Source organism: Providencia sp. M-27, from assembly GCF_011077905.1.
Lineage (GTDB): Bacteria > Pseudomonadota > Gammaproteobacteria > Enterobacterales > Enterobacteriaceae > Providencia > Providencia huaxiensis.
This window is the reverse complement of the sequence record NZ_JAALBT010000004.1, coordinates 57,672-115,342: the sequence shown is the minus strand read 5'-3', so window position 1 is coordinate 115,342 and position 57,671 is coordinate 57,672. Positions and strand designations below refer to the sequence as shown.

The window sequence follows — 57,671 nt, the reverse complement described above, 5'->3', positions numbered from 1 at the left end:
CAAGTGATAGAGTGTTTTAATACACTCTAACCCCATACTTCTTTGCATTACCACCAAGGCGCACCCGTTTTCTATTTGTTTGCTAATTATCTCATGAAAATCTAGCACTTAAGTGGCATAGAAAGATATGTTTCAATAGCTTGATTTAAGATTTTAATTGTTCGCATTGTTTGGTTAAATTTTAATATTGCTTCATCAGATATATTACCAGTAAGGAAATACTCTTCTAGTAATTTACACTCCAATGCAATTTTCTTAGCACCAATAATTTGGCTAGAACCTTCTAAACGATGGCAATAATGCGCTAAATTAAGCCAGTCTTGTTTTTCGAATAAACGTTCTGCTTGTTGTATATCTTCTATATTTTCTTGAAGACTTGTTTGAAGTAATTTATTTAATAGCTGTTGGTCATCTTGAGTCAACTGCATTAATGCATCTAAATTGATTAAACTATTTAACATTGGAGGAATGGGCTCTTCTGTATCTTCTTCTATTTGTTGAAGGGTACAGCGTAATAGCAGAGCTTCAATCTGAGATAGACGTAAAGGTTTAAATAGGCAGTCATCCATGCCAGCCTCTATACAGCGTTGGCGTTCTTCTTGCCTTGCATCTGCGGTTAACCCAATAATAATTAGAGTTTGGGAAGATATTTCTCGTAGTTGCCGAGTCAATTCTAACCCATCAATGTCAGGCATATTGCAATCGGTAATTACTATGTCGATTGCATTTTTTTTCCATAATTCTAGGGCTTGTTTCCCGCTCTTTGCTTCAATGACATGATGACCAAATCTTGTTAATTGGCGTACTAATAGCAGGCGATTTGCAGGGTGGTCATCAACGGCAAGTATTCGTAAGCGTTTATTATTTTTTGTGGCCTTATAAAGTGTCGGAAGTGAAACTCTAGTATTTTTCCGATGCTTAACGGGGATATCGATTAAAAATTGAGTACCATGCCCTAATTGGCTGTATAAGGTAATAGTCCCATTCATCATGGATATAAGTTGTTTACAAATAGCTAAGCCAAGGCCTGTTCCTTTATGTTTACTGCTTGATTCAGCTTGGGTATAGGGGGAAAAAATCAATTCTTGTCGGTTCTCTTCAATCCCCATTCCGGTATCAGAAATAATGATCCTTAAAATATTTTGATCATGGTTTTTGGGGAGGTAATTAATGATAATCTCAATCGTTCCTTCGGTAGTAAACTTAATTGCGTTATTAAGTAGATTGGAAATAACCTGACGTAGTCGAAAAACGTCGATATATATTTCATCAGGATGGATAGCATTAAGATGATAATGTAGAGAAATACCTTTCTGTTTAGCTAGTCCTTCAAACAAACGGACAACGGGCGTTGCTAATTCATTACTTTTTACCCACTCAGGAACGAGTTCCAGTTTGCCTGACTCAATTTTTGCCATATCTAAAATATCGCCTATAAGCCCCATCAATGATAATGCGGACTCATACGGTATTTGAATTGATTCCGTAATATCATCTTGTTGATTTTTATTCGTGGCGGCTAATTCTAATAACCCAATAATTGCGCTGATATGGGTACGAATTTCATGGCTCATGATAGCAAGGAAATTGCTTTTTGTTTGGCTTGCATGCTCTGCGCGTTGGCGAGCACTAGAGAGCTCGGTAAGGAGTTGTTCATGTTCAGTTATATCTTGCCAACTACAAATAAGACCAGAAATATTACCTTGGTTGTCTCTATATGCGACGGCTTGATGCACTATCACCCTTTCACCCATTCTGTTTTTTATTTGATAACGTTTAGGTGGAGAAACTAGACTCTTAGGATCATCAAAAAGAGAATACAATTTTTGGTAAATTGCCGATAGCGGGTGTTGTTGTGATGTTAATGAAAGTTGTTTTATGTTTTCATTATCAGGACTGAAAAAGCTCTCCCATGCTGAATTGCTATTTATTATCGTTCCGTTTTTATCAATGACATAAATAGGAACAGGAGTACCATTATAAAGAGTTTCTAAGAATATAGCCTGTTCCTGTAAGCGTTTTTGTGTATATTTTCTTAATCGAATTTCACGATGTAAATAATAATTCCATATTAAAGATGTAATAATAAGAATAGCGGCAATGCAAGCTAATGTGTAGAACTCGGCACGGTATACTGTCCATGTATCCATTTCAACATCTGGTGAGCCTAGCCATTTATTAGTTAATACTGATATATCTCTCGGCGGAATAGAGGCAATTGTTTTATCTAATATACTATATAACTCAGGTTGGTCACGTCCTACGGCAAACGATATATAAGCTGTGTCTTCGCTTAATTGCTCGCTGATTTTTAATCGATTACGAAAATATCGGTCAATCATATAGTGAGCGCTGATAAGATTCTCGATGGTACCATCCACTTTTCCTTCATTGACCATTTGCAAAGCAGAATAGGTATCTTTAGTTTCAATTAATTCCACTTGAGGGTAGTTCTTTGTTAACCAGTCGTGAATTGCATTATCTGGGGTGATCGCAAGTTTTGCTGCCTGAGCAATTTTTTTATGGGCTAATGGTGTGTCCCTAACAATTAAAACAAATGGGGGGAGAACATAAGGGCGAGTAAATAATAATTCTTTATCATTTTTTGAGTTTTTTGTAATTGAAGCAATGAAATCCCCTTTATTTTGTTTTAATAAAGTAATCTCATCTTTTTCAGAGCTTGCTTCAATGACTTTAAAATTAATATTTGTTTTGAAATGGATCAGATTAAGTATATCTGCAGAGAGGCCATGAAATTGTTTTTGTGAGTCAAAAAATGTGAAAGGGGCATTTAGTGAATTAATGACGACTTTTAACTCATTGTGTTGTTTTAGCCAATCTATTTCCTTTTGTGTGAATACAACAGATTGTTTTAGTGCCCATAAATCAGGTTTTGAACTCCAATGATGAAAAATAATATCATGCTGAGCTAATGATATTGAGCTTAAAATGATATCCACAGTACGCTTTAATTGCGCATTTTTAGGGTGAAAGAGAAAGACTGGGCCAATATTTTCATTAGAGAAAATCTCAGCAGTGGATAATGTTGTTGCATAGTGGCGTTCAAGTAAAAAATTAGCCACGATCATTCTGCCTAGGAAATAATCATTTTCACCAAATGCGACGGAAGATAATGCATTTTGTGGTAAAGGAAAACGTTCAATCTTTGCGTCGGGAAAATATTTTTTGATCCATTCATTGCTTGGGTAGCCTTGAACCGTAGCAATACGAGCACCGTGAGGTATTGGGTGCTTATTGGACATTGCCGCTTTTCGTGAAATAAGTACGGGATAATCAGGAATATATGGAGCGCTTTTGAGAAAACCATAGCTTTCGTTTCTTTGTCTTTTGCCATCATCAGCTAACATATCTATCTCACCATTGAGTAGGCCCTGTAATGCCATATCTCTATCTGGGTAGTAGATGATTTTGAAGCGTAAACCTAAGTTACGCATGATGGTCATAATGCTATCTGCAGAAATTCCTTTATAAATTCCTGATTCTAATACTAAATCAAAAGGGGGATTATTAGGAGCGTAGACACCAATAGCTAATTCTTGTTTTTCTCCTAGCCATCTCCAATCACGATCACTCAATTCAAATTTTGATGGAAGAATTTCAATTTGGCTATAAAGTCTGACTTCATAAGGTTGGAATGCAGAAAATGAGCAAGGAAATAGACCAATAAGCAAGCAAACTATTAGGATTAGGTTACGCATCGATATATTAATCCAAATTATTGCGTTGAATAAAGTCGTATAGCTCTGCAATATTGTGAAGATCTAATTTAAGCATTAGTCGTCTTTTATAAGTGCTAACAGTTTTATCGCTGATACGCATTTGTTGTGCAATGTTAATGCTTTTCATCCCTTTAGCTAATAAATGTAAGACTTGTAATTCTTTTGTAGAGAGCTCGGCGATTTTTTGTTTGTCATTAAGATGATTATTCGGGGAGGTATCCATTTTATTGAGATTAAGTGGAAAGTAGCCATATCCATTTCTAATCGCATGAATGGCGACATGTAATTCCGTTAAGTTATTGCGTTTACTAATGAAACCACTAGCACCGACACTTGCACAGCGGCGGATGTAATGGTCATCATCTTTTGCAGATAACACAAGAAGCCCTCCAGTGTAGTTATTTTTACGCAATCGTTGCATGACATCAATCCCATTAAGTGATGGGATATCTATATCTATCATGATCAAGTCGGGAGAGAGTGTTTTGGCAAGTTGGATAGCTTCATGGCCATCAGCGGTTTCCCCTACAATGGTCATGTCATCTTTTTCTAATAGTATTCTTACAGCAAGCCGTGCTACTGGATGGTCATCGACTATCAGTACTGTTTTCATGTTTTTCCCTTTCTGGCTAGTAAATTAAAGCGCGATGAACTTAGGTGCAGGTGCCAAATGAAAAATTAATTGTTTTTTTTATTAGTTTAATGAGCGTTTTAATTTGCTGCAATGTATATTTTTGTAATATTTATCTGTCATAAATTTAATAATTAACTTACATAAATTGCTTTTTTGTCTTATTACATTTTATGGCTATTCCTCTCAAAATACACCTATGCACTGTGGCTGTGTTCAGATGTCTCTACTGTTTTACGGAAAATACAATAGAGCCTTCAATTCTTAATAATTAGATTAGCTTAAACCAAACCTAGGAGGTGAATGATATTATTTTAATAGATAATGACAATCATGGAAACTAACTTTACGAAACTATGTTTTTCTCTATTTCACTACATGGAGTGTGTCTGGCTATTTCTATTTAACAGATTAATAGCATAAGGATTAATAAGTTAATGGATTAAACAGGTGCCACAAACATTAATGGGAATTAATGTGGTAGTGATAACCATAATATATTAATAAATTAAATATTTTAACACTGGGTTATATATTGATTCAGTAAAAAGGAATTAGAAATGAAAAAGATTATTGCTACTGCTATTTTTGCTGCGCTTTGTGTTGGTCAAGTTGCGAATGCTAAAGATGGTACGGTTAAATTCGTTGGTGATATTGTAACTGCACCTTGTGAAGTGGCACAAAATTCTTGGGATCAAACTGTTCAAATGTCTCAAGTTAAAACAGCTACATTTGCAGATGCAGGCGCTAAATCAGCGGATAAAAAATTCCAAATTAGCCTACTAAATTGTGATGTAGCTCAGTTCAAAAATGTCGCAGTTTCATTTGAAGGTCAGGCTAACGGTGACGATGCAACCCTTTTAGCACTTGATGGTGGCCAAGGTTCAGCAGAAAACGTAGGTGTTGCTATCTATGATGGTAAAGGTAAAAAATTGGCTTTAGGTACAGCAACAGCTGATACAGCTTTACGAGTTGGTTCAAATACCCTTTATTTCTCAGCAGCTTACGTTTCAACTAAGAAAGATGTGAAAGCAGGTTCTGCTAATGCAACAGCAGATTTTAATCTGACATATAAATAGTATTGATTTCCTTCAGGCCACTATGTTGGTGGCCTGTTTTTTGTTCGAAGGGGATGTAATGATTCTTAATAGCCTTTTTATTAATAAGTTAATGCTTATTTTTTTACTCATGTGTTTTAGTTTCTCTATTTATGCTGCGGGTGGTGGTGTTGTTGTCGGTTCCACCCGAGTTGTATTTGATGGCTCCAAGAAAGAAGCTAATCTTAGTTTAAAAAATAATAATGATAAGAGCACTTATTTAATTCAGTCTTGGGTTGAAGATGCTTCAGGGAATAATAAAACTCCATTTATTATAACGCCACCACTTTTCAAACTAGATCCTATTAAAGAAAATATGCTTCGCATTATTCGTGCAGGTGGGGATTTACCTGAAGATCGTGAGTCGGTTTATTATGTCAATGTAAAAGCCATTCCACCTGCTCCAGCTGAAGAAAGTGCTAATACTTTACAACTAGCAATTAAAACTAGAATGAAATTATTCTATAGACCTGCTGGCTTGAAAGGTAACCCAATGGATTCCTATAAGGCTCTAGTATGGAAAAAAGAGGGTGATAAATTGCGTATAGTTAATAACACTCCTTTTTCTGTCACATTAAGTGAAGTGAAAGTTAATGGCAGTGAAATAGATAAAGTTGACCTTGTCCTACCGATGAGCAGCACAGTTTATAAGTTACCTTCAACAGCAAATATGGGTGCTCAGATAATATTTACAACTATCAATGATTATGGCGGCACTTCTGAATTGCAAAAAGCGACACTTCAATAAATAAGGCGTTAATTTTAATAGAAAGATAAGTCGTGTGATACCTTTTATTATTTTTTTATAAGAAAGTTTTGCGCAATATATTAGAGGGAACGAGGGAATGAACAAAATACGATATAGAAAGAAGCTTTTGGCTTTCTCTTGCATTACATTGGGAATATTTAGCGCTTATCCTGTTTTAGCGAAAGAATTGTTTAACTCTCAATTTTTAGAAAATATTAATAGTAATAGCGTTGCCGATTTTTCTTTATTGTCAAAAGGCAATGTGGATCAATTACCCGGAGAGTATTTGGTCGATATTTATGTTAATGAACAAGCAGTGGCAAAGCAGAATGTAAAATTTAGTACTAGGGAATATAAAGCTAGTCATTCATCTGATGGCGTATCATTAGAACCTTGTATTTCGTATGAGCAATTACAAGCTTATGGTGTCCGTGTTGAGGCTTTTCCTAAATTAGCTCAATATGCGCAAGACCCTGTTCAGTGCAAGCCATTTTCAGCTTTTGAAGAAATTATTCCTTATGCATCATCCCATTTTGATTTTAATCAGCAGAGATTGTATTTGAGTTTTCCTCAAGCATCTTTGACCAATTTAGCAAAGGGAACGATTGACCCATCAATGTGGGATGAAGGGATCCCCGCATTGCTAACAAACTATAGCTTTACAGGGAGTAATTCGACGAATACAGGCAGTCATATTAGTGATAAGTCGAGTGATAGCTATTTTTTGAGCTTACGTTCTGGGGTTAACGTGGGGGCATGGCGCTTACGTAATTATTCAACGTGGAACAGCAGTAATGGTAATAATAGCTGGAAAAATATTAATACCTATCTCCAGCGGTATATTGCTCAGTTGAAGTCGCAAATAATTATGGGTGATACCTATACACCGGGCGATATTTTCGACAGTGTGCAAATTCGTGGTGCACAAATTGGTACTGATGATGACATGCTAGCGGATAGCCTGAAAGGTTATGCCCCCGTGGTACGTGGGATTGCACGTACTAATGCGACGGTGACGATTAAGCAAAATGGATATACCGTTTACCAGAGTTATGTGGCTCCTGGTCCATTTGCTATCACGGATTTGTACCCAACCGCTGCGAGTGGTGACCTTGAGGTAGAAATAAAAGAGTCGGATGGAACAATCCAGAGCTTTATTCAACCATTTGCGAGTGTGCCTGTTTTGCGCCGCCAAGGGCAAATTAAGTATGCATTTTCAGCGGGGCAATATCGAAATGGTCACAGTAGCCAGCGGCCATTTATCACACAAGGCTCTCTGGTTTGGGGGATCCTAAATAGCTTGACCGCTTATAGTGGTGTGCAAGTAGCAGAACGTTACCGTTCTCTGGTGCTAGGGGTTGGTCAGAATATCGGCGATTTTGGTGCATATTCTTTTGATATTACAACAGCTCATAGCGAAGATGTAACACGATATGGTAATGGCGCTACAGGCCAATCTTATCGCTTATTGTACTCTAAATCTTTTGCTAATACGGGCACGGGCTTTCGTTTATTAGGTTACCGTTATTCAACGGAAGGGTTTTATACCTTCCAAGAAGCCGTTGAGCGTAGATATCAAGATTGGGATTTTGCAGATGATAGTCGCTATTCTTACCATCGACGCTATCGCCTTGAAGGCACATTAACGCAGCAACTAGGTAAAGACTTAGGGTCTATCTATTTTTCTGCTAACCGACAAGATTTCTGGAAAGGGCAAGGCAAGCAAACTCGATTACAAGTAGGTTATAACAATAACTGGGGCCCTTTAAATTACGGTGTTTCTTATAGTCGAGCAACCTATCCAAACCAAAGAGAAACAGACCAAATTTTCAGTTTTAATGGTTCATTTCCACTCTCTGCATTATTACCTAACACATGGGCGACTTACAACATGGTTAGCCAGCGCCATGGGCCAACAACTCACCGAGCGGGGATATCAGGCACATTACTTGATGATAATAATCTCAGTTATAGCGTTCAGGAGAGCTATGGTTCTAAAGGGCAAGGTAATGGTGGTAGCGCAAGCCTCAGTTACCGAGGTGGCTACGGCAATATGAACTTTGGTTATAACTATAGTAAAGATTCCAGGCAGTTAAACTACGGTGTTGAAGGTGGTGTTTTAATTCACGGAGATGGTGTAACGCTTTCCCAACCAATTAATGAAACTGCAATTTTAGTGAAAGCTTCTGGCGCTGCAAATACCAATGTTACAGGGTATACCGGTGTTAAGACGGACTGGAGGGGGTATGCCATATTGCCTTTTGCTCAAGCCTATCGATTTAACCATGTTGAGTTAGATACAAAAACATTGGGTGACAATGTGGAATTACAAGAAAGTGCTAAGAGTGTTGTGCCAAGTAAAGGAGCGATTTCTAGGGTTGAGTTTATTACTCAGGTAGGGTACCGAGCTTTAATCACACTAAAACATAAAAATGGCACGATGATACCTTTTGGTGCATCTGCACTGCTAGTTCAAAACAACGGGAAAGCAGTTAATAGCTCCATAGTCGGAGAAGGTGGACAATTATTTATGAGTGGGTTACCAGAGAGCGGTCAATTGGAAATAAAGTGGGGGCTTCAGGCTGCACAAGCTTGCCTTGTTAACTATCAACTTCCCGTGGCACAAATTAATAAACCTGTTGCTGGCATTATTCAGATGCAAGCGGAGTGTCAGTGATTTGGGAGATGAGATAATGAAATCAAAAATAAATATGCGCATAATAAAATCTTTATTTATTCCCGGAGCGGTCGGTGCCACTTTACTCATTTTATCTGATATGGCTCTTGCCAGAGGACCATGCAAACCCGTCGGCCCAGTAAAAACTTATAACGCTAATTTAACAGCCCATATAGATGCGGCGTTTAATAAGGTAGGCGGAGAGGTTCTAAAATTAGGGTCTTGGAGTGAGAACTCTGGTTATCAAATAGAGTGTGAGTGCTCTCCTGGAGATAATATACCTGGCACCTATTATTGGGCTGAGTTTGAGACTAAAAGGATGCCGCCGGGACATGCTACGGGGTGGTATAGTCTTAGCGAGTATCTGGATGTTCGTGTGAAAGCAAGTCTTTGGGACCAAACGATTAATGATTCGAGAATACTGGAGATACCTTTTGGTCCCATCTCTAATAATACCAAGGAGGTTTGCCCTCCGAATGGGAAGCTTATAGAAAATATAACCACTGGCTCCAAAGGGGAATTGGATATTTACGTAAAGAAGCTATTTGTTGGTAATACTGTAATCAATTATCCGAATCTTTATATTTTTTTCGCATCTTTATATCATAGCTGGCCAGGCTCGAATATTGCCAGCGTTAGCTTATATGTGAACGTCACTGCTCCACAAGCATGTGAGATTAATGCAGGCCAGAGTATATCGATTCCTTTCAATGATATTCCTCAGCGAAATTTCGTCGCAGCAGGTAAAGGAGTAATGCCCGCTGGTGTAGTACCGCAATCTAAAACATTAAGCATAAAGTGTGTGAATATGGACGCTTATGCAGACTTAGATGTACGCTTTATTGGCACTGCTGACCCAAATAGCACTACTGATGGCTTTAGTACGGATAATAAAGATATTGCTATTGCAATAGAAGGGCCTAATGGTCGCTTAACACCGACTACAGGGAAACTCCCTTTGCAATTAGATGCTAATCAAAATGGTTCGGTAACAATCAAAACCTACCCTTTCAGTAGTACTGGTCTAGCCCCTACGGTTGGTAAGTATTCATCAATTGTAACTGTGCGTTTAGACTTTAGATAATATAAATTAATGGAGATAACTACCATGAGTAAGGCAATGGAGCGTAGTCGTAATTTCCCGTGGTCAACAATGAAAAAAGTGGGTGCTTTATCATTATTGATTGCAGTCAGTGGTGCAGCACAAGCAGCAGATATTACGTTGAATTTTAGTGGAAATGTTGTTGTAACAGGATGCGATATTTCAGCGAGTAGTAAAACAAAAGCGATCGCTTTTGGTACTGTGGATTTAGCTAAAGCCACAGCTGGGGGAACAGGGAGTTCAGCCTTAAAAGATGTGGATTTTTCTTTAGATTTCACTAGTTGTGCGAACCTCAAAAATATTAGTTTAGTCATGGATACAACCAAAGCTGTGACGGGCTTTGCTGATTACTATTCTATTGATGAGGGGGCTGGTAAAGCTGGTGGTTTAGCGGTTGGTATTAAAGGAACAGATACGGCAAAAACGGTCCAGTCACCAGGGAAAGAGGTTTTATGGGCAAGAACAGCAACAGCGAATAATATTCCTTTTAAAGCGACATTATATAAAACAGGTGTAGTAACTGCGGGGGCAATTACTGGGCTTGTAAATGTCACTGTAAAATATAATTAATAGAGTATCCATATTAAAAATATTATTACTAATAGTATTGAATTAAGGGCTATATAAATGAAGAAAAATTTTCTATTAGCGCTAATGGGCGTTATGACGGGTATTGCTTTAACTTCAGGTGCACAAGCGGCTGATGCAACATTAACATTGAAAGCAACAATAAAGTTGGCGGGGTGTGATATTTCAACAGGCACAGGTAAAGACCAATTAGTTGATTTTTCGGATGTTACTGTAGTTAAAAATGCGGTTAAAGGAAGCTCAATAGCTAAAAAGGATTTTAATCTGCAATTTCAAAATTGTGCAGATTTAAAAGGTATTGATGTTTCAATGAAAGGTACTGCTGATACTGATATGGCTGGTGGAGAGCTGTTTGCGATTGATAAAGGTGCAAACATGTCTAAAGGCGTAGGCGTTAAAATTATTGCAAAGACAACCGGTGGAGAAAAAGTCCAGAAGCCAGTCGGTGACACGGTTGTTTGGGGAAGCCTTTCAGGGGCTAGCGTGACTTTACCTTATCGTGCTGAATTAGTTAAAACGTTAGATGCGATAACCGGGGGAGATGTTCGTTCAGTTGCCGAAGTTAGCGTAGCATATAAATAAAATACTAATATATTGAATGGTTTTATAGATATTTAAAATAACTGATAACATTGTCGTTTTATTTTCTTAAAACGACAAAGAAAGTTTAGTTTATCTATTTTTGTTGTAGAAGTGATTCAATAATTTATATGCATGTTATAAGGCAATGATTAATTCAAGAACTAGCATCATTATTCGTTAGTTTTGATCTGCGATTATTATTTGGACTGATTATGAAATTATATTCGTACAGGTATTGCTATATTTTTGGCATGGTTTTTTCGCTATGCCCTCTATTTTCATCGGCTAGTGATTTATCGTTAAATTTTACTGGAAATGCAATCGTTACGGGATGTGATGTTGAATTTGGAAATAGTGGTAAGAATCAAGAAATCGATTTTAAAACAGTAACAACGACAAAAAGTGGAACAGGTCTTTCTGGCTTGGTCACTCAACCATTTTCATTAAAACTATCTAATTGTGCGGGAACAATTAATAAAGTTTCCGTGAGTATGTCTGGTAAGGCTGATACCGGCTTTCCTGAATACTTTGCAATTAATAGTGGCACCGGCAGTGCGCAAGGGTTGGTTTATGGTGTGAACGTAAAAGGGGATAAAAATAAAAAGCAAAAACCCGATGGCACAGTTGTTGAGTGGTCATCGACGGCACAGCCATTAGATTATGAAGCCACTTTGTATAAAACAGGGAATGTTGACGGTGGTCTCGCACAAGCGAGTATTGATATCAGTATTGGGTATCAATAAATAATAGTTATTTAATATGGGAGAGAGAGGATGAACATAAGCCGTTTATTTAGGAGAACTGTTTTAGTCGCAGGTATAAGCTTCGTTTCATCAGGAGCACTGGCTTTGGATGCTTCTGTTCAGATTAAAGGCAAAATAAAATTAATGGGATGCGAGGTTGATACCGGATCAAAAGATCAGACTGTTGATTTTAAAAAGGTCAATGTGCCGGTGAGTTATCCTTCTGGAAGTGTTGTAGCTGAGAAACCATTTACGATTAAACTACAAAATTGTGAGTCAGCCGCCGTTGCTGATGTTTCGATGAGTGGTACTCCAGATAGTTTTAATGCGGATTATTTTGCATTAGATTCCACGAGCCAAGATTCAGCGAAAGGAATAGCACTGCGTATTAAGTCCACAAATGGTGAAATTCAGAACCCTTCAGGCAAAGTGGTGACATGGCGTTTCAATTCATCAAGTAGTGAACAATTATTAACTTATAATGGTGCATTAATTAAGACGAGTGATATCACTAACGGTAAAGTGAATGTAAATGCAGAGTTTAGTGTTAATTATCGTTAATTTTAATATAAAACATAATAGTTTATTAATTAAATTGATAGTAATGGTTTAATAACTTTTATTATATGAGTTTATGATTTGTTTTTATTTGAGAAATATAAGTTTATTTGAGGTTGTAAATCTCGAATACGCTTTTTTATAGCATGTCAGGGCGTTAAATTTTAAGGCTACAACACTAAAAATAATAGTGTCATTATAATTAGGACAGTACGTATGAACGTATATAACACTGAAATTTCTAATAGTTTTATTGGGCAGCAGGTTCGTAAACGCCGTCTTCTTTTCGGTTGGTCTGCGAGTACACTAGGGAAAAAATCAGGCTTGAGCCAACAACAAATTTCACGCTATGAAAGAGGAACACAGAATTTCACTATTTATCGTTTATGTATATTTGCAAATATACTGGAGTGTGATTTAAATTACTTTTTGGGGCGTGAGGCTGATATGAGCTACCCATTATAAGCAGAATATTAAAATTAATAGCTTCTTAAAAGAGAAGCTATTAAAAATAATTATATGTAGACATAATCATTTTTATATTTGATGAAGGCATCAAAGATGATGGCTATACCAATGACTAATTTTTTCTATACTTATTTTTAATATCTGTCTGTTTTATAAAAAGTATGTTCAGTTTACATATACTGCTATGGTGATAGCGGTATTCTGTCTCTTTGGGGAAATAAAAACGGTATTATTTGGGGATCTTGTGAAAAATGTAAATGCGAGCTCAGCAATGCTAAAAGGATGCTTCTAGCTGGCCGGTTGCTTATGGTATAATAAGCGCACAATACAGCTATATTTTTTAAATCTTATTTTTAGTCCATTTTACATTGGATACCCCAGCAATGAACATTAGTCAGCTTAAAAGCTTTGTTGAAGTGGTCAAAAGTGATTTCAATATCACTAATGCGGCTGAAAAACTGTATACCTCTCAGCCAACGGTGAGTAAGCAACTTAAAATATTGGAAGATGAGCTGAACGTTTCATTATTCAATCGGAAAAATAATAACTTATTGTCTCTGAGCCCGATTGGCGAAAAAGTTCATCATGTCGCGTGTGATATTCTTGCACAGTTCGATAAAATAAAAAGTATTGTTTCTCATGAAGATACGACGATAAAACAGAACTTGCATATTGCAACAACCCATACCCAGATCCGTTATAAATTACCGCAAGTGATTGAGCGTTTTAACGCACGTTACCCTAATATCTCTTTGCATTTTCACCAAGGTGCGCCAGCTCAAATTGCAGAGATGGTGAATAATGGCGATGTGGACTTTGCCATTGCGACCGAGTCGATGCATCTTTATGATGATTTATTGGTAATGCCTTGTTATCAATGGTCTCGCAGTATTATTGTTCCACATGACCACCCATTGGCTCAATGTGAACAGCTTAGGATTGAAGACCTTGCGGGCTACCCACTAATTACCTATGTATTTGGTTTTACAGGGCATTCGAAGCTCGACCAAGTCTTTTATCAACATAAATTAACGCCAAATGTTGTTTTAACTGCCGTAGATACTGAAATTATTAAATACTATGTAAAACGCGGTGCTGGGGTCGGTATTATTTCAACCGTAGCTTTTGACCCAGAGGAAGATAGTGAGGCATTACGCTGTATTGATATTAGCCACTTAGTCAAGCCAAGTTATACACATGTTTGCATTAATCGGCACATGCACCTAAAAGATTATATGTATGATTTTATCTCTCATTACGCACCTCACCTTGATTTGAATTATATTCATCAACCGAACCAATGGGTACCTACAGAACAAAGTGAGAAAGATAGGTTATATAGAGAATTGCCTGAGCTATGACTTATCTGCGGATGATTAAGAAAAAAGCCGAGTAATAGGAGATTTACTCGGCTTTAGTATTACTGTGTGTATTATATTTATTCTAACGAGTGGCAATATTAATAAAAATTTGAGCGCCAATCAGCAAACAGTCGTCATCAACAAAATAAGGGTTTGCATGTAAGTAATTATTAATCCCTTTTGCTTGATTACCACTTCCTAAAAAGTACATGGCACCGAGTTTACCTTTAGTGGCATTGATCATATAACTGAAATCTTCACTTCCAGTCATTGGCTTACCATTTGAATCAATATGCTCAATTGGTAAAAAGGCGGCTGCGGCATCATAAATGACTTTGGCTGCTTGTGGGTGGTTGACAACAGCAGGATACCCGCTGGCTTCCAGTGTTGTTTTAAACCCGCCGGCTTCACTACGAGCCACAATTTCATTGAAGCTGGCTTTTAATATTTTGTCCGTTTCTTCATCCATTGAACGGATGGTTCCGCGTGCCTGAACATGATCCGCCAGCGCATTTGGGATGGTTCCCCCGTTAATCATGCCACAACCAAATACGGCAGGGCTGAAAGGATCGGTTTTTTTGGCAACAATGTAGTCCATATAATCGATGATACGCGTTGCTTCGCGGATAGCATCTAACCCTTTATGAGGGGTTGAGCCGTGAGCAGAAACACCGTGGACATCTAGTGTCCACGCTGAGCCATAAGAGGACATAACCCCTGAATTGAATTTAATATAACCCGTTTCAAAGGCCGCATCATTGTGTAGACCGTAAACCTCGTCAACGCCTTCCATACAGCCCATTTCGACCATTTTGTTGGCACCTGGTATGCGCATATCTTCTTCAGCCATCTGGAAGATAAAACGGACGTTATGGGTGAGTTCAGAACGGTTCTTACTGAGGTATTTAGCTGCTGTTAAGGCGATGGTCATGTGGGTATCATGGCCACAGTTATGAGCGCAACCCTCATGGACAGAACTGTGTTCATTGCACGTTAAATCAGGCATTTCAAGGCCATCGATGTCGGTACGATAGGCAATTAAGCGCTTGGTTGGGTCGACAATCAAATCAGCGGTAAAGCCTGTGTAGCCTTCAAATAAACGAATGTTATAGCCAAAGCTTTCCATCAATTCACGGCAATATTGTGAGGTTTTGAATTCTTGCCCAGACAATTCAGGGATTTTATGTAAATCCTGACGTGTTTTTTTGCTAAACGTTTCTAAAGCAAAGAGCTTTTCACTGATATTGTATTTGTTGGTCATTACGTTTTATCCCGTATACAGAAAGCATTTTTAATGCTGTTAAAGGGCCCCTGGTGTGAGCATGGAATAATGAACAGCGCGCTCATTTAATTTATGTGTATTTTAAAAATTAGATTCAGAAATAGGATGATTTCTACTTCTACTCGTTATTCTTTATCTATCAATTTATAGAGTGAATTTTAACGTGGATATTAAAAAAGTGAGCGTGATGGAGATCGTATTTATATCATATCAGTATTGCATGGCTCATGAATAATAAGGATGGTAATTTATTAAAACAATAATATAAAGAGTGCTTAACTTATTAAGTCTATTTATATCAATAGGTTATGGATATGTTTTTAATGTTGGGAATATTTGCATTTTAAAGTGAGCATGAGTGGGATTTAAGTTAAATTTTTTATTTAAAGTAGGGGGGAGAGGCATGATTTTAGGAATTGTTTTAAATGAAATGGCGAATGTAAAAAGAAATTAAATTAATGCGAAGAAAAAATTTTAAAAGTGGGATAAAAGCTAAAAATCATATTCCCCTTATTATAATGAACATAGCAATAAGGGGAATGTTTTAATAATTAGTTCTTAAAAGAGCCAATAAATGAGAGGTATTCCTCTTTGCTCATTAATGGGGTGTAATCAGCTAACATCTCATTAGCTTGGGACGCATCATCAAATAACAGGTCAATAATTGCCATTGCCATCATTTGAGCAGGGCGGATATAGGCCATATCATCATCAAAAACAACGTAATCTTTACCATGCAACCCACCACGAATTGCACCAATCCATGGGTGACTCACTGGCATAATATGTGATAAGTCCCCTGTATCCGTGCTTCCAGTCATGTGCCCAGCAATCCAAACATTTTCTTCGCCAATCAAGTTGTGGGCATTTTGTTGCAATAAACTGTTCAATGTATCGTTGTTATATAATGGAAAGTAACCCGGTAAATCTTTAACTTCTACCTCTGCACCAACAGACATTGCGCCAGCAACAAGTGCGCGAGTAATACGTTCATTCGCATCAATCATTGCTGGGACATTTGACGCTCGAACATAACTTTCCATACGGACATCACTTGGGGTGACATTGACCAAATCACCGCCTTGCGTGATGATCGGATGGAAACGAATGTAATCTTTTTCTTGGAAAGTTTCGCGAATAGCATTTACTCCCATGATCCCCATCATTGCGGCATTGAGGGCATTGACACCCAAGTGAGGTGCTGCTGCTGCATGGGATGCAGTCCCTTTGTAATTAATCAACTTGCCAATAAACCCATTGGTGGTGGTCGACATTTCAATAAAACCAGTATCACGCTCAGGTTTGACGCTGGTTAAATGAATTTGCATTGCCATATCGACATCATCAAATTCGCCAAGGGATATCAGCTCTGGCTTACCGCCGATATAACTAATTTTTCCTTGTTCAATCAGTTTATTACGATAAGCCAGTTCAACATATTCCTCAGCGGGAACGGCGAAAGGAACGACGTCTCCCGCGAGGTATTGCATAGCACCTGACTTAACCAGACCAATAGTCACAGCCATCATATTGGCTATTTGCGCATTGTGCCCACAGCAATGGGCTGCACCCGTTAAATCATCGGCCTCTGGGTGTTCAGCACAAATAATCGCGTCGAGCTCACCAATCACAGCAATGCTATATTTGCTACCTTTTCCACCTTTTAGACGTGCCTTAACCCCTGTTAATGCGAGTTGGTTTCGGTAATTAACGCCTAATGCAGAAAATGCGGCTTCCACTTTTTTTGCTGTTTTCGTTTCTTTGTAGCCTAGCTCTGGCTCTGCCCAAATATCTTCTGCTAATTTTTTGATATCCCCTTTATGGGATGCAATTGTTTCGCAAACGATGGCTTTCAATTGGTCTTTGGTCATTGTCATGGTAAATATTTCCTCTGGTTAGATAACGCCGCTCCATGAAAGTGTCACTTGACCAATAAGTGCAGCGAATAAGAAAGTTCCCGTAAAGACCGCCAGTGAAACTGGGATGATCCGCCATGAAATGGCTTTAAATTTATCAATATCTTTACCGAGTGAAAGACCGGCAAATGCCAGAACTGTCGTACTGATGACAGCGAGTGAAATTTTACCTGTCATTGCGATCATTTCTTTATCGTAAGGGAATAATGGTGAACACAGACCTGCAGCAATTAAAGATACCCAGAAAATCACAGGTAACTTACCTAATGGTGGGATCTGTGCAATTAAGTATGCCACAAATGACATACCCCCTAATAATGCCATGGCGATAAGTGAGTCGCTAAAGACTGCGCCAAAGCTGCCGCGGCCATAAATTGAGCCTCCGAGAGCATCACCCAGTGAAGTGAAGATGATGACTAACACGATGATTATTGCAATTTCTGCCATCTTTTTCATGATCTTATATCCTTATTCTGTATCTGCTGATGCTGTTGCACGTTTTCTTTTGAGTTTGTTGTATAAGAAAGAGGCAAACGGTAAGGAGAAGAAAATATAGATGTACAGACCTAATACTGAAGACATCAAGTTTGCGGAGGATGAGAATGCTTGAATATCCGCAGCATGTTCAGGATAAAGCTCCAATAATGGTGCGACTGACGCAGCTAGCATCGAACCACTTCCGACCCCGGCTCCCATTGCTAAAGCGAGAGGGCTCATAATATCGAGTCCTGCGATAACACTGGCGATGATGCCCATCCAAACGGCTCCGTATAGTGTTCCGCAAATATACATTGCCATAACGCCACGGCCTTCTGGTGAACTTAAACCATATTTGGCTTCGATAATGGCGATATTGGGTTCACGACCAATAGAGTAAGTTGCACCAACGGCTTCACGGCCCATACCTAACATAATGGCAAGGGGTAAACCGAGTAAAATGGTACCGATAAAGTGACCGATTTCTTGCAGGATTAATGCACCACCGGCTTGAATAATTTTTTCCCAAGATGCACCAACGGAGGTGCTTAATTTTGCAATTAAGATAACTAACGCGACACTCATTATAGAGCTTGCGTGTGCCATGTTTTTTTCGCTGAGGATTTTGAATTTTGGAAAACTGATAATACCACCCATCAACATGGAATAAAGCATTGGAAAAACCATAACTAAACTGATTTTAATTTGCCCTATAGCTTCCGAAAGAAGAATGATAAGTAAGCTAACCAAAAGCAACTTACTATCTTTTAATATACCCATAGTGTTACCTTTCATTGGAAATGTTTTTAAGAGTTATTCGTATATATTTATAATAAAAATGCATCATTTTCGTATTCATACTATCCATGAAACTATTTTCTTGACAATATTCCGAAAGTCTCTTAGCCATGCCTAAAAGGCATGGTTAAAATCAATTAATTAAAATTAATTAATAAAAATGTGCTTATTGAATTTTTTTTGCATTCTAATCTTAGAAATATTTTTATTTTTCAGTCTGATACAATATTTTATTAAGTTTTTAACATGTTATTTCATAAGTGATTTTGATTTTTAGATGCATTAATGCGAAGAGTTATCAAATACCTAATAAATGTGAGGTTGTTCAGGTTTTATGTATTTTTATATGAAAAGGTTTTATTTTTATTGAGTTTGTATAATGATGAAAATTTAGATTTTATTGGAGTTTATTATTGTGATTCTATCCTTGGGTTTTACTTTTACCTGATTTGATTTTGATTATTAGTTTAATAAACCAATTTGTTTTTTTAAGGTTTCTTCAAAAAAATTTGATAAATTACAATAATATTGTATTTGGCTGTGATATTTGACTTGGATCCCAATTTTGAATATTCATTAATTAGAAAGCAATAAATGAGTCGAAATTTTATTTTAGTCTAAATGCTGATATTAATGTTATCCGTAACATATCGACTGCTATTTGTTTATTGCGTCTTGAAAAATACAAAGGCACGAATGGCGCGAACAAAAAAGTATTTATTGCTAAATTTATGTTTAGCCATCTTTTTATCACAACGGTATTGTAATTGGTAAATTCTAAAGCAAGGTGTTTATGATTATTACCCTAAAAGATATCACCAAAGACAATTGGGTGGATATCATCTGCCTCGAGATAACCAAAGAGCAGGAAGACTTTGTTGCTCTTAACTCAGAGTCAATCGCAGCCTCAAAATTTTTTGATCATTATATTAATCGAGGGATTTATGTTGATGATGAGCCTGTTGGCTTTGTTCAATATTATTCAAACCATGAAAATGGTTGGCCAGAAGAAGTGTTTATTGACCAATTGATGATTGATATAAAGCATCAACGAAAAGGCTTTGGTTCTCAGGCTATTCCGCTAGTTCTGGAAGAAATTAAAAATTTGGGCAAATATAAGTCCGTATCAATTTGTTATGTTGAAGGCAACGACATGATGAAACCATTCTTTGAGCAGTTTGGTTTTGCAGTTGTAGACCAAGATGAATTCGACGAAACCATTATGCGGTTATTTTTCTGATACTGAAGTGATGAATATCCGCTCCTACTTAAGGTTAGCAGCGGATATTTATAGTGGGTAAATCAACAGCATTTATCTAAAATTGTGCATTTAATCCTAAGCGTAGTGTGCGGCCTGGAGCTGGCATCATACTGCGTGTTAGTGGGTCGATATAATAACGATCAGTTAAGTTGGTTACTAAGAATTCGACATTGATATTTTTATCAATTTGGTAACTGGCATAGGCATCTGCTGTAAAGGTCGGGGTCCAGTGCATTGGGCTATTATTCGCCATTGAATAACTCCCTGGGAATTGCAGCATTAATTTCCGTTCATCTTTATTTTGCACGCTGCTGGTATAACGTAAGCGTGTTCCCACCTCGAGAGTTTCATCCATAAAACGCATGCCGAGGTTAGAGTTAATCGCATATTTAGGCTGTAATTGTGTGCGTAAAAAGCCACCGGGGAAACCTGCGGTGGTGCATTGAGAGATATTATAGCGGTTAGTTGGATCCAAATTAGCGGGTGCGGAGTCATCACAAACTTCATTTTTGAGGCGGTAATCAACACCAATATCCATAAATACCCCACCATTATCGTAGCGGGCCAAAGCTTCAATCCCCGCGGTTTTATGCTCTTTTACTTGAACAAAATTAAGACGTCCATCACGGTCAAATGCATTTTCGATGACAGTATGGTAATAGCCTATTTTCACATCAGCGTGACGTTCAGCACCGAGTAACCCTTGTAAATTACGGGAATAGCCAAATTCTATGGTTTTCGCACGTTCGGGTTTGAATAACATTTTCTCTTTGCGAGCTTCACTTTCCCCAGCAAACCCAATGCTATTTTCGAAAATACTTGGCAAGCGTACTGTTTCGATGTAGCGCGCATAAACGCGGTCGTTATCAGACAACCAAATATTGGCACCAAAAGCAGGCGCCCAGCCATGGCTTTTTTGTTTGCCTGAGAATTTCCATTTTTCTTCTTCAGTGAGCTTTCGCTCGATATCATCTGAAGGATGCGAATAACTTGCCCCATAGACGTAAACTTCTTTACCCGTTACTGGGTCGACAGCGCGTGCTTGAGAGTCAAAAGTTCCGTTATGGAAAGGGTTCGTTTTTGTCGTATAGCGCCCGTCTTTATCTGATTTCCATTCCGTGCGGAAATTGACATCTAAAACGCCATTTTCTTCTGGATGTTGAGAGCTATTTCTCTTGGTGATGAAAACAGTATAATTCGTGTCATCAAGCCCTATCGTTTTGAGTAAGATTTGTTTGTTCCTATAGCCACCATTGAAGGGTTGGTAGCCATTTTCAATAGCCTTATTATATTCATCTTGGGTTAAAATTCGGTTGTAATTGATCTGTTTAGCAAGTCGTTCATCAGGGTTTTGAAAACCTTTGGTTCGATTGCGCATTTGCTCTTTTAAGTAATCATCTTCTGTCCAGCCATCAATATATTTTGCTCCCGCATCCAACTCCAACCAACTCGTTGGGCGATAGTTAAAGTTAAAGGCAATACTGGTTTCTTGCCGATGGCCTTTACGTGGAAGGGCAATAAACGGGCTAGCAGTTTGCGATGGTGGAACGTCATTTGAGTCTAATTTTTCTTTGAGCATTGAACCGCGAATGGTTAAATCAAGATCGGGGGTGAGCGCCATGGTATTGCGTAAATTAAATCCAATGCGATCATTTTCAGAATTAGTTGCTGCGGTATTAATTAACGTGCCATCAATGTTAGGATCTTTGCCATCGCCATAGCCATACTCAAAGGCCCAGTCACGCTCTTTGGGCTCTCGAGGGTAGCCGCCAGAGGTATTGGTATCTCCTACGGAATGCGTCATCCAGATATTCGCATTTAGGTCAATCCATTGGTTATCTTCGGGTTTCCATTTGTATTCGGCATTATAGGCATTGACTGTAAAGTGAGCCAACGGCCATTGTGGTAGCACTTGTTTACCTTCAAGCTCAGCAAATCCTAAACGTGAGGGCATAATTTCACCATAGGTACTTTCACTCCGGCGAAAGCCAAGGTGTAGTGTTTGGTTTTCAGTGAGATATAAATTGGTTTTAACTAAATAGGATTCCAGCTCATTAGAGGTATTAGTCACTTCTTTTCCGGGGAGAAATACATTCGCGGCAAAAGGTAAGTAAGGATCTGGGCCAAGTTGTTGCTGTACTGTTTGTTGTTCATTTAGTTGAACAGATTCCTTATAACGGTGAGCGCCATTTTTCCCTGCAAAATAGTTGCCTTGGCGGCGATAGGCATAGGCAGCCATTAAATCGAATTTTTCTTGTCGAGTCCCAACCGCTATTCTTCCGCCATTATCTTTAAAATTGAAAAATTGTGCATTTCCTCGGGATTTCGGTGTGATGTGGACGACAGGATCGGAGAATACAGAGTTATTATCTTTATAAATCTCTGGGTGATCTCGGTAATCTTCGCCATAACCATAGTGAGGAATACGTTCACGAGTTGAATTACTGCTGGTTTCTAATTTTAAGCTGACACCAAACTTTTCATCTGGAGCGACAACGTCATCTATTCCTAGGGTTCTGATGGCTATCCCACCACCAACAGAGGTTTTTATATCACCAGCAAGAGAACCACTTTTTTCAATCTCAATACTACTAATGAGGTTTGGGTCCACATAATTACGGTTATTTGCCCTATTGTAACCCCGGTAAACTGTTAGTGATTGCTCTGTGCCGTCAACCGTAACAGGAACACGCTCTTGTCCTTGGATCCCTCGAATATTTGGGTCTAACGCACCACTGTTTCTTGCGTCACCGCTATAGACGCCAACTGCGCTATTGAGCACATCCGCGGTACTGGTACCTTTATAACGCTCAACAAGGTCTTTTCCTAAATAAATTTTAGAGCCTTTTGCATCATATTGGTCATCGTAGCCTTGTTGATCACGCTCTTTGATAGTTTTTGCGGAATCTTGAACAGTAATGGTACCGATGTGTTCTTCTTTTTCCCCTAAAGCAATCGATGGAATAAAGAGGGCAGTAATAATTGCAGTAGTAATAGGTGTTAATTTGTATTTATACATAGTGTTTTTCTCTGTGCCATAACGCTTAAAAACGGGTTTCTAACCCAATAGAAATTTCGTGCTGGTGATAGGAGTAAATTCCATCTGCGGAGCTGCGATTGTCACGAAAGCGATAACTGGTATAAGGCGTAAATGTGAAAAATGAATAATTTGGAAAATTGAGCCGCGCAAAGTACATCGCTTCACGATCATGGCGTTTCACATTCAGGAGGTAATTGAAGGCTTGAAATTGGCTTTCTCGATAGGTGGCTAGTGCTAATAAATGCACATCAGGTGTAATCACGGTATAGAAGCCGCCTCGGACACCCAACTGGTCATAATCATCACTACGAACTTCTGTGGTGAGACGCGTCGCGTCAGCTCCCAAAAATAGGGAGGTATCTGGGGTGATTCCATAGACACCCGTTAGGTGTAGGCTACTTCGATTACCATCGGCACTGTCATACGGTTTTTGGTAATGAAGCTGTTGGTGATCCGCGGACATACTGAGGATCATGTTTGGGCTGAATTGATAATCAGCTTCAATTTTGCCACCTATCCCTAAATAACGACGCTTTTCATTGACTGTTTTTAATTCAACTAATGGGCCAACGGCGACAGTGGTATTCGCATCATTAAAACGGTATAAAGCAGCTAAAGAGGTGGTATTCTCACTAAATTCGGCATAGTGAGGATAGCGGTCGCCATATGATGTCCCCTTGATTTGCAGCGAATGATGGCCAGAGATAGGAATTATTTTACTCAGGCTCGCGTCATAGGTGAGCCCTGACGACGCGATGGGGTTGTCCATTTTTAATGTGCCACCTGGTACTTCCCAAATTTTATTTTTATCAGGGACTTGGTTAATATTACTGTTATTTTTATATCCGAAAGAGAGACTCCCGCTCCAAGCTGTGCGGTTTTCGATAGCGCTAATAAATTGTTGGATGGTCTGCTTTACACTGGCAGGTAATGCAAGTGTTTCATCGTTGATTAAGTTTTGGAATAAAGCCAAAGACTCCTTATTTTGATTATCGTCAAAATAAGCTCGGGCAAGTTCCAACTTAATGCGAAGAAACTTTGGTGACAGTGCCAGTATTTGTTGGTAGTGGGCAATTGCTTCAGGGTAATGGTTTTGCGCTTTAGCGATTTCTGCTTTTGCAAATAAAATAAGCAATGGGTCCGCATCAGTTAGCTGCTGGTAGCGAGGCAATAAGCGTTGTACGTCTTGAAATTGCCGATGGTTGATTGCCAAATAAATCGCCTGGCCTAGATCTTGAGCGTTATTTTTTAGGGTATAGTTTTCCCCATTTAGTTTGATTGATAGGTCATCTGGGAGTAGCAATTGGTCTTTATGGGGGACAACTGCACTTTTATCACGATAATTTTGTTTATCTTTTTGCCATAACAACTGTTCACGGTCTGTATCCAGACTGGTTGAAAATGCAGAGGGCGCGACCATTGTAACCATGATGGCAAGGGTTAATAAAAGATATTGCATAGGGTTAGCTTCGGTAATAAAGGGCGGTGACCAGCAATGTGTGATGCTTTGTTGTGGTCACCGAGATTGATTTACGGATTACTGGGAAATATTCCCACGGCTTCCCCCAAAGGCCATATCTTTACTGTGGTCGCTGAATTCAGTTACCCCAGCAATATGTTTAGCTTGGTCGCCAAAAAAGTGCCCGCGGGTTTCACCTAATGCGCCATTAAGTGTCGCATCTCCTGCGAAGGTAGCATTATTTTTAATGGTGGCATCAATGTTCGTCGCACCAATATTCCCTGCTAAAGATTTAGTACCAAAGTTAGCTGTCAGGGTACCTGCGGCCATTGCACCTCCGTTATATTGGCTTATTCCTTTAACAGAGTATTCCGCAGTGCCCGCTGTTGGCATATTGGTGGTGATATCTTTACCTGAGTAGTAAGCCGTGTGTGTGGTGTCATTAACTTGCCCTGTCGATGACCATTCACCGAAATACACTTCAGCATCCGCGACTTTGGCAAAGTTAAATACGCCCATTTTGTCATGTGAACCAGGGCCATTCGGCATGGAAATCACATGCGCTTCATTTCCCTGTTTTTTTGGCGCCATTTTTGTTAGGCCTGAGAATGAAATTATTTTTCCACCATATACAGTTTGCACACCAATACCGGGATCTCCGATAGCGCCACCATGGCCACCATTTGTACCTTCTGTTTTACCAACGCGCACGGAAGGTTCATTTGGGTTGAAAGGCTGGCTTTGGTCAAAGCCGATCTCAGCAGAAGCGGCAAAAGTGCCCCCACTCGTGGCGAATGCTAGGGCGATAATAGTTAACTTTTTCATCGAAATACTCCATTTTTATTAAAGATATTAACGATACTATTGATTAAGAAATTATTATTTCGCATATATATGACGGTAGGTATTAAATCAAATAATAATATAAATGCAAATGATAATTCTTCGCATTAACATTAAAATAATTATGGGTATCAATGGGATACTGGTATTTTGTTTGTTGTTAGTTGTTGATATTACGATTTATTTTTGTAATTAATTTGTTGGTTTATCATTTTTTATGATAAGTGTTTTTTTACGAAAAAGTTAAACTAGTCACATTTTAATGAGTTTGATTAAATGAATTACATAAAAAACATTAAAGTTAGTGTTGTTTACTTTTCCATCGTTGATGATAGCTATTCGCGGCTTAAATAGATTCAAATAATAAATGCAAATAATGCGCATTATCATCTATATTGTGGTAATTTTAGATTTTTAAATCACAAATAGATTGATGTATCACTCAAAACAAAGGGAGAAAAAAATGGCTCCATGGTTAATTTTTGGCGCGGGTGGAAAAGGTGTTGGTCATCAGATTGCTCAGTTGGCAATAGCAGAGAAACGCCCAATCATCGCAGTTGTACGTAATAGGCAATCCGCATCAGGTTTAGAGGCTTTAGGGGTACAAGTGTTAATTGGCGATGCTTGTGATAGTGAGGTGGTTAAGGCAGCTTGTCATTCCGCAGGAACAACTGCTACGGTTATTTCAACCATGGGAGGTACGCAAGATTATTTAGCTCACCGCACGGTGATTGATTGTGCCGAGCAAGCAGGTATATCTCGTATGGTGCTAGTCACGTCACTAGGTTGTGGAGACTCATGGCCTTATTTGTCTGCTCGGTCACGTGCTGCGTTTGGCCAGGCAGTGAGAGAAAAATCCCTTGCGGAGTCATGGCTACAAACTAGTTCGTTAGATTATGTGATTGTTCGCCCTGGTGGGTTATTATATGGTGAGCCAACGGGAAAAGCAGCTCTTCAACAAGAGGTTGAAGTTCATGGTTTAGTGATGCGCGCAGATGTTGCTTCACATGTTTACCAATTGGCTAAGCAAGAAGAATTGAAAAAACAAATTTATAGCGTGGTACAACCCGGCCTGACACCCGCTTAATAAAACTAATGTTGTTTTTTAGCCTATCTGGCTTTTATCACATATAGGCTACCATTGGTCTCCACTGCGAAAATCACAATATAGGGGCTGTGAAAAATCAATTAAATTGTTTTTTGACCACCCCATAACACCACCTTCTTCATCCACAGAGTGGATATAATGGCCTTGGTTGAGCTCATACAACGGTCCATTCCAAACCTGCCAACCGACAGATTGATATACATGAAAGCCTTCATCTGATGCAGAAAGGAGGCCTAGCTGATAGCAACTGGCAATAATTTGGTTGGTAGCCTGCATGAGTTGTTTACCGATCCCTTGGCGACGGTAGTTTTCTAGTACAGCCATCGCTTCAACATAGCCAACCGTTATTGGCATGTTACCGATTGCCATATGGCGTTGAATAATAGCAACATGACCAACAATCTGTTGATGGTCATAGGCTAAAACATGCATTCCCCCTAAAGCATGTTCGAAATCATCATGGGTAAAATCTTGCTCAAAGCTTTGATATAGCACGGAATACAATGCCTCTCTATTTTCTGTTGAAAGTTGAGACGTGTGTTTGTGTTTATATTCTATTGTCATTTAGCACCGTGGAATAATTGCAAAGAGGAGAGAATGGAAAAATGGTTAAGCTTGTAGAGTAGTATATCGCTGTTCAAAATAGGTTGTGGTGATTTTAATGTGCTAGTGTTAAAAACTATTTTAGTGCTTTTTAATAAAGCCATCGATATACTTTGTGGTATTACTCAAACGTTATTTTTATTAATATAATATTGACATTATAAATATTATTTCACTCCAAAATTTCGAATTTTATCATGTCGTTATACTGAACAGACAATCTAGGTATTTTGCTTTATTGTGTGGTCGTTGCTCTTTTCAATAAGGATTATTGAATGAAGAAAAAAACGACATCAACGATACATGATGCGGCTTTTAAAGGATTTATGGCAAACATTGAAAATGCGCGAGACTTCTTTGAAATTCATTTACCGGAATATATAAAATCATTATGTGATTTCAATACGTTATCGCTGACAAATTCCTCGTTTATTGATAAACAACTTCGCTCGCGGTTATCGGATGTATTGTATTCAGTACAAACCTCTCAAGGGGAAGGGTATATTTATCTTTTAGTTGAACATCAATCAACTCCCGATAAACTCATGGCGTGGCGTTTAATGCATTATGCGTTTTTAGCGATGAATCAGCATATGCAGCAAGGAAAAACAACATTACCCATTGTTGTACCGATATTATTTTACCATGGGGCGCGTTCGCCTTATCCATATACACAACTTTGGACGGATTGTTTTCCATTACCAGGGATTGCACATGAGTTATACACACAACCATTTCCACTCGTAGATATTACCGTTATTGATGATAATGAACTCGTTAATCATCGAAAAATTGCGGTAATGGAATTAGCGATGAAACATAAATATCTTCGGGATGAATTCCAACAGGTACTCCCTCTCTTGGCGAAGGCACTCAATAAACATTATAATAGTGATAATGACATCATAACTATCCTCAATTATCTGTTTATTGCTTTAGACTCGCATAATTTTGAACAAGTTATTCAAGTTTTAGGGGAACAGACAGAAAAGCATAAGGAGACAATCATGAATATTGCGCAACGATTGCAAGATAAAGGACGACAAGAAGGACTGCAAGAAGGATTTCAAAAAGGCCAAGAAGAGGCAAATATAACAACTGCACGGAATCTTTTGGAGCAAGGAGTTAATATTGAGATAATAATGAAAAGCACTGGGCTGAGCCGTGAAAAACTTATTTCTTTACAGTAACTCAGGTGTTATGACTAAGATTTAAAAGGGATATTATTTATTAATATCCCTTTGTTTTTAATAATAGTTGAATAATATATAAATTATTTAAATGGTATCTATTAGGTTTGCTTATCCCATTGAACTAGCGCTAACGACAGCTGACTCAAAGCAGCATAAAAACCAAATTCATCATATCGTTGGCAGTTTTGGCTAAATATCGGTAGCCATTGCAGTAAAAGTGACAACGTTTTTAGGCGTAATTGTTCCACTTTTTCTTGCGCCAAATGGGCTTCATTTAATGAAAAATGTAAGTGGCTTAATAGCTCCAAAAAAATTGAAATATGGTCAGAAGGCTCGTTAAATGCCTTACTGGTTTCCATTCCTGCCTCGGCTAATAGGTACTTAATCTGTTCATTACCATGCTCACTGTTTGGATAAACTGAGGCGTAAGGTAAGGCGGATTGCTTATCTGACATTAAGAATAAACTGCAAAAATCTGCGGCTAATTCGAGCTGAGCATCATTTCGCATCATTAGCGCTTGGATTTTTGTTTTAACCTCTTGAATTGGCGAAATTAAAACGGGTTCCTGTTCGATAGTTGTAAACCAATCCATCATTTCGCTAGATTGAAGTTGCGCTATCGTTGCACTATCTAATTCACGTGAGAATAATTGTGCTAACCATGCATAAACACAGGCTATTTGTTCTGACGATAAAGTAATTTCTTTGGTCATCTATTCACCTGTGATGCAGGAACATATTCACATTGAGCCACCATTTCAATTGGCCCATCGAATGCACTGACGTTATCCACTTGCCCTGTGTATTTTTCTATCTCCACGATCGTCGTATGTGCGCTGGTGGCTTGAGCGAGTTGAGAGGTTCCTATATCCAATGTCAATACGTTTGGGTTTCCGTATTTACACAGAGCATTAATTTCTCCACCCTTAGTCGGGTCATACCAAGCTCCTTCATGGATACGAGCAACGCCTTCTGTATATAGGTCCGAAACCACGGCTCCGGCTAACACTTGCCCTCGGTCGTTGAAAACACGAACGATATCACCATTTTGTATACCTCTGGCTTTTGCATCTTTAGGGCTAATAAAGATAGGCTCTTTGCCACTAACGGAATAATATTGGCGTAATACAGGAGATTCGCACAATTGTGAATGTAAGCGAAAATCGGGGTGAGCAGATTGCAAATGTAATGGCCATTTTTTTGAACCAGGGCCACCGTGGGAGCGTTCCGCTTTTTCGAACCACATTGGGTGACCTTGGCAATCATCATATTGCATGTCGGCAATGGTTTTCGAATAAATCTCAATTAAACCACTCGGTGTCCCTAAAGGTTCTAAGTCGGGATCTTCCCTAAACGCTTGATGACGAACAAACATTTGTGGATGTTCAAATTCCACATAGCCTTCTTTTTCCCAGAACGTATCGAAGGATGGTAAATGAATACCACGGCCTTTTCCTTGCTGGCTGCCTTCTTGCCAAATGCGTTTTAGCCAGCCCATTTCGTCTAAACCTTCAGTAAAGGCTTCTTCACGGCCAAAACGACGACATAGATCGCGTAAAATGTCGAAGTCATTACGTGATTCAAACTGCGGTTCAACGAGCTGTTTCATCGCAATAATGCCACGATTTGAGTGGTTACCGTATTGGTCAAGGTCATTACGTTCAAATTGTGTGGTTGCCGGTAATACGATATCGGCAAAGCGACAGGTGGATGTCCATTGATTATCAATAGAAACAACCGTTTCAAGCTTACGCCAACCCTCAATAATACGGTTAATTTGTTGGTGGCGGTGGAATGGGTTGGTTCCGGCAAATACACACATTTTTAGTGGTGGCAATTTAACCGCTTTACCGTTCCAGTTGATTGTTTTTCCGGGCTCTAAAATCGCATCGATAAAACGAGCAATAGGAATTGTGCTACTGTAGCCTTTGTAATCATTGCTATCATGAATAGGTGGCACTTTGGTTGAGCCGGAAAAACCACTTAAAATAATCCCCTGACGGCTTGGTGTACCCGCGCCATTATAATGCCAGCCGAAGCCAAATCCTCCACCCGGTAAGCCAATTTGACCTAACATCGCAGCTAAAACAACAATCATCCACGACCATTGTTCACCATGTTGCATACGTTGAACGCACCAACCTGCAATGATTTGGGTTCTATCTGCTGCCATTTGGCGAGCTAAAGCTCGGATTGTGTCGGCATCAATACCGCAAATTTCAGCTGCCCATTGTGCATCTTTGGGTTGTCCATCCGTTTTTCCCATTAAGTAGGGAACAAATTGCTCGAAACCGACACAATATTCTTTTAAGAAGGTTTTATCATGCAAGCCTTCACTGTAAAGCGTGTGGGCGATGGCTAATTGCAGCGGTACATCCGCTTGGGGGTTAATAGCGATATGTTGAACATTTGCACGTCCAAGGTAATCATGAGTTGAGGTGATTATAGGGTCAATACTGATGACTTTTATCTCGCCATTAGCCGCTTTCTCTTTGAGTTGTTCATAATATTCATAAACGTCATGATCAGGACACCACCAGTTAGCTTGTTGGTTTTTAATCAGGTCAGAGCCCCATAATACGATGGTTTTACTATTTTTCAGGACTAGCGGCCAAGAGGTTTGTTGTTCATAAACCTCCATCGACCCAACGACTCGAGGTAAAATGACTTGTGCAGCCCCCGTTGAGTAGTCTCCGCCAGTACTAACACTATTGCCATGCAGGGCAATGGCGCGGGCTAACATGCCTGAAGCATTGTGGAGCATCCCGGTTGATTGCCAACCATTTGCAGTGAGCAGCCCACTTGGCCCATAAGTTGTTTGAATACGTTCTAGCTCTTGATAGAACAAATCAAGGGCTTCATCCCAAGAAACACGTACGAAACGGTTATCACCCCGTTGAGAAGTATCACTTAAATGACGTTTACGTAGCCAATCAACACGAACCATTGGATAACGGATACGAGCGGTGCCATGTACATGGTCAGGCAATCCTGCAATCATTTTTGATGGGAATTTATCGTGTTCAAAAGGTTTTGCTTCGATAAAACGGCCATCAACTACAGTGGCGCGAATTGCACCCCAGTGTGACCCAGTCAGAATGCCTTCTTGTACTACCGCAGCTTGTTCGCCAACTGTCGCAGCGCTAGCCTTACGCGGTGTTAATAGGGAAGGGCCTAACATACCTGCCACAGTGAGCCCGCCAAGCTGGAACAAAAAGCGTCGACGAGAAGCTTGAAAAGTTGGATTATTTTTCATTCTGTTCTCCGTTATCACCGTGTGAAGATCCTGCGGTATCAGATGCATTCATTTGTAAGTATTTCAGTAAGGTACGCTCTTCTCGCTTATCTAAACTGGTAAAGCCAATCATACCGTTTAATGTGCCTATCCAACCGTTAGCATCAAAGTGAGCGATATCTGGCGCACCATGGCATTGATTACATGAACCGTTATATAAAGAATCTGCATAAGCCCATATCGGTTTGATATCATTGACCATATCGCCTTGTTGCATCCATGCAGTTGCTTGCAGTTTGCTCCATGACGTATCTGTTGCAGCGACAACGGTGCTTTCTAAATTTTTCACATTTTCTTGAACATCACCGCGTATCGAAGCGACGAAAATTCGCTTACCCGGAAATTCAGATAGAACGCGTTGGCGACCATCGGTTTCTGTCCACCCTGTTATTTCAACTTGTAGCCAATCGCCATCACGTTTTAGAACTTTCACCTCTGAGGCAGGAAGTAACGAGCCTGCGGGGTCTTTATCCCCTTTATTGGCATAAAGAGGTTTAATATCAAGTGAATAAAGAATGTCAGCATCACTGTTTGCTTTCGCTCTTAACTCATCAAATTGTTTACGAAAGCCACTACTCATATCGGGTAGTTGATGGGCAATCCCTTTATGGCAATCAATACAGGATTGATTTTCTTTCGCAGCAATTTGCATTTGGCGAGCCGCTTCTGGGTTTTGTTTTGCGTGATCCATCGAGTCATAATCATGGCAAGAGCGGCAAGTGGCTGAATTATTCTCTTTCATGCGAGCCCACTCGCGTTCCGCAAGTTCGGCACGTTTGGCTTCAAATTTTTCTGGGGTATCTATCGAGTGAGCAATAAATGTTTGATAAATATCATTGCTTGCTTCGAGTTTCCGTTTAATCATGCCTGGAAGGTCGGAGGGAATATGGCAGTCATGGCATTCTGCGCGTACGCCAGATGCATTTTGGAAATGTACAGATTGTTTATATTCTTCGTAAACGGGTTCCATGCTATGGCAACTGACACAAAACTCAGTGGTGCTAGTCACTTTCATCCCAACATGGGGGACAACGATTAACGCAACACCCACTGCAATCCCGACAACGATTAACGTTAGCATTGACCAACGAGCACTTGGTTTTCGCAACGCTCTCCAGAGTTTCCGCATAATAGCCCCTGTAATTATATGGTTTAATACAGGCAATCTTATTGAGTTAATATGAATAGCGGTACTAGCCAGAATGAACAGCTTACGGCAAGATATGAGCAAATATGAACAGATATGAACAGAAGAGAGTGTATCAATGACATCACATCATATTGTGGTTGTTGAAGATGAACCCGTTACTCAGGCTCGCTTACAGGCTTATTTTGAGCAAGAAGGATATCGTGTTTCTGTGACGGGGAATGGTGCGGGTCTACGTGAAATTATGGATCAGCAGGCCGTTGATTTGATTCTGTTAGATATTAATTTACCGGATGAAAACGGGTTAATGTTAACAAGAGCAATACGTGAGCGTTTCACGGTGGGGATTATTTTAGTTACCGGCCGCTGTGACCAAATTGACCGTATTGTGGGGTTAGAAATGGGAGCAGATGATTACGTTACTAAACCCTTGGAATTGAGGGAGTTAGTCGTTCGCGTTAAAAATCTACTTTGGCGCATTGACCTTGCTAAGCCTTCGCAAACCCAAGTTGTTTCTCAAGATAATTGCTATCAGTTTGCGGGCTATTGCCTAAATGTCTCAATGCATACACTCCAATTTGAAAATCAGGTTATCAAACTCACTCGGGCAGAATATGAAATACTTGTGGCGTTTGTGACTAACCCGCGGGAGATTTTAACCCGAGAACGTCTGTTACGTATGTTATCTGCCCGACGAGTCGATCACCCTGATTTACGCACCGTGGATGTACTTATTCGTCGTTTACGCCATAAAATCAATGCTGATTTATTAGTAACTCAGCACGGTGAAGGCTATTTTTTAGCTGCCGATGTATATTGATATACGGGCCTAAAGCCTCCAGGGGATAATGAATTGCGTAAGTGTTCACTATCGGCATTTTGTTGAGTAAGCACTAAAATCGGCGGGCTGATATTGTTTGGAACCGGCTGCTCTTGTAGTACTTTGATGGCTTGTTCAATCACTAGCTCACCTTGCCAAACCATCTGGTCGCTGGCGGCCATAATTATTCGGCCTCTTTTTAAGCCTCGGTAGACTTGATGAGACAAGTAAAAAGAAACAATATTCAGTGGTTTCGTTAAGTTACGGCCTTCACCCATTGCGGCCTCAGCGGCAATCGCTGTGCCAACGACAACATTAATATCAGGGTTACGCTCTAACATTTCATGCAACAAATTGCGTTGCACCTCAAGGTCGTTATCCCCTTGTGCGACGTCCACAATTTGTACTTGGCTACCTGCAATAGCTTCTCGGAATCCTTGTTCCATTTCATGGCTGCCACCGGCATTTAATGGCCCTGGCATGAGTAAAACTTTCAATGGCTTACCTTGGCTCCATTGCACTAAATAGCGCCCCGGCTGATAGCCCATTTGGAACCAAGGCACTCCAACACGGGTTTTTATTGTGTTATCGTGGGTGGCATTGATGACTTCTATGACAGGCGTATTTCCCACGAGTTGGCTAAGGTTTGGAAAAGTTGTGGTGCTACTTCCCAGTAAGATAGCATCTGCTCCCCATTGTTGGCATTGCGTAATTTGCTTTTGCTGGGTTGCTAGTTGGTTATATCCACCGGCTTCTAGTACGTTTAAGTCAACGTCATAGTGTTTTGCCGCTTTTTGCATGCCATAATTAATTGATAACCAATAAGAATCTTTTAAACTAGGGTAAAGCGCGCACAACTTCCAGGTTTTTGTGGCGGTTACGGGATCATGTGTTTGGTGATTAAAATGTAGGTTATCACGCCACTGAATGAGTGAACTATTCTGTGCCATTGCTAGGTTCAACAACGAGTGAAATATGAACAGGAGTAAAATCAATACACGCATGATAGCCTCACAAACCAGAAACCGTTATCCTAAATGCTTTCTTACTACTAACTCAATCATTTTAATTTTTAGGCTAACCAAACCGTGAATTTATCACTAACTAGACGATTGTGGATGGGCTTTGCGCTGATGGCCGCATTGACCTTTATCAGCACCCTTGTAGGGTGGTACAACTTACGTTTTGTTAGCCAAGTTGAACAGGCCAATACCGAGGCTCTGATCCCAACCATGAATATGGCAAGGCAACTGAGCGAAGCAAGTGCTTGGGAATTATTTTCTGCACAAAATCTCACAAATGCGGATAGTGAAAGTATTTGGTTAGCACAAGGGCGGATGTTAACAGCACAAAGCCTAAAAATCACGAATATACTGAAAACATTACGAGAACAAGGTTTTAATACACAAGATATTGAACAGCAAGAAAAAGAAATTGCTCAATCATTAAGCCAACAGGGTGAGTTAGTCGGGCAGCGTTTAAAACTGCGCGCAGAGCAACAACAATTAAGGCAGCATATAATTGCAGCGGCAGGTGATATCGCCCAAATGGCACATGGTCAAGCAAACAATGCTGCCACTTCAGCGGGAGCAACTCAGGTCAGTATTTATGACCTTATCGAAAGGAATCAAGGGGAACAAGCCCAACAAGCCCTTGATCAACTAATTGATATTGACCTTGAATATGCTAGCCAAATGAATGAACTTCGATTAAGCGCGATGCGTGTACAGCAAATGGTACTTAATTTAGGTTCAAACCAGCCCCACCGTAATATGGCTGAATTAGAAAAACAGTTGAATTCTGCAGTTAAAATCTTACAACGTCGGCAAAAATATATTGAAGACCCCGCAGTGCGAGGCCAAGTAGAAAACGCGTTAAATAGCGTGAAGCGCTATACAGAGTTAATTGCGTTGTACCGGCAAGATAACGACATCACAACACGTTTACAGATTTTATCACAAAATAATATTGACCAATTTGCACGTTTTAGTAGTGAAGTAGCGCAATTAGTTAACATCATTGAGCTGCGTAACCAAACCGCATTGGGGCAACTAAAGCAAGCCAGTGAGCGGGGGCAGAATTGGTTGTTAGCATTGAGTATTGTCTCTCTACTCTCATTGGTTTTGATCCTTTGGCGAGTGGTTTATCGCTTAGTGACAAAACCGTTGGCGCAGCAGACTCAAGCACTTCAACGGTTGTTAGAGGGCGATATTGACTCCGCATTTCCTGAAACCGCAGGAGTGAAAGAGCTTGATACGATTGGCCGTTTAATGGATGCATTTCGTGAAAGTGTTCATGCCTTAAATAATCAGCGTGAACAGCTAGCAGATGAAGTCAAAGCGAGGACGGCAGAACTGCGTGTGATGGTCGTTGAGCACCGAAAAGCTCGTTCTGAAGCGGAACAAGCCAATCAGGCGAAATCGGCATTTTTGGCGGCAATGAGCCATGAAATCCGTACTCCTCTTTATGGGATTTTGGGGACAGCGCAACTGTTATTAGAAAATAAAGCACTTAATCAGTATCATGATGATTTATATGCAATTACTGACTCAGGTGAATCTTTATTAGCCATTTTAAATGACATTTTGGACTACTCCGCAATTGAAGCCGGAGGACATAATGTGTCTATCAATGATGAGCCTTTCGAACCTAAGCCGTTATTAGAAAGTACTTTGTATTTAATGAATGCGAGTAATAAAAACCCTGCTATTCAGTTAGTTGCAGATGTTGCGGATGATTTGCCGATTGCTTTACAAGGGGACCCGCTACGGATCCGACAAATTATCACGAATTTACTCAGTAATGCATTGCGCTTTACTCAACAGGGGCAAATTACGTTACGCAGTTGCCGTTATGGCAAATATTGGTTTATTGAAGTGGAAGACACAGGGTGCGGCATTGATAGCTCGCGATTTACGGATATTTTTAAGCCATTTGTGCAAGTAGATAGCCAGCGGGGTGGAACGGGGCTTGGACTGACAATTAGTGCAAGTTTAGCGCAAGCGATGGGCGGTGAATTAACGGTTAGTAGCCAATTAGGGAGCGGGAGCTGTTTTCGTTTAACACTGCCGTTATGTATCGCCTCGCATCCCGTAAGTAAATCGGCTGATCTGCCATTAGACATGTTGGGCGTGCATTTATTACTCATAGAAGACAACCCATTGACTCAGAAAATTAGTGGGGAAATGTTAACCCGCAGCGGGGCACAGGTCACTATTGTTGGGTCTGCAGCTGAGGCGCTAGCAGCCCTACAAACTGGGCAACAATTTACCGCGGCATTGGTGGATTTCGGTTTACCTGATATCGATGGTATCACCTTAGCTAAACAATTAGCGAAAACCTATCCCCAATTGATTTTGATTGGTTTTAGTGCTCATGTGATTGATGAAACTTTACGCCAACGGACCAGCCAAGTTTTTCGTGGAATTATTCAAAAACCGGTACCAAGAGATACGTTAAACAAGTTAATCGTTAAATATATTTCAGGCGGTGAATATACATTGCCTGCTCCTAGTATTCAGGAGAAATTTATAGATTTACAACAGCTTATTAGTGATGCCGAACTAATGGGACTTCCGAAAATTCGCGAATGGGTGAGTATTTTTAAACAGCATTCCTTGCCTTTGATTGACCAAATTGACATTGCACGAGCAGAAAATAACACAGAACAAGTCAAGCGCCTTGCTCACCAGTTAAAAAGCAGTTGTGCCAGTTTAGGAATGCAAAGTGCAGTAAAAACTTGTGAGTTATTAGAGCAGCAGCCAATGGCGGATACTCAATTGAAAGATAATGTGCAGCAAGGCTTACAGGCTATTGAGCAATGGTTGAATGAAACACATTGATTCTTTAACTAGCCCGTAAGATTAACGAAGGTATATGTTCAAGATAGAAGCTTAGCGAGCAACCCGTAGGCCTCCATTCACACCTTGTGGGCTCCAAAGTATTTGCCATAACTGAATGTCTCGAGCTCTAAATGCACCTGCACAAGCATTTAGATAATAGGAAAACATGCGTTTGAAACGAGGTGTATAATTAAATTCGAGTTCAGGCCAAGCGGCTTGGAAACGGGAGTACCATGCCATGAGTGTATGGTCATAATCAGCACCAAAATTATGCCAATCCTCCATCACTAATTTACCTTCACTGGTTTCACCAATATTTTGCACAGAAGGTAGGCAGCCGTTTGGAAAAATATACTTATTGATCCACGGGTCGACATTCACTTTACTTTGGTTAGAGCCAATGGTGTGAAGTAAAAACAGGCCATGAGTTTTTAAATTGCGCTGAATAACATCAAAGTAAGCCGCATAGTTTTTCGGGCCGACATGCTCAAACATGCCGACAGAGACAATACGGTCAAATTGGTCATTGAGACCTCGATAATCTTCTAATTTAATATTGACATCTAAGCCTGCACAGCGCGCTTGAGCATATTTTTGTTGCTCCGCGGAGATAGTGACACCTGTGACAGAAACGCCAAAGTTTTTTGCCGCATAGGCGGCAAGTCCCCCCCAGCCACAGCCAATATCAAGTAATCGCATCCCCGGTTTTAATTGCAGTTTTTCGCAAATTAAATTTAATTTTTGTTCTTGTGCGAGATGAAGGTTTTCAGGAACCGTTTCTAGGCCTTTCCAGTAGCCACAGGAATATTGCATATAAGGGTCGAGCATCAAGGAAAATAAGTCATTCCCGAGGTCATAATGTTCTTCTCCAACAATACGAGCGCGTTTTAAGGTTTGTAGATTACGAACACGAGCAACAGCAATTTTTAATGTATCACTGAAGTTATGAGGTATTTTTTTATCGAGTCTATGGCGTAATACATATTGGAAGAATATATCTAAGCGCTCGCAATCCCACCAACCATCCATATAGCTTTCACCTAATCCTATTGAACCTTGTTGTAGCACGCGTTTAAAGAATAGGGGGTTGTGAACTTGGATATCAAAAGGGCGGGAACCATTAATTTTAATGCCAGCTTCACTTAATAGCTCGGCAGCAATGCGTTGCCAAGGGTCGATAGTGTTTTTTTGGTTAACGATGTGTTCAGTACTCATCTGATCTCCAATTTTTTTCAAAGTGGGATTCAGAGAACTTTATTTGTGACGTATTCGCGGTACAGCAAAACAGGAATATTGACCACCACTGCATGACAGTCAGTGTATTAGCGTTATTGTTGCTATAAATAAAGCTCAAATCCAGTTTCAGATAACTCTCTAAAAAATATAAAACGTTCACATTGAATTTCAATAGAAATTGCACTTAATACGTAGAAATGGCACTTATAACCAAAAAAGGAGTTCTTATAAGACGTTTATTTGCACTCCAAAGCTTTTTAAGCTCTGCAATAAGTATTGGATTAAGTCTAGTATATAGGAATGACTTTTGTGTGAAAAATACGCTATTAGTTGCTTTTTATCCGATTAAGATTAGTTTTCGGGCTGATCATATTTAAATTTAATGATGAGCTACAAGATAAATGGCTCACCGATGATTATAGGGAGCCATTTTGGAATAAAAAATTAATGGTTAGATTTTTGGAGTATATCCATAACGGATTGTTTCCGTTTGTTCTAAATGAATTTGGGTTACCGCAGGTTGGGTATTGGCGATCACCTGGCCATCTCGAATAGAGTAACGCACGGGGACTTGACGGCGCACGGCATCGAAGCCATTTTCTGCTGGTAAAATCAATAAACTAGCGCGTTTTCCTTCACTCACACCATAATCTTGCAAGTTCAACGTACGTGCGCTGTATTCACTGATCAGCTTTAATCCGTCATTGATTTGCTGGTAACCCATTAATTGGCAAACATGTAACCCCATATGCAAGACTTGCAGCATGTTGGCAGTACCTAGTGGGTACCATGGGTCAAATACATCGTCGTGACCGAAGCAGACATTAATCTCCGCAGCTAGCATCTCTTTAACACGGGTGATACCTCGACGTTTAGGGTAAGTATCAAAACGGCCTTGTAAGTGAATGTTCACTAACGGATTAGCCACAAAGTTAATCCCAGACATTTTTAGCAGGCGAAATAAACGAGATGTATAAGCACCATTGTATGAATGCATTGCGGTGGTATGGCTTGCTGTGACGCGAGAGCCCATGCCTTGTGCATGCGCTAACGCTGCGACCGTTTCAACGAAACGGGATTGCTCATCATCGATTTCATCACAGTGGACATCAATCAAACGGTCATACTTCTGCGCTAAAGCGAATGTTTTATGGAGAGATTCTACACCATACTCACGGGTAAACTCAAAATGTGGAATAGCACCAACGACGTCGGCACCGAGGCGTAATGCTTCTTCTAACAGGGCTTCGCCATTTGGATAAGACAGGATACCTTCTTGAGGGAAAGCAACAATTTGCACATCAACCCAAGGTGCGATTTCTTGTTTTACCTCTAACATCGCTTTCAGTGCAGTTAATGTCGGGTCTGACACATCCACATGGGTGCGAACATGTTGAATACCATTGGCTATTTGCCATTTAAGGGTTTGCCACGCTCGGCTTTTAACGTCATCGTGGGTGAGCATCGCTTTGCGCTCAGCCCAACGTTCGATACCTTCAAAGAGCGTTCCAGACTGGTTCCAATTGGGTTGCCCAGCGGTTTGAGTGGTATCTAAGTGAATATGTGGCTCAACGAAGGGAGCGGTTACTAAACCACCTTCACCGTCTACGCTGTCTGGCAATACTTCGCCTTCAATTTGTGGAAGAATAGCTTGGATTTTCTGATTATCGATATCAATACGCCACAGCCTATCACACTCAGGTAAACGGATATTATGGATATGTTTGATAGTTTGATTAAGCACGGTTATCTCCGAATCAGTAGTATGGCGGCGATTTAAGAATGGGTTGAGGGTAGCGTCACTTTTTTTAGTAATTCAATGCATTCTTGTGCACCACGTTTAAGCACATGCCCTTTCAAACATACTGCATGAATAGGCAACTTAAAGCCATTTGGGGTATTTTTAAACTCAAGGGGTTTTAGTGAGCCATCGTTTAATTTATCTTTAATCAGTGATAAAGGAAAATTTCCCCATCCCATACCATTCTCGACTAAACCGAGAGCCAAAGAGAAACTGTCTGCTTTCCAATAATTACTGGAAACTAGAATGCGGATATCACTCAGTTCACGCTGACGACTCGCAATAATTATTTGCCGACTTTCAACAAGATCTTCGATATAAAGTGAAGTTTTATTTTGTAGAGAGGGATGTTTAGCAGAAATGGTAGCAATAATTGATTCTTCGCCAATATAATGAAACTGCTCTTGGGAATTAACATTTAAACCACCAAAGACAATTGCGAGATGAATTTGTTGTTCATGTAATAACGGTAAAAGATCATCTTGAGGGGCGGTAATCAGTTCAATATGCAGTAAAGGGTAACGTTGGCTTAAAATATGTAGAGCATCAAAGAGTAAATTGGCATTAATACCAGCCGCAATACCAATGGTCAGTGTGCTTTCAACACCTTGAGATAATTCCAGAGAAAAAGTATTGAGTTGAGATAAATTGGCAATAATATGTCGTGCGTAGGGCGCTAATGAAAGCGCTTTTTCTGTGGGTTTAGGTTCCCGCGTATGTCTATCAAATAATTCAAATCCAAGTTCAGCCTCTAGATTCGCTACTGCCATGCTAACCGCTGAAGGTACGCGTTTTAAGGCCCTTGCCGCTGCAGAAAATGAGCCTTTATCTAATACAGTAAGAAAAACTGTTAAGTTATCACTATTAAATGGCATTGTTGACCTTTCAATAAAACTGATAGAAGCTGACTTTTATTATCATTGAATTATATTTATTTTACCACCTTATTGATAATGATATTTTTGGGGGTGGAAAAATGCAGGGGATTAAACGTAAAATTGTTTTTGTAACGGCTTATGAGGTTATTGGTTGGTTAATTTCAGCTTTAGCATTAGCTTTTCTTTCTGGTAATTCTGCGGAAACAACAGGTCCATTAGCTTTAGTCATAACAACGATTGCGGTTAGCTGGAACTTTATTTTTAATACTGCGTTTGAATATTGGGAATCAAAGCAAAAATCACGCATTAGAACTTTTAGGCGCCGGTTTGTACACGCCATATTATTTCAATTAACGTTGGTGGTTTTTTTAATTCCTTTAATTGCATGGTGGTTGTCAATTAGTCTTTTACAAGCATTAATACTTGATTTTGCCCTAATTATTTTTATCCCAATTTATACTTTCTTTTTTAATTGGGCTTTCGACAAAATATTTGGTTTACCGAAATCGGCATTACCGCAAGAAAATAACGTGGCATTATAGAATGACTAATGTGTTTCCTTCCTTTTTATATTGGAAGGAAACACAGAAAATATTGGTTATTTTAGTAGCCTAGCTTTAACGGATTTTCCTTTGATTTTCCCTTGCTGTAAATGTTTCCAAGCTTGTACCGCAACTTCACGTTTGAGTGCGACATAGGCATGGGTAGGGTGGATCACAATCTTGCCAATATCGGCACCATTGAGGCCAACTTCGCCGGTCAAGGCACCGAGAATATCACCGGGGCGTATTTTGGCTTTTTTACCACCATCAAGGCATAAGGTCATCATCGTCGCTTCTAACGGAGCGATACGTATACCTGTAGGCTCGGCTTGCCAATTAAGCTTCATATTTAACATTTCTTCTAGAGCATTGGCTCGCTGGGCTTCTTCTGGTGCACACAAACTCACCGCTAAACCGCTTTCTCCAGCACGTGCAGTTCGGCCGATGCGATGAACATGCACTTCAGGATCCCATGATAATTCATAGTTAATCACCATTTCGAGGGCTTTAATATCTAACCCTCGGGAGGCAACATCCGTAGCCACTAATACACGGCTACTTCCGTTAGCGAAACGCACAAGAGTTTGGTCGCGTTCACGCTGTTCCATGTCACCATGAAGCACTAAGACACTTTGCTTGCTTGCGGTTAAGGCATCATAAACGGCTTGGCAATCTTTCTTCGTATTACAAAAAACGACACAAGAAGCTGGCTGTTCACGGCTCAAGAGTTTTTGTAATAATTCAATTTTTTCGTGACGAGCGACTTCATAAAATTGTTGTTCAACGGCAGGAAGTTCATCAACACTATTGATTTCAATTGTTTGAGGGTCATTCTGAATTTGCTGACTAATTCGTGCAATTTCATCTGGCCAAGTAGCTGAAAATAATAGTGTTTGTCTATTAATTGGTGCGTAGTCAATGATGGACTCAATATCTGGCATAAAGCCCATATCGAGCATTCTGTCTGCTTCGTCTAAAACTAATGTTTGCAATGCATCAAGTTGTACTGTTTCACGATTTAAATGATCAAGTAAACGTCCCGGGGTGGCAACAATAATATGAGCAGCATGGGCAAGGGAGTCGCGTTGTACACTAAATGGCACACCACCACAGAGCGTTAAAATTTTGATATTAGGGATCGCGCGAGCTAAACGACGTAATTCATTAGCGACTTGGTCTGCCAGTTCGCGAGTTGGACATAAAACTAATGACTGAGTTTTAAATAATTTAGCGTCAATATGTTGTAATAAACCCAGACCAAAAGCAGCCGTTTTGCCGCTGCCAGTTTTAGCTTGTGCTCGAACGTCTTTTCCGGCAAGGATAGGGGGAAGAGCGGCCGCTTGGATCTGCGTCATGTTTAGGTAGCCTAACTCTTGCAAGTTAGCGAGTTGTTCCGCAGAAAGCGCGTTTAGGTCAGCAAATGAAGTCACAATACAATCTCAAATAGAATAAAAGACATAATGGCGCTAATAATACTATTCCTACCTTACTCTGTCTGTTTTTAATTCAAGATTAACGTTAAACCCTACAATCATCGATATGGGTTAAATGTTTGAAATGAGAGGGGGAGAATAAATTTCTCTCATATTCTTCTTTAATAGTATTACTCGATGGAAATTAAGAGTAATTACAGATATTAATGTTAAATTAACTCGGTTTTTGCCACCAATCAATTACATTACGTGATGATACATTTAACCAAAACAAAACATTTATTGTTTTATTTTAATGGGTTATATGATTCTTGCGATATGGTTGATTGTGAAGGATAAACAAAATAATAATATTGTGACGGCTAGCTCATTTGCTGGTAATTAACTAACGTTATGAATTTAAAGAATATTAACATCCAAATAGAAAAGTTTTCTCTTAATTTGGAAAAAGGCATCAGTTTTTAGAAAAAATTTTCTATTTCCCTGTGGCATATTTCTTTTGGCAACAAATATAAAGATATCGTTTTTATTTTACTATATTGGGTTTTAGATTATGACTAAGAATATTGCTACAGTTTTAATTCATGGTGGGAAGCAGCAAGATACTGTTAATCATGCTATTTTTCCTGCTATTACAACGGCCAGTACATTTGTTCAACAAAGTTTAACCGAGCATGGCGAATATTGTTATTCACGTTGCAGCAACCCAACGCGTTATGCATATGAAACCTTATTAGCTGAAATCGAAGGTGGAAGCTATGCAACAGCAACGGCTTCCGGTGTGGCTGCTTCAAGTTTAGTATTAAATTTATTACCAAAAGATTCACATATTATTGCGATGAAAGGTGTTTATGGTGGAACATTTCGGTTATTTGAACGAGTTTCAACCATTAATAGCGGTCACCAAATAGACTATGTTGATTTGAATAATCTTGATGAAGTTAAAACAAAAATAAAAGATAACACACGCTTAATTTGGATTGAAAGCCCAACTAATCCATTATTAGAATTAGTTGATATCAATGTCATTTGTTCACTTGCCAAAGAGCATAATATTTTAACTTGTGTTGATAATACATTTGCAACAGCTTGGAACCAAAAACCATTAGAATTAGGAGCCGATTTAGTGATGTTATCGGCAAGTAAATATATTGGTGGCCATTCCGATTTAATTGGTGGTGCGGTGATCACCCAAAGAGAAGACTTAGCCAGCCGCCTCGATTTTCTAAAAACGACCCTTGGAGCAATTGCCTCTCCTTTTGACGCCTACCTTGCTTTACGTGGATTAAAAACATTGGCTTTACGTATGGCGGCACAATGTAGCAATGCAGCACAAGTCGCGAAATATTTATCAACTCACCCGAAGGTGGAGCAGGTTTATTACCCGGGGTTAGCTTCACATCCACAACATGAATTATGCAAAAAACAAATGCGTACAGGTGGAGCGGTTGTGACGATTAATTTGAAAGGGGATATTGAAGACACCAAAATATTTTTATCTAAAGTTAAATATTTTGTTTTAGCGGAATCGCTAGGTGGTGTTGAGAGCATGGTAAACCATTCGGCAACCATGTCACATGGGTCGATGACAAAAGAAGAAAGAGAAAGTATCCATGTCTATGATACTACGTTACGTTTATCTGTAGGCATTGAAGATATCACAGACTTATTAAATGATTTAGAAAACGCATTATCTTAATTTATTAAAATCAAAATAAAATATAATAAGAGAGCATCTAATGAATGATTATGGAATTTGGACCATTGTCACGCCAATGGTGACGATACTTTTAGCCATTTTTACACGACAAGTTATATTGTCATTATTACTGGGGATATTAGTTGGTTTTACCGTTATATATGATCACAATATATTATTGGGTATAAATGGAACGCTCGATGGTATTATCAATACATTTGCATCACCGGGAAATACTAAAACAATTCTATTTATGGTTATGATTGGCGGTATTATGCGGCTAGTCGTTGTTACTGGTGGTGTGCGATCATTAGTTAAATTATTAACGAATAAAACAAAGTTAATTAAAAATAAAAAAGCTGTTCAATTAATGGCGATGATTATTACATCATTAATTTTTATTGAAAGCTCTATTAACCAATTAATTGCTGGAGCATCAACAAAAACATTAGCGAAAAAATACGGTGTTTCGCCAGAAAAAATGTCCTACATTGTGCAGACTTCCTGTGTATCAGTGTGTTCATCAGCCATGATCAATGGTTGGGGAGCGGCAATGATGGGCGTTATTGGTGTACAAATATCTAAAGGCCTTATTACTGGAGAACCTTTTGAAATTTTAGCCGGCTCCATGGTATTTAATATCATGGCGTGGTTTTCTCTCGCTTCAGTGCTATTTTATATTTTCTCCAATGTGTCTTGGGGGCCAATGAAAAAGGCAGATTTACGTGCAGAGCAGCAGGCTTTAACGCTGTTATCCGCGGAAGAAACTGAGCAGGATGATGAAGATATTATTGATCACCCTAATTGTCATACCTCTCTTAACTTCTTTATCCCAATTTTATCAACGGTCTTAATGGTACCTGTTGCGCTTTATATCACAGGTAATGGGGATTTTAGTAAAGGTAGTGGTTCAACATCGGTATATTGGGGAGTCATGTTTGGAACTTTAGTCTCTTTTGTATGGTTCTTAGCGCGTCGAGTACTCAATATTGAGACTTTCTTTAAAGAATTATATATCGGCTATGCCAGCATGGTAAAAATTAGCTCAGTGATGATCCTCGCTTTTTTAATGGGAACCGTTTCTTCCGATTTAAATACCGGTGCTTATATCGCAGAAGTCACCTCGGGTGTTATTTCGCCGGCTTTCTCAATTGGTTTTATCTTTTTAATCAGTGCGGTGATGTCATTAGCAACGGGAACATCGTGGGGAACATTTGCCATTATGATCCCAATCGGTGTGCAGTTAGGGCTTTCAGTTGGAATGCCTGTTGAATATATGATTGGTGCAGCCATTGCAGGTTCAATATACGGAGACATGACATCACCCATTTCCAGTGATGCAATTGTGGCGTCTATGGCAACAGATTGTGACCATATTGAGCACATTCGTACCCAAATGCCTTATGCCACTGTGACAGCTGCATTTGCGCTGATGGTTTACCTCTATTTAGGTTTTACATACTAATAAGGTGAATAATTCAACGAATATTAGACAACGATCAGTCGCCATAAATAAAATAGATTTACTTCAAGGGCTAACACCGTTAGCAAAATTAAATAATCTTTCAGAATACTTAGGTCGTGATATTTATACGAGTGGTGCACTCGCTATTTTTGCTTATTCTGAAATCAATGTAGCAATGATTAAATACACTTTTGATAATGCGATTTATTTATGAAAATTAATACTAAGGTTATTCATGGTTACCCCATGACGGATAAATATACCGGAAGTTCCTCTATCCCGTTATATCAATCATCGACTTTTTCACAAGCCAATATTGAGGAAAGTTACGACCATATTTATTCGCGTTTTTCCAATCCAACGAGAGATGCATTAAGTGAGGCTATTTGCGCAATTGAAAATGCAAAATTTGCTGAGGTTTTTTCTTCAGGAATGGCAGCAATAAGTGCCGTATTGCTTAATTTTAGTCAGGGCGACCATATCGTTGCCTGCAAAAATATTTACGGTGGTTCTTTTCAATTAATGACTGAGTTTCTGCCTCGTTATGGAATTTCAGTGACCTTTGTTGATGCGACCAATCCAATGAATTATCAGCAAGCCATAACGGAAAACACCAAAGCGTTTTATATTGAAACGCCATCTAATCCAACATTACAAGTGACTGACTTAAAAACTGTTATTGGGATAGCGAAACAGCATAATATGATCACCATCTGTGATAATACCTTTATGACGCCATTGTTATCAGATGTTATCTCTCTTGGAATCGATTTTTCTATTAATAGCGCGACTAAATTTATTAATGGCCACAGTGATGTGATCTTGGGGACGGTAGCAACGAATAACGCTGAATACGCTAGGTGGTTACATAAGTCAGCAGTTGCTATTGGTAGTATTGCTGCACCATTTGACAGCTGGCTGACGATGCGTGGTTTAAAATCAATGGCAATGCGAGTTGAACGAGCCAGTGAAAATGCACAAAAGCTTGCAGAATATCTGAATGAGCACCCAAAAGTACAACACGTTTTTTATCCGGGGTTAGCTTCACACCCAAATCATATGACTCATATGCAGCAGTCTAAAAATGGCGGAATGGTGGTTTCCTTTGATTTAGGGAGTTATGAAAACGTAAAACGATTTTTAGATACGGTTCGTATTCCACTTGTTGCGGTCAGCTTAGGGGGAATTGAGTCAATTATTTCCTACCCCAGAATGATGTCCCATGCTTGTATTCCTGATGAGGAGAGATTATTGCAAGGCGTAACAGATGGGTTATTACGGTTCTCATTGGGCTGTGAAGATATAGATGATTTACTCGCTGATGTCGATTCTGCTTTATCGCAGGTTCAGTAATTAGGCCATTAGTGATGCATTTTACTTCTGAGTGATACCTGCCATACACCTAAAAAACCCCCATAATATTTTAAGCCCTCTAAATAGTCAGATTATTTAGAGGGCGTTATACTTCGCAAAATACTTATTTGAGTAAGGTAAAATTAAAGACAGATTTCTTTATTGACAGGATTTAATTGAACAACTTGTTGGATATGTTTTAAAGTTTCAGTCGCGAGCAGCGCGCTGGCTACATAAAATGCATTCCCACTTTGCAATTGCATTTTTTCTAAATAGCGATATACCCAAGGTAAAAAATGTATTTCTAGAAATTCACGTAATAATTCTGGTTTATTTTCAATCACCCAAGCGGTGAGAAGAAATAATAGCCCTACATGATCTTCTGGTTCTTTTTGATTTAATTCAATATTAATTTGGTTATTACGAAGCCATGCTCTTAATTCAAGTGTCGAAATACCAAAAATAACATTTTCTTTATCAAGATAAACGGAACCCCAAGGTGGTGCAGGTAATGCATAAGGGCCAATAAATAAGCGCTGGTAGGCTTCTTGTAATGTTTCTGTTTCAGAAAGACTATCTTGAAAGAGTTTATCAATAGATTGGCAATCATAATCCTGAGTAAATGGCCACTCAGCTAACCATTCGCTCGTTGTAAATAAATCAATTAACGTATTTACGCGTGCATCAGAAGGATCATAATAAAATAATGCTCCCAAAGTTTGCGCGCAAAGCGAAAAATCTGCCAATAATTTTTGTTCCATATTTGTCCACTTGCTATGTTGATGATGATGCGTTGATGTGATCGTAGCGAAACATGAGATTGTTGTCGATGATAAGAAGGTAATTGTCCTTCTTATCATCGCAAAAACAATGGATTAGTAATTAGCCTACAACCGCCATACCCACAGTCATATGCAGCCCGTAGAATATGCCTCTACCAATCAATTCACCAAGAATTACTAATAAGACGGCGACTAATAGCCCAATAATTGAAGGGTTCTTCATTTTAACATGCGGGTAAATCCAGAAAGCTAGCCCCAATGTTAAGCAAGCTATAAATTGAATATCTAATATCCTATTAAGGTGTAACTTTTTAGTGAGAATAGTTTTTATTTTCAAAAGTGGTTAATTAAATTCAATATTGAGTGTTATCGATTGAGCAAAACCTGCTGGTGGTTTACCGACAGAACGACTTTTTTGTACTGCAAGTAAAGCAGCCTGGTCCAATAAATCACTTCCTGAACTACTTGCTAAGCGAATTAAGCTAATTTCTCCGGTTTGGCTTAATTGAAATTGAATTGTTGCGATACCACGGTTTTTCATTTTTTTTGCGCGGCGAGGGTATTGTTTATTTCTCTCAACTTCTTGGCGTAGTTTTTCACGGTAAGCATTAATTAATTGGCTATTAGTATCACTCGTTGCATATTGGTTTTTGGGGCCTTTTATTCCTGCTGATTGAGACGAAACAAGGTCACCTGCTTTTTGTTGTTGTGCGATCGGTAAATCATTTTTAACCTCTGAATCAGCTTGTTTATGACTATTTTCAGTTCTGTTAGTCAGTTTTCTAGGTTTTATAGGCTCTTTTTGTGTTTTTATCACCTTTTTTGGTTTTTTAGGTACAACAATAGCAGCGTGTTCCGCTATTGGGCTGGGATCTATTTTTACCTCACGAAGGGGGTCTGTAGGTTGGGGGATCTCTTCAGGTTCTGCAACGTTGACAGCTTGAGTTAATGCGATCGAGATAATAGGCGCATCCTGTTGTGCTTGGTTTTTTAAGGATAATGATTGAGCCGTAACATAGGTTAAATACCCAATAACAAGAACATGTAATGTTATTGATAGAATAAAAGTCACTAATTTTCGACTCATCATAAAACCTCAATATTTTTTCTCACTGAACCTAAAGAGGGCAAACCATATAGGTATTAAGTAGTTATGTTTGAACTGTAACTCATAAGATAAAATAATGACTCGAATTATATGTTAATAATTATCAATTGCAAATGATAGTTATTATCAACTTTGATGAGCGTATTTCATTACATATTAATCCTTTGATTTTTAAGGAATATTATTTCAAATAAAAAGGCTTGGTGAGTAACCAAGCCTTAATGAGGCTAACTATGTGATAAATCAGCTAAATACTATTCTCTTTTTTACGACTTTGTCTGGCTCCTACTTAAGTGTTGTTGTACTGAGTATTTGATTGAAGGGGATTGGTTGTTTTCGGTAAAACTCAAGGCGACAGCGGCTTTTTCATGGTCATCCATCGCTAAAAAGCTTTTACTGATACCATTAATTTTATTTGTTGATAAATTACCCGCTTTTATATGTGAATTAATCGCTGCTTGATTTGCTGCGGACATACTATTTTCATTGAAACTTAATGCAGTAACTGCTTTTTCATGCAAATTCATTTGTGCAAAAGATTTCGTAACACCTTGAATACCATTAGGAGATAAATTAGCGGCTTTTGCATGGTTAGCAATAGCCGCTTGGTTTGCATAAGCGGTATTATTTTCAATAAAATTGAGAGAAATAATGGCATTTTTATGGGCAGTTACGTCTGCTTGAGCACTTAGACTAAATACCAGTAAAAATGCAGAGGAAATAAATAATTTGTTCATCGGAATACCTTTAAATAACATTGCCTATATTTTGGACAAAATAATGGATAACTTTATATAAATAAGTTCTCAAAAATGAAGGCAAAGTATTTTTAACGCCCATTTTCACACTCTATCTTAGGTATGTTATTGAATAGATAAACTATCTAAGCTGTATTTTTATAAAGTTATCGTAGAAATAATCATTGCGATGCCGTAAATATAGGTGATCGTGTTCAATGATAAAATTGATATCTATGCAAATGATGAGTGCATAAAACGCATTCATCATTTTACATTCACAAAAGAAAAGAGAATTACTTTGGCGTCTTTATCGGTGTCTTGAAATACAAATAACGCCGTGTAGATAATAAGCTACACGGCGTTAGAATATTTAATTAATATTTTAAATTAAGAGCGTTTAACCACTGTTTCTGATACGTGTATTGTGTTCTCTTTATTCGCAAACCAACGGTCACGTAAGTTGTCATATCCGAGGTTAAATGCATAGGTATAAAATAAGAAAAAGGCAAAAAAGCCGATTTCAAGTAAGAATGCATCTAAGAATGACATTTTGAGTAAAAACGCCAACATGGGTACACCCATGATAACAAAGCTTAATTCAAAACCAATGGCGTGAAAAACGCGCACTTTGGCTGGGCGAGGCCCCTTAGACAAAGGCCAATAACGGTCAAAGATCATGTTATAAACTACGTTTAATAGCATTGCTAGTGTCGATAAGACAATCGCCACTGTTCCCATTTGGAAAATTGAGCGTCCTAAAAGCCACGCACTGACCGGTGCAGTTATTGCGATAGCAATGACTTCAAATGAAACTGCATGAAAAATTCGTTCAGTTAATGTTTTTGTATGCTTGCTCATAACTACCTCAAAGATATGGAAAATTATTTTTTGGGTAAAAATCGGGTGCAATTATTTGCTATTTTTTATATATATACAAAATGGCAGCCATCGAAAAAAGCGATACCTTATGAATTATTCTATAGAAACATTGCGTACCTTTGTGGAGGCAGCATCCTTAAAATCATTTTCTGCTGCAGCACGTAAATTGAATAAAAGCCAATCAACCGTCAGCTCAACGATCAGTGGTTTTGAAGATGATTTAGGGTTTGTGCTGTTTAATAGGCAGGGGCGTGAATCAACATTAACTTTTGCGGGTAGAAAAGTTTTGAGTTTAGTTGAGGATATTTTATCGGCAGACGAGCGTCTTCAAGCGCTAAGAGTTGAATTACTGCCAGATATTGAACCTAGACTAAGTTGTGCTTTTTCAGATATTTATCAACCTCCACATGCTGAGCATATTTTAACGACATTAGATAGGCAATTTCCACATCTTGAATTCGAATTTTTAATTGCAGAAAATAATGACGTTATCGAAATGATCCAAAACCAGCAAGCTCATGTTGGAATGATGGAATCCCGAACAGAATATCCTGCGGATATTTCCTTTTCTCGTTTACCTATTCAAGGTGAACTAGGTTTGTATGTATTAAATAGCCATCCATTAGCTAAAGAGAAAAAAATAACTTATCAGCATTTAACAATGACACGCCAACTACGGCTAAGCAGTAGTAGCCAAATGATTATTAATAGTGAAAAGAACTGGTTTGCACCTAATTATTTACTATTATTAGAAATGGCAGAACAAGGTGCTGGGTGGGCTATATTACCGACATGGTTAGTTAAGCAATTTGGCCATAATCGTTTGGTGAGTATTAATTATGATTTATGGCCTCGAAAAATTGATGTGGATTTAGTTTGGTCTAAGAATAATCCACCGGGAAAAGCCGGTTATTGGTTGGTCAATAAGTTGCTTAATAGCCAAGATTAAGATTGTTAATGCTAAAAGTTGTTAATTTTCGATATATTTTATATTGTAAAACAATATATATTAAATGTAATAAGATGTTATCTTGTAAATAAACGTAATATAATTTTAAAAATTGGTTTTATATCGCTAATCTGAACTTAATCAAATTGTTGTTTGAGTTAATTTATTAGAGGATAAAAATGAAAAAATTATTAGTACCTACACTTTTTGCTGTTGTATCTACTATGTCATTTGCTGTTCAGGCAGCGACAACTCCAGCAGCAAGCCAATCGCAGAGTGCGGAACATAAATTAAATGCTTACGAAGAAATTATGGTAGGCAAAGTTTGGACAACGACAGAAGCTTTAGATCAAGATAAAAAAGAAGTTAATGCGGATGATAAACAAGTCGCTAACTTTTTTGGTTTAGCGGAGTATTATCCAGATGGTACATTTAATATGACCACGTTTGATGGAAAGCCTAAAATGAAAGGTGACTGGTCATTTGATGAAAATGGCAAAAGCCGCTCATTAACAGCAAAAGATGGCGATGGTAAAGTCTTATTTACTCGTGTTGTCGAAAATGTCACAGTAACCCCAGAAGAATACACATATCGTATTTATCCAGAGCAAGATAATAAAGATAAGTACTTTGATATTGTTCATAAAGTTAAGAAATAAGATTTGTATCAATAGCGCAGTCTAAATATGAATCTTATTTATTCTGCGCTATTAGTGTTTCTGTTGTTTATTTAAAACACGTTTCAGCCCAGCGTGTTAATCCTGCGGTAACGGAACCAAAGTCGTCCCCACGTACTATCGGAATATTAGGTAATTCTTGGCTAATAGCCTGGTGTAATACTGGTGAGCGAGCACTCCCGCCTGTAATGTAAATGGCATCTGGCTTGACTCCTCCTTGCTTGACTGCTTCTTTAACTAACTCAATCATTTTACTTTTCGGTGATTCAATTGATTCCACCATGTATTCATGTGGAATATCCACCTCTAGTTTTTCAGAAGTTAATTTAATTTGAGCTAAATAACTAGGCGTATCCGATAAAGCAATTTTAGCTTCTTCAGCTTTACGTACTAAGCTATAACCTAGTGTTTCATTATAGACTTCTAACAATCGAGCTATTTTTTGAGGCTCTTTTGCATCTTGTTTTAGGCGTGTTAACGCAGTTAAATTTTGTCGTGAGTAAAATTCTTTTTGTGCTTCAACATTATTAATGGCAATAGGGTTCCAAAATTGTAGAAATGGCATTTTAATACCTGATAAAGATTGGCTCTCCATCCCAAATAGCGGCATCAATTGTTTCAATGCAAGGTAAATATCAAGGTCGTTTCCGCCCACTCGTTGCCCACTATGAGCAAGTAAAGACTGTGTTCTGTCCTGTGCATTTCGATAAGTTGGCCCCATTTGGATTAATGAACAATCTGTTGTTCCTCCTCCAATATCAACGACTAGGATAATCTGGTCTTTATTCAATGTTGATTCATATTCAAGCCCCGCAGCAACAGGTTCGAATTGAAAAGCAATATGATTAAACCCTGCGCGCTTTGCGGCACGATAGAGTATTGATTCAGCTTGTTGGTTCGAGAGCTCTCCCCCTCGACCATGAAAGTTAATAGGTCGGCCAATGACAGTATCATCAATAATCTGTTGTAACCTTTGTTCTGCAGTGTCTTTTATATTTTTCATCATGGCGCAGACAAGGTCTTCAAAAAAACTAATTTGGGTATCATGTAAGCCAGATGCCCCCAAAAATGATTTCGGAGATTTTACATAATAAACATCTCTAGGGTCGCTTAAATATAAATCTAAAGCGGCTTGTCCAAATACGATGTCTTCAGGCATTAAATCGATCCCTTCATCACGGTTAAACGCGATAGATCTTTTTAAAATTTGCTGCCCGATTTCATTTGAAGGGGATATTTTGCAATGGCGAAATAAATGCTCAGAGACTGATTCTCTTGTTGGCGCGCATAAGGTTGATGGGATATAAACACTATCGCCTTCTAATGGTAATAGTGTGGGTACCCCGTTTTTCATGACCGCGACAGCACAGTTAGATGTACCGTAATCAAAACCAATAAACATTTCGCCTCCAAAATAACGATTTTGAAAAAAGGCTGAGACTTTATATCAAGCAACAATGAATTACTATTAAAAGATGGGTGATGTACGCTAGGTGCGTGACGAGGAAAACAGTATGAATTGGCACTAAATAGGGTATAAGCGCAAAGAAATCTCGATGAATTTAGTATTCAATAGATGCTGCTCTTAGCTACCTGTGTGATAAAAAATTATGGGAAAGTCGATGAGTAAATTTCATATAGAACTGAAATCAGAACTAACATGTCCAGAGTGTCATTTTAAACAAGTCGAGGAAATGTCAACAGACGCTTGCCAATGGTTTTATGAATGTAAGCACTGTGGGGTATTATTAAAGCCATTAAAGGGGGATTGCTGTGTTTTTTGTTCATATGGGTCAGTAAAATGTCCTCCAATACAAGAAGTAATGTTAACTGGAGGACTGGCATGCTGTTGTTCTTCAAAAGATATTTGTTAGTTTATCTTAATATATACAGTGGTGTGAGATAATCTGTAGATAATAATATGGTAAATATTTTTTATAGCTATCTATGTATTAAATATAAGTAATTACTTAATTGGAATTTTCTTAATATATTAATGAAGTATTAAAAGTGACTCTCGGAAATATCTTATTAAAAAACTGGGTTTTATATCTCTTTAATTATTACAATACTTATTCCAAATAACATTAAAATCATTATCAGGAAACTCTTTATCATCTCTATCTATTAATGGAATAGAAACAACATTACGCCCATCATTATGAAGGTAGGTTTTGACCACAAAGCGCTGAAATGAATATGAGTTTTGGCTAGTGAAAATAAGTACCTCACCACATACATAGCCTAGCATACCATGATCTAAGGTTTCTCTTATCTCATGATATTTAACATTTTTATATTCAGCTGTTTTGGGGAATGCTAAAAAATCCTCAACTGCTTTTTGAGATTTTTCTACGATATCTAAATCAGGTGTATAGTTACTTACAACGCCTCCTATAAAGGAAGCGCCCGCAATTAAGCCGACGACTAAAAATGAAAATATTTTATTTTTCATAGTGTTTATTTCTTATGTAATTATTTTTGATATCCCCAAAGAATGCCAAAATATATAAAGGAAATGAAATATTCCGCACTTAAGCTAAATTTAATTGTTAATTTCACTTAGGTGGATATACTTGAATTACATTTGGGGTAATTAACTGGAGCCAATCTAACATAAGATTATTTGAAGTAATATAGAAGGGAAACAATGGTAATCAATAAGAAACGAAAAATTACACATTTAAATAAATAGACATTTCATTAAGGGATATTTAATCACTATTGTGATAATTTATTATGTATTAATCCCTAAAGTAACAAAGTTAATAATAAAAATAAGATTAGCCTTTTTTATTCTTCATTATTTTTGCCATATGAATAGCTTCAATGAGCTGAGAGCGATTAATACGGGAACTATTACTATCTAATAACTTTTGCCAAATATCAATTGCTTGCTCATAATTTGCATTCATAAAGGCATCTGAAGCGACTAGCATCAAAGCAGTAACTTCTTGATTATCAATCTCTAATGCTTTATTGATTACAACTCTAACATCATCTGTTAGGTGTTGGCCTGCTTGATAATATAGTACGGTTGCAATAGCGGAATATATTTGAGCATTTTCCCCTCCATATTTTAGAGCTCTCTGATAAGCAATCAGTGCATTATCATAACTATTTTGATAGAGATAATATTCACCTAGTGTAGCCCAAAGCTCACTGTTTTTAGGTGATTGGCGAATATCATTTTGCAAACGTAATAAATCATTTTGTTCTTGCTGTAATGGTGTGAATGATAGCAAGGGATCGGAAATACGTTGGTATTCCTGATAGGCTAATTCAAATCGAGGTGAGAAAAAGTAACCAACAACGACCGACACAATGAATATGGTAAGTACTTTATTAACATGCTGTAGCCGGACAGCTGATGGTGTTGTTGTATCTGAGGATAATAACTGTTCGGATATCTGTCGATGGCTAAAGTTGTTCTCTATGATCCGTTGTTTATGTGACCGGTTGAATTTGAACGTTAAATAAAAAATTCCAACTAAAGCAATTCCAGGTAAAACCCAAAGCAGGGCAGTTCCAAAAGTCAGCGGTGGATTATACAGTACAAAATCACCATATCGCTCGGTCATATAGTGCATAATTTGTGCTTTATCTTTCCCTTCAGCGACCATTTTGAAGACTTGATGACGCATACTGACAGCTGTCGGGGCATTAGATTCGAGTAAGTTTTGGTTTTGGCACTGAGGGCAACGTAATTGTGAGGCTATCTGCAAAGAATATTCTTGTTCTTCAATGGAATTAAATTGCCACACATCAACAATTTGAGCATTGGATATAAAAGAGCAAAATAGGAAAAAAAGTGCGAATAGAGCTTTAAGCATTTCTTATCCTCCTTTTTATCCAGCTTATTAATAGGCCAAAACACATCACAAATGCACCGCTCCAAATCCATTGAATGCCATCTTGGACGTAAAGACGTATTGCATAACTATTTGCTCCCGTTTTCTCACCTAATACCGCATACCAATTACGTAGCCACCCCCAATATATACCGGGTTCAATCATTAATTGCTGACGAGCGGTATAAAAGCGGCGCTCAGTGATTAACTGGTGTAACGGTTGATCCGCTTTGCTAATTTGTATGATGGCTTTTTCGGTTGTGTAGTTAGATTTAGCACCAAGCTGCAGCTCGTTGAATTGAAATTGATAACCTGCGAGAGAAATAGATTGCCCAATAGAAAGACTAACACTGGTTTCGTGGTGGCTACCAACTGACAAGGCAATGCCAGCTGCAAAAATCACAACCCCTGAATGAGCAATAAGGGATGGGAATTGTTGTCGAATAGCGTGCATAGGACGTAGCCAAAAGATAAGCAAAATTGCAAATAAAAAGCCACAAGAAAGGGCGATAATAAGCCCTTTAGGCCAAAGAAAGAAGCTTAATAACATACTGGGAAGTATGATTAAAAGAATACGCCATCGGGGTTTAATGCGAGTTTTGTTCTGCGGGTAAATGGCACTGACCGCCATTATAATTAGCATCAAAATACCAAATGGTAATAATGTTTGATTAAAATAAGGTGCCCCAACCGATATTTTTCCCCAACCAAATAATGTGTAAATCATTGGGTAAAGTGTGCCCGTTAGGACAATAAATAATACGGTTGAAAATAGGATTAACGTGAGTAATAAGTAAAGCTGACGGCGATTAATGTTGGTTGGTGAATCATCAATATTTTTAGCTTTCCAGCCATATATACATAAAGCACCGAAACTCAGAAAACTGAACAATAAAAAG

General features: G+C 38.8%; 49 protein-coding genes (1 of these 49 only partly in view). 22 read left to right on the top strand and 27 right to left on the bottom strand.

All coding sequences use genetic code 11. The annotated features are described in order from the left end of the window. Positions 1 to 101 precede the first annotated feature (101 nt). Positions 102 to 3,719, bottom strand: coding sequence for a response regulator (locus tag G6Q48_RS07905; protein WP_166265588.1), 3,618 nt, complete (start codon positions 3,717 to 3,719; stop codon positions 102 to 104). Between the two features lie 7 nt (positions 3,720 to 3,726). After that, entirely contained in the window at positions 3,727 to 4,353 is a 627-nt protein-coding gene (locus tag G6Q48_RS07900; RefSeq protein ID WP_102139331.1) for a response regulator, read from the bottom strand. 578 nt (positions 4,354 to 4,931) lie between these two features. Between G6Q48_RS07900 and G6Q48_RS07895 the strand changes: the two genes are divergently transcribed. From G6Q48_RS07895 to G6Q48_RS07850, 10 genes are all read left to right on the top strand, one after another. Beyond that, positions 4,932 to 5,450, top strand: coding sequence for a fimbrial protein (locus G6Q48_RS07895; protein ID WP_166265585.1), 519 nt, complete (start codon positions 4,932 to 4,934; stop codon positions 5,448 to 5,450). A gap of 58 nt (positions 5,451 to 5,508) precedes the next feature. Continuing rightward, a complete protein-coding gene (locus G6Q48_RS07890) occupies positions 5,509 to 6,216 on the top strand; it encodes a fimbria/pilus periplasmic chaperone (protein WP_166265582.1) in 708 nt (235 codons plus the stop codon). 97 nt (positions 6,217 to 6,313) lie between these two features. Then, a complete protein-coding gene (locus tag G6Q48_RS07885; RefSeq protein WP_166265579.1) occupies positions 6,314 to 8,893 on the top strand; it encodes a fimbria/pilus outer membrane usher protein in 2,580 nt (859 codons plus the stop codon). A gap of 16 nt (positions 8,894 to 8,909) precedes the next feature. After that, complete coding sequence (locus G6Q48_RS07880; RefSeq protein ID WP_166265576.1) at positions 8,910 to 9,977, top strand: fimbrial protein; 1,068 nt, start codon at positions 8,910 to 8,912, stop codon at positions 9,975 to 9,977. Positions 9,978 to 10,001: 24 nt separating this feature from the next. Beyond that, on the top strand, positions 10,002 to 10,565 hold the full coding sequence (locus G6Q48_RS07875) for a fimbrial protein (RefSeq protein WP_166265573.1): 564 nt from the start codon (positions 10,002 to 10,004) through the stop codon (positions 10,563 to 10,565). Positions 10,566 to 10,622: 57 nt separating this feature from the next. Further along, positions 10,623 to 11,165 carry a fimbrial protein gene (locus tag G6Q48_RS07870; RefSeq protein WP_166265570.1) on the top strand — a complete coding sequence of 181 codons (543 nt, stop codon included), beginning with the start codon at positions 10,623 to 10,625 and terminating at the stop codon, positions 11,163 to 11,165. 212 nt (positions 11,166 to 11,377) lie between these two features. Next, the gene (locus tag G6Q48_RS07865; RefSeq protein WP_148241599.1) at positions 11,378 to 11,908 is read left to right on the top strand and encodes a fimbrial protein; all 531 of its coding nucleotides are present in this window, start codon (positions 11,378 to 11,380) and stop codon (positions 11,906 to 11,908) included. A gap of 30 nt (positions 11,909 to 11,938) precedes the next feature. Then, entirely contained in the window at positions 11,939 to 12,469 is a 531-nt protein-coding gene (locus G6Q48_RS07860) for a fimbrial protein (RefSeq protein WP_166265567.1), read from the top strand. Positions 12,470 to 12,682: 213 nt separating this feature from the next. Beyond that, positions 12,683 to 12,931 carry a helix-turn-helix domain-containing protein gene (locus tag G6Q48_RS07855; RefSeq protein WP_102140022.1) on the top strand — a complete coding sequence of 83 codons (249 nt, stop codon included), beginning with the start codon at positions 12,683 to 12,685 and terminating at the stop codon, positions 12,929 to 12,931. Positions 12,932 to 13,317: 386 nt separating this feature from the next. Next, complete coding sequence (locus tag G6Q48_RS07850; RefSeq protein ID WP_102140021.1) at positions 13,318 to 14,295, top strand: LysR substrate-binding domain-containing protein; 978 nt, start codon at positions 13,318 to 13,320, stop codon at positions 14,293 to 14,295. 82 nt (positions 14,296 to 14,377) lie between these two features. On the opposite strand, the gene G6Q48_RS07845 is transcribed toward G6Q48_RS07850, so the two are convergent. From G6Q48_RS07845 to G6Q48_RS07830, 4 genes are all read right to left on the bottom strand, one after another. Beyond that, a complete protein-coding gene (locus G6Q48_RS07845) occupies positions 14,378 to 15,556 on the bottom strand; it encodes a M20 metallopeptidase family protein (RefSeq protein ID WP_166265564.1) in 1,179 nt (392 codons plus the stop codon). Positions 15,557 to 16,128: 572 nt separating this feature from the next. After that, complete coding sequence (locus G6Q48_RS07840; RefSeq protein WP_166265561.1) at positions 16,129 to 17,454, bottom strand: amidohydrolase; 1,326 nt, start codon at positions 17,452 to 17,454, stop codon at positions 16,129 to 16,131. Between the two features lie 18 nt (positions 17,455 to 17,472). Next, on the bottom strand, positions 17,473 to 17,949 hold the full coding sequence (locus G6Q48_RS07835; RefSeq protein ID WP_004262394.1) for a hypothetical protein: 477 nt from the start codon (positions 17,947 to 17,949) through the stop codon (positions 17,473 to 17,475). Positions 17,950 to 17,961: 12 nt separating this feature from the next. Beyond that, positions 17,962 to 18,750 carry a DUF3100 domain-containing protein gene (locus G6Q48_RS07830; protein WP_036958500.1) on the bottom strand — a complete coding sequence of 263 codons (789 nt, stop codon included), beginning with the start codon at positions 18,748 to 18,750 and terminating at the stop codon, positions 17,962 to 17,964. 811 nt (positions 18,751 to 19,561) lie between these two features. On the opposite strand from G6Q48_RS07830, the gene G6Q48_RS07825 reads away from it, so the two are divergent. Then, on the top strand, positions 19,562 to 20,008 hold the full coding sequence (locus G6Q48_RS07825; protein WP_166265558.1) for a GNAT family N-acetyltransferase: 447 nt from the start codon (positions 19,562 to 19,564) through the stop codon (positions 20,006 to 20,008). Between the two features lie 76 nt (positions 20,009 to 20,084). On the opposite strand, the gene G6Q48_RS07820 is transcribed toward G6Q48_RS07825, so the two are convergent. From G6Q48_RS07820 to G6Q48_RS07810, 3 genes are all read right to left on the bottom strand, one after another. Then, positions 20,085 to 23,048: a TonB-dependent receptor plug domain-containing protein gene (locus tag G6Q48_RS07820; protein ID WP_166265555.1), complete on the bottom strand. Its 2,964-nt coding sequence runs from the start codon at positions 23,046 to 23,048 to the stop codon at positions 20,085 to 20,087. 25 nt (positions 23,049 to 23,073) lie between these two features. Then, positions 23,074 to 24,528 (bottom strand): porin family protein, encoded by a 1,455-nt coding sequence (locus G6Q48_RS07815; protein ID WP_166265552.1) that lies wholly within the window; start codon positions 24,526 to 24,528, stop codon positions 23,074 to 23,076. 78 nt (positions 24,529 to 24,606) lie between these two features. Continuing rightward, a complete protein-coding gene (locus G6Q48_RS07810) occupies positions 24,607 to 25,353 on the bottom strand; it encodes a Slam-dependent surface lipoprotein (RefSeq protein ID WP_166265549.1) in 747 nt (248 codons plus the stop codon). 481 nt (positions 25,354 to 25,834) lie between these two features. On the opposite strand from G6Q48_RS07810, the gene G6Q48_RS07805 reads away from it, so the two are divergent. After that, positions 25,835 to 26,458 (top strand): SDR family oxidoreductase, encoded by a 624-nt coding sequence (locus G6Q48_RS07805; RefSeq protein WP_166265546.1) that lies wholly within the window; start codon positions 25,835 to 25,837, stop codon positions 26,456 to 26,458. 48 nt (positions 26,459 to 26,506) lie between these two features. Here the strand turns inward: G6Q48_RS07805 and G6Q48_RS07800 are convergent, their stop codons facing one another. After that, a complete protein-coding gene (locus tag G6Q48_RS07800) occupies positions 26,507 to 27,043 on the bottom strand; it encodes a GNAT family N-acetyltransferase (RefSeq protein ID WP_102140013.1) in 537 nt (178 codons plus the stop codon). A gap of 314 nt (positions 27,044 to 27,357) precedes the next feature. On the opposite strand from G6Q48_RS07800, the gene G6Q48_RS07795 reads away from it, so the two are divergent. Continuing rightward, a complete protein-coding gene (locus G6Q48_RS07795) occupies positions 27,358 to 28,272 on the top strand; it encodes an Rpn family recombination-promoting nuclease/putative transposase (RefSeq protein ID WP_102140012.1) in 915 nt (304 codons plus the stop codon). Between the two features lie 101 nt (positions 28,273 to 28,373). Here the strand turns inward: G6Q48_RS07795 and torD are convergent, their stop codons facing one another. The 3 genes from torD to torC are packed head-to-tail and all read right to left on the bottom strand — an operon-like array spanning position 28,374 to position 32,699. After that, positions 28,374 to 28,988: a molecular chaperone TorD gene (torD, locus tag G6Q48_RS07790; RefSeq protein ID WP_102140011.1), complete on the bottom strand. Its 615-nt coding sequence runs from the start codon at positions 28,986 to 28,988 to the stop codon at positions 28,374 to 28,376. Next, positions 28,985 to 31,531, bottom strand: a complete 2,547-nt coding sequence (gene torA, locus G6Q48_RS07785; RefSeq protein ID WP_166265543.1) for a trimethylamine-N-oxide reductase TorA — start codon at positions 31,529 to 31,531, stop codon at positions 28,985 to 28,987. The genes torD and torA overlap by 4 nt, the downstream gene beginning before the upstream one ends. After that, positions 31,521 to 32,699: a pentaheme c-type cytochrome TorC gene (torC, locus tag G6Q48_RS07780; protein WP_166265540.1), complete on the bottom strand. Its 1,179-nt coding sequence runs from the start codon at positions 32,697 to 32,699 to the stop codon at positions 31,521 to 31,523. Before torC ends, torA begins: the two co-directional genes overlap by 11 nt. 136 nt (positions 32,700 to 32,835) lie before the next feature. Between torC and torR the strand changes: the two genes are divergently transcribed. After that, positions 32,836 to 33,537, top strand: coding sequence for a two-component system response regulator TorR (torR, locus tag G6Q48_RS07775; protein ID WP_102140008.1), 702 nt, complete (start codon positions 32,836 to 32,838; stop codon positions 33,535 to 33,537). Here the strand turns inward: torR and torT are convergent. Continuing rightward, positions 33,510 to 34,532 carry a TMAO reductase system periplasmic protein TorT gene (gene torT, locus G6Q48_RS07770; RefSeq protein ID WP_432652926.1) on the bottom strand — a complete coding sequence of 341 codons (1,023 nt, stop codon included), beginning with the start codon at positions 34,530 to 34,532 and terminating at the stop codon, positions 33,510 to 33,512. The two genes, torR and torT, sit on opposite strands and share 28 nt — an antisense overlap. Positions 34,533 to 34,625: 93 nt before the next feature. Here torT and torS point away from each other — a divergent pair, with 93 nt between their 5' ends. Next, entirely contained in the window at positions 34,626 to 37,379 is a 2,754-nt protein-coding gene (torS, locus tag G6Q48_RS07765) for a TMAO reductase system sensor histidine kinase/response regulator TorS (protein WP_166265534.1), read from the top strand. A gap of 51 nt (positions 37,380 to 37,430) precedes the next feature. On the opposite strand, the gene cfa is transcribed toward torS, so the two are convergent. From cfa to G6Q48_RS07750, 3 genes are all read right to left on the bottom strand, one after another. Further along, complete coding sequence (cfa, locus tag G6Q48_RS07760; RefSeq protein ID WP_102140005.1) at positions 37,431 to 38,594, bottom strand: cyclopropane fatty acyl phospholipid synthase; 1,164 nt, start codon at positions 38,592 to 38,594, stop codon at positions 37,431 to 37,433. Positions 38,595 to 39,066: 472 nt separating this feature from the next. Continuing rightward, a complete protein-coding gene (locus G6Q48_RS07755) occupies positions 39,067 to 40,359 on the bottom strand; it encodes a cytosine deaminase (RefSeq protein ID WP_166265531.1) in 1,293 nt (430 codons plus the stop codon). A 32-nt stretch (positions 40,360 to 40,391) separates the two neighbouring features. Continuing rightward, positions 40,392 to 41,291 (bottom strand): LysR family transcriptional regulator, encoded by a 900-nt coding sequence (locus tag G6Q48_RS07750; protein ID WP_102140003.1) that lies wholly within the window; start codon positions 41,289 to 41,291, stop codon positions 40,392 to 40,394. A gap of 101 nt (positions 41,292 to 41,392) precedes the next feature. Between G6Q48_RS07750 and G6Q48_RS07745 the strand changes: the two genes are divergently transcribed. Next, on the top strand, positions 41,393 to 41,836 hold the full coding sequence (locus G6Q48_RS07745) for a PACE efflux transporter (protein WP_102140002.1): 444 nt from the start codon (positions 41,393 to 41,395) through the stop codon (positions 41,834 to 41,836). Between the two features lie 56 nt (positions 41,837 to 41,892). Here G6Q48_RS07745 and dbpA read toward each other — a convergent pair whose 3' ends face one another. Next, positions 41,893 to 43,266 (bottom strand): ATP-dependent RNA helicase DbpA, encoded by a 1,374-nt coding sequence (gene dbpA, locus G6Q48_RS07740; protein ID WP_166265528.1) that lies wholly within the window; start codon positions 43,264 to 43,266, stop codon positions 41,893 to 41,895. Positions 43,267 to 43,822: 556 nt separating this feature from the next. Between dbpA and G6Q48_RS07735 the strand changes: the two genes are divergently transcribed. From G6Q48_RS07735 to G6Q48_RS07725, 3 genes are all read left to right on the top strand, one after another. Beyond that, on the top strand, positions 43,823 to 44,968 hold the full coding sequence (locus G6Q48_RS07735) for a trans-sulfuration enzyme family protein (protein ID WP_102140000.1): 1,146 nt from the start codon (positions 43,823 to 43,825) through the stop codon (positions 44,966 to 44,968). Between the two features lie 40 nt (positions 44,969 to 45,008). Then, the gene (locus G6Q48_RS07730; protein WP_166265525.1) at positions 45,009 to 46,433 is read left to right on the top strand and encodes a Na+/H+ antiporter NhaC family protein; all 1,425 of its coding nucleotides are present in this window, start codon (positions 45,009 to 45,011) and stop codon (positions 46,431 to 46,433) included. 210 nt (positions 46,434 to 46,643) lie between these two features. Further along, entirely contained in the window at positions 46,644 to 47,786 is a 1,143-nt protein-coding gene (locus G6Q48_RS07725) for a trans-sulfuration enzyme family protein (protein ID WP_102139997.1), read from the top strand. Positions 47,787 to 47,929: 143 nt separating this feature from the next. Here G6Q48_RS07725 and dmsD read toward each other — a convergent pair whose 3' ends face one another. The 5 genes from dmsD to G6Q48_RS07700 all read right to left on the bottom strand — a co-directional run bounded on the left by dmsD (position 47,930) and on the right by G6Q48_RS07700 (position 51,274). Further along, entirely contained in the window at positions 47,930 to 48,547 is a 618-nt protein-coding gene (gene dmsD, locus G6Q48_RS07720) for a Tat proofreading chaperone DmsD (RefSeq protein WP_166265522.1), read from the bottom strand. Positions 48,548 to 48,668: 121 nt separating this feature from the next. Then, the gene (locus G6Q48_RS07715) at positions 48,669 to 48,827 is read right to left on the bottom strand and encodes a DmsC/YnfH family molybdoenzyme membrane anchor subunit (RefSeq protein ID WP_281412816.1); all 159 of its coding nucleotides are present in this window, start codon (positions 48,825 to 48,827) and stop codon (positions 48,669 to 48,671) included. An 84-nt stretch (positions 48,828 to 48,911) separates the two neighbouring features. Continuing rightward, positions 48,912 to 49,658 (bottom strand): energy transducer TonB, encoded by a 747-nt coding sequence (locus G6Q48_RS07710; protein ID WP_166265519.1) that lies wholly within the window; start codon positions 49,656 to 49,658, stop codon positions 48,912 to 48,914. A gap of 284 nt (positions 49,659 to 49,942) precedes the next feature. Beyond that, positions 49,943 to 50,413: a hypothetical protein gene (locus G6Q48_RS07705; RefSeq protein ID WP_166265516.1), complete on the bottom strand. Its 471-nt coding sequence runs from the start codon at positions 50,411 to 50,413 to the stop codon at positions 49,943 to 49,945. Positions 50,414 to 50,803: 390 nt separating this feature from the next. Beyond that, on the bottom strand, positions 50,804 to 51,274 hold the full coding sequence (locus G6Q48_RS07700; protein WP_166265513.1) for a multidrug/biocide efflux PACE transporter: 471 nt from the start codon (positions 51,272 to 51,274) through the stop codon (positions 50,804 to 50,806). A 109-nt stretch (positions 51,275 to 51,383) separates the two neighbouring features. Between G6Q48_RS07700 and G6Q48_RS07695 the strand changes: the two genes are divergently transcribed. Together G6Q48_RS07695 and G6Q48_RS07690 are read left to right on the top strand one after the other, a co-directional pair. Next, positions 51,384 to 52,244, top strand: a complete 861-nt coding sequence (locus G6Q48_RS07695) for a LysR family transcriptional regulator (protein WP_102139989.1) — start codon at positions 51,384 to 51,386, stop codon at positions 52,242 to 52,244. Between the two features lie 179 nt (positions 52,245 to 52,423). Then, on the top strand, positions 52,424 to 52,903 hold the full coding sequence (locus G6Q48_RS07690; protein ID WP_102139988.1) for a DUF4822 domain-containing protein: 480 nt from the start codon (positions 52,424 to 52,426) through the stop codon (positions 52,901 to 52,903). Between the two features lie 67 nt (positions 52,904 to 52,970). Here G6Q48_RS07690 and yegD read toward each other — a convergent pair whose 3' ends face one another. Then, complete coding sequence (yegD, locus tag G6Q48_RS07685; protein ID WP_166265510.1) at positions 52,971 to 54,323, bottom strand: molecular chaperone; 1,353 nt, start codon at positions 54,321 to 54,323, stop codon at positions 52,971 to 52,973. Positions 54,324 to 54,531: 208 nt separating this feature from the next. Between yegD and G6Q48_RS22515 the strand changes: the two genes are divergently transcribed. Then, on the top strand, positions 54,532 to 54,795 hold the full coding sequence (locus G6Q48_RS22515) for a GDCCVxC domain-containing (seleno)protein (protein WP_425516735.1): 264 nt from the start codon (positions 54,532 to 54,534) through the stop codon (positions 54,793 to 54,795). Between the two features lie 182 nt (positions 54,796 to 54,977). Here G6Q48_RS22515 and G6Q48_RS07675 read toward each other — a convergent pair whose 3' ends face one another. The 3 genes from G6Q48_RS07675 to G6Q48_RS07665 form a co-directional block, all read right to left on the bottom strand. After that, complete coding sequence (locus G6Q48_RS07675) at positions 54,978 to 55,376, bottom strand: hypothetical protein (protein ID WP_102139985.1); 399 nt, start codon at positions 55,374 to 55,376, stop codon at positions 54,978 to 54,980. A gap of 328 nt (positions 55,377 to 55,704) precedes the next feature. Further along, positions 55,705 to 56,754 carry a heme lyase NrfEFG subunit NrfF gene (gene nrfF, locus G6Q48_RS07670; protein WP_166265507.1) on the bottom strand — a complete coding sequence of 350 codons (1,050 nt, stop codon included), beginning with the start codon at positions 56,752 to 56,754 and terminating at the stop codon, positions 55,705 to 55,707. Further along, positions 56,747 to 57,671: the final stretch of a heme lyase CcmF/NrfE family subunit gene (locus tag G6Q48_RS07665; protein ID WP_166265504.1), read on the bottom strand. 950 nt of this gene lie beyond the right edge of the window; 925 of the gene's 1,875 nt are visible here — the last part of the coding sequence; its start codon lies off the right edge, out of view; it ends in the stop codon at positions 56,747 to 56,749. Before G6Q48_RS07665 ends, nrfF begins: the two co-directional genes overlap by 8 nt.

What these genes read in the sequence shown, in the direction of transcription:
- G6Q48_RS07880 (WP_166265576.1), top strand. Translation starts at nt 8,910, where the DNA reads ATGAAATCAAAAATAAATATGCGCATAATAAAATCTTTATTTATTCCC.
- torR (WP_102140008.1), top strand. Translation starts at nt 32,836, where the DNA reads ATGACATCACATCATATTGTGGTTGTTGAAGATGAACCCGTTACTCAG.
- torA (WP_166265543.1), bottom strand. Translation starts at nt 31,531, where the DNA reads ATGAAAAATAATCCAACTTTTCAAGCTTCTCGTCGACGCTTTTTGTTC.
- cfa (WP_102140005.1), bottom strand. Translation starts at nt 38,594, where the DNA reads ATGAGTACTGAACACATCGTTAACCAAAAAAACACTATCGACCCTTGG.
- G6Q48_RS07700 (WP_166265513.1), bottom strand. Translation starts at nt 51,274, where the DNA reads ATGAGCAAGCATACAAAAACATTAACTGAACGAATTTTTCATGCAGTT.
- G6Q48_RS07865 (WP_148241599.1), top strand. Translation starts at nt 11,378, where the DNA reads ATGAAATTATATTCGTACAGGTATTGCTATATTTTTGGCATGGTTTTT.
- G6Q48_RS07805 (WP_166265546.1), top strand. Translation starts at nt 25,835, where the DNA reads ATGGCTCCATGGTTAATTTTTGGCGCGGGTGGAAAAGGTGTTGGTCAT.
- torC (WP_166265540.1), bottom strand. Translation starts at nt 32,699, where the DNA reads ATGCGGAAACTCTGGAGAGCGTTGCGAAAACCAAGTGCTCGTTGGTCA.
- G6Q48_RS07710 (WP_166265519.1), bottom strand. Translation starts at nt 49,658, where the DNA reads ATGATGAGTCGAAAATTAGTGACTTTTATTCTATCAATAACATTACAT.
- G6Q48_RS07735 (WP_102140000.1), top strand. Translation starts at nt 43,823, where the DNA reads ATGACTAAGAATATTGCTACAGTTTTAATTCATGGTGGGAAGCAGCAA.
- G6Q48_RS07895 (WP_166265585.1), top strand. Translation starts at nt 4,932, where the DNA reads ATGAAAAAGATTATTGCTACTGCTATTTTTGCTGCGCTTTGTGTTGGT.
- G6Q48_RS07690 (WP_102139988.1), top strand. Translation starts at nt 52,424, where the DNA reads ATGAAAAAATTATTAGTACCTACACTTTTTGCTGTTGTATCTACTATG.
- G6Q48_RS07675 (WP_102139985.1), bottom strand. Translation starts at nt 55,376, where the DNA reads ATGAAAAATAAAATATTTTCATTTTTAGTCGTCGGCTTAATTGCGGGC.
- torD (WP_102140011.1), bottom strand. Translation starts at nt 28,988, where the DNA reads ATGACCAAAGAAATTACTTTATCGTCAGAACAAATAGCCTGTGTTTAT.
- G6Q48_RS07875 (WP_166265573.1), top strand. Translation starts at nt 10,002, where the DNA reads ATGAGTAAGGCAATGGAGCGTAGTCGTAATTTCCCGTGGTCAACAATG.
- dmsD (WP_166265522.1), bottom strand. Translation starts at nt 48,547, where the DNA reads ATGGAACAAAAATTATTGGCAGATTTTTCGCTTTGCGCGCAAACTTTG.
- G6Q48_RS07845 (WP_166265564.1), bottom strand. Translation starts at nt 15,556, where the DNA reads ATGACCAACAAATACAATATCAGTGAAAAGCTCTTTGCTTTAGAAACG.
- G6Q48_RS07820 (WP_166265555.1), bottom strand. Translation starts at nt 23,048, where the DNA reads ATGTATAAATACAAATTAACACCTATTACTACTGCAATTATTACTGCC.
- G6Q48_RS07750 (WP_102140003.1), bottom strand. Translation starts at nt 41,291, where the DNA reads ATGCCATTTAATAGTGATAACTTAACAGTTTTTCTTACTGTATTAGAT.
- G6Q48_RS07885 (WP_166265579.1), top strand. Translation starts at nt 6,314, where the DNA reads ATGAACAAAATACGATATAGAAAGAAGCTTTTGGCTTTCTCTTGCATT.
- G6Q48_RS07825 (WP_166265558.1), top strand. Translation starts at nt 19,562, where the DNA reads ATGATTATTACCCTAAAAGATATCACCAAAGACAATTGGGTGGATATC.
- G6Q48_RS07890 (WP_166265582.1), top strand. Translation starts at nt 5,509, where the DNA reads ATGATTCTTAATAGCCTTTTTATTAATAAGTTAATGCTTATTTTTTTA.
- G6Q48_RS07745 (WP_102140002.1), top strand. Translation starts at nt 41,393, where the DNA reads ATGCAGGGGATTAAACGTAAAATTGTTTTTGTAACGGCTTATGAGGTT.
- G6Q48_RS07850 (WP_102140021.1), top strand. Translation starts at nt 13,318, where the DNA reads ATGAACATTAGTCAGCTTAAAAGCTTTGTTGAAGTGGTCAAAAGTGAT.
- yegD (WP_166265510.1), bottom strand. Translation starts at nt 54,323, where the DNA reads ATGTTTATTGGTTTTGATTACGGTACATCTAACTGTGCTGTCGCGGTC.
- G6Q48_RS07725 (WP_102139997.1), top strand. Translation starts at nt 46,644, where the DNA reads ATGAAAATTAATACTAAGGTTATTCATGGTTACCCCATGACGGATAAA.
- G6Q48_RS07840 (WP_166265561.1), bottom strand. Translation starts at nt 17,454, where the DNA reads ATGACAATGACCAAAGACCAATTGAAAGCCATCGTTTGCGAAACAATT.
- G6Q48_RS22515 (WP_425516735.1), top strand. Translation starts at nt 54,532, where the DNA reads ATGGGAAAGTCGATGAGTAAATTTCATATAGAACTGAAATCAGAACTA.
- G6Q48_RS07835 (WP_004262394.1), bottom strand. Translation starts at nt 17,949, where the DNA reads ATGAAAAAGATGGCAGAAATTGCAATAATCATCGTGTTAGTCATCATC.
- G6Q48_RS07695 (WP_102139989.1), top strand. Translation starts at nt 51,384, where the DNA reads ATGAATTATTCTATAGAAACATTGCGTACCTTTGTGGAGGCAGCATCC.
- G6Q48_RS07860 (WP_166265567.1), top strand. Translation starts at nt 11,939, where the DNA reads ATGAACATAAGCCGTTTATTTAGGAGAACTGTTTTAGTCGCAGGTATA.
- G6Q48_RS07830 (WP_036958500.1), bottom strand. Translation starts at nt 18,750, where the DNA reads ATGGGTATATTAAAAGATAGTAAGTTGCTTTTGGTTAGCTTACTTATC.
- nrfF (WP_166265507.1), bottom strand. Translation starts at nt 56,754, where the DNA reads ATGCTTAAAGCTCTATTCGCACTTTTTTTCCTATTTTGCTCTTTTATA.
- G6Q48_RS07870 (WP_166265570.1), top strand. Translation starts at nt 10,623, where the DNA reads ATGAAGAAAAATTTTCTATTAGCGCTAATGGGCGTTATGACGGGTATT.
- G6Q48_RS07815 (WP_166265552.1), bottom strand. Translation starts at nt 24,528, where the DNA reads ATGCAATATCTTTTATTAACCCTTGCCATCATGGTTACAATGGTCGCG.
- G6Q48_RS07855 (WP_102140022.1), top strand. Translation starts at nt 12,683, where the DNA reads ATGAACGTATATAACACTGAAATTTCTAATAGTTTTATTGGGCAGCAG.
- G6Q48_RS07800 (WP_102140013.1), bottom strand. Translation starts at nt 27,043, where the DNA reads ATGACAATAGAATATAAACACAAACACACGTCTCAACTTTCAACAGAA.
- G6Q48_RS07905 (WP_166265588.1), bottom strand. Translation starts at nt 3,719, where the DNA reads ATGCGTAACCTAATCCTAATAGTTTGCTTGCTTATTGGTCTATTTCCT.
- G6Q48_RS07705 (WP_166265516.1), bottom strand. Translation starts at nt 50,413, where the DNA reads ATGAACAAATTATTTATTTCCTCTGCATTTTTACTGGTATTTAGTCTA.
- G6Q48_RS07730 (WP_166265525.1), top strand. Translation starts at nt 45,009, where the DNA reads ATGAATGATTATGGAATTTGGACCATTGTCACGCCAATGGTGACGATA.
- G6Q48_RS07900 (WP_102139331.1), bottom strand. Translation starts at nt 4,353, where the DNA reads ATGAAAACAGTACTGATAGTCGATGACCATCCAGTAGCACGGCTTGCT.
- G6Q48_RS07795 (WP_102140012.1), top strand. Translation starts at nt 27,358, where the DNA reads ATGAAGAAAAAAACGACATCAACGATACATGATGCGGCTTTTAAAGGA.
- G6Q48_RS07810 (WP_166265549.1), bottom strand. Translation starts at nt 25,353, where the DNA reads ATGAAAAAGTTAACTATTATCGCCCTAGCATTCGCCACGAGTGGGGGC.